Source organism: Streptomyces sp. NPDC005925, from assembly GCF_040638805.1.
GTDB lineage: Bacteria > Actinomycetota > Actinomycetes > Streptomycetales > Streptomycetaceae > Streptomyces.
Genome location: NZ_JBEXVL010000004.1, coordinates 286,307 through 343,212, shown reverse-complemented (window position 1 = coordinate 343,212; position 56,906 = coordinate 286,307). Strand labels below are relative to the sequence as shown.

The following is a 56,906-nucleotide window of genomic DNA, read 5'->3' as shown; positions in this document are numbered from 1 at the left end:
CGCAGGTTCTCGTCCGCCGCGGCCGTCCAGTCGACCGCCGCCCGGAGCACGAACTTCGGCACGAACGTCACCATCGCGACGCCGCCGTTGGCGGGCAGCCGCTCCAGCACGTCGTCGGGGATGTTGCGCGGGTGGTCGCAGACGGCACGCGAGGAGGAGTGCGAGAAGATCACCGGCGCGGACGTGGCGTCCAGCGCGTCCCGCATCGTCGTCGCCGCCACGTGCGAGAGGTCGACGAGCATGCCGAGGCGGTTCATCTCCCGTACGACCTCGCGGCCGAAGGCCGACAGACCGCCCACGCCGGGCTCGTCCGTCGCGGAGTCCGCCCACGGCACGTTGTCGTTGTGCGTGAGGGTCAGGTAGCGCACGCCCAGCGCGTACAGGCCGCGCAGGGTGCCGAGGGAGCACGCGATCGAGTGGCCGCCCTCCGCGCCCATGAGGGAGGCGATACGGCCCTCGGCGCGTGCCGCCTCCATGTCGGCCGCCGTCAGCGCGGGGGCCAGCTCGCGGGGGTAGCGCGCGAGCATCTGCCGTACGCAGTCGATCTGCTCGAGGGTGGCGGGCACCGGGTCGGGCAGGTCGGCGGGGACGTACACGGACCAGAACTGCGCGCCGACGCCGCCCTCGCGCAGCCTGGGCAGGTCGGTGTGCAGGTGGGCGCTCTGGTCGGTGGCGACGTCCCGGGCGTCGAGGTCGTAGCGGCTCTGCTCGCGCAGCGCCCAGGGCAGGTCGTTGTGCCCGTCGGCCACCGGGAACTCGCGCAGCAGCTCGCGGGCCCGGTCCAGAGGGGACGGGGAGGACAGGGGAGACCCCGGGGGCGGGGTGGACATCCGCGTCACTTCCCGAAGCCGAAGCCGGCCGGGCCGCTGTCGATCTTGGAGCGCAGCCGCTTGCCCTTCTCGGTGGCCTGGTCGTTCAGCTCCTGCTGGAACTCCCGCATGCGGGCCAGCAGTTCCTCGTCGTGCGCGGCGAGGACGCGGGCCGCGAGCAGACCGGCGTTGCGGGCGCCGCCCACGGAGACCGTCGCCACCGGCACACCGGCCGGCATCTGCACGATCGACAGGAGGGAGTCCATGCCGTCGAGGTACTTCAGCGGCACGGGCACGCCGATGACGGGCAGCGGCGTGACGGAGGCGAGCATGCCGGGCAGGTGGGCGGCGCCGCCCGCGCCCGCGACGATCACCTTCAGGCCGCGGCCGGCGGCCCGCTCGCCGTACGCGATCATCTCCCGCGGCATGCGGTGCGCGGAGACGACGTCGACCTCGTACGCGATCTCGAACTCGTCCAGGGCCTTGGCGGCGGCCTCCATGACGGGCCAGTCGGAGTCCGACCCCATGACGATGCCGACGACGGGGCTTGCGGCGGGGCTCATTCGGTGATCGTGCCTCTCAGGTAGCCGGCAGCGTGACGGGCGCGTGCCAGCACGTCGTCCAGGTCGTCGCCGTAGGTGTTGACGTGGCCCACCTTGCGGCCCGGCTTCACGTCCTTGCCGTACATGTGGATCTTCAGCCGGGGGTCGCGGGCCATGCAGTGCAGGTACGCGGAGTACATGTCCGGGAAGTCGCCGCCGAGGACGTTGACCATGACGGTCCACGGGGCGCGCGGGCGCGGGTCGCCGAGCGGGAGGTCGAGGACGGCGCGGACGTGGTTGGCGAACTGGCTGGTGATCGCGCCGTCCATCGACCAGTGGCCGGAGTTGTGCGGGCGCATCGCGAGCTCGTTGACGAGGATGCGGCCGTCGCGGGTCTGGAACAGCTCGACGGCGAGGTGGCCGACGACGCCGAGTTCCTTCGCGATGGTCAGCGCCATCTCCTCGGCCTTCAGGGCGAGGTTCCCGTCGAGTCCGGGGGCGGGCGCGATCACCGTGTCGCACACGCCGCCGACCTGCCGGGACTCCACGACCGGGTACGCCACGGCCTGGCCGTGCGGGGAGCGGACCACGTCGGCGGCCAGCTCGCGCACGAAGTCGACCTTCTCCTCGGCGAGGACGGCGACCCCGGCCCTGAACGGCTCGGCGGCCTCCTCGGCCGAGTCCACGACCCACACGCCCTTGCCGTCGTAGCCGCCGCGGACGGTCTTGAGGACGACCGGGAAGCCGTCCCCCTCTGCCGCGAACGCGGCCACGTCCTGCGGGTCGCTCACGATGCGGTGCCTGGGGCAGGGCACGCCGATCGCCGTGAGTCTCGCGCGCATCACGCCCTTGTCCTGGGCGTGCACGAGCGCGTCGGGGCCGGGGCGCACGGGGATGCCGTCCGCCTCCAGGGCCCGGAGGTGCTCGGTGGGCACGTGCTCGTGATCGAAGGTGATCACGTCACAGCCGCGCGCGAAGTCACGCAGCGTGTCCAGGTCGCGGTAGTCGCCGACGACGACGTCGCTCACGACCTGTGCCGCGGAATCCTGAGGGGTGTCACTGAGGAGCTTGAACCTGATGCCGAGCGGGATGCCCGCCTCGTGTGTCATACGAGCGAGCTGGCCACCGCCGACCATGCCGACTACCGGGAATGTCACGCCCCCAGGGTATCGGCCACGCCGACCAGGCCGGTTTCCGGACCCTCCGGGCCGGTTCCGGGGCCGTCTCTACCGGTTCCGGGACCGGCCGGGCGGGTTCCGGGACCGCGGGATGTCCTCACCGGCCGTGCCGCCCGGCCCCTCGCCTCCCCGCCCCAGGAAGATCGCGCGCAGGGGTGGTTAGCATGGCGGGGTTGACGCAATCGACCGGACGGGGGCCAGCACGACCATGGAACGCGGTTCCCCGCGGCTCCGGCGTATCGCCCGTGAAGTCGCCAAGTTCGGCGCGGTGGGCGGCATCGGTGTGCTGGTCAACCTGCTCGTCTTCAACCTGGTACGGCATGTCACCGGCCTCCCGGTGGTGCGGGCCGGCGTCATCGCGACCGTCGTCGCCATCGCCTGCAACTACATCGGTTTCCGCTACTTCGCCTACCGGGACCGCGACAAGAGCCGCCGCACCCGGGAACTGACCCTGTTCCTGCTGTTCAGCGCGATCGGCCTGGTCATCGAGAACGGCGTGCTGTACGTGGCGACGTACGGTTTCGGCTGGAACACGCCGCTGCAGAACAACATCTTCAAGTTCGTCGGCATCGGCGTCGCGACCCTGTTCCGCTTCTGGTCGTACCGCACCTGGGTCTTCCGCGCCCTGCCCGCCCCCGGCGCGGAGCCGGACACGGAACCGCGGGCGCACACGGAGCCGGAGACGGAGGCCGTGCCGGCGCAGGACGAGCCGCGGCGGGGTGAGCGGGAGACGGGCGAGCGGGAGCGGCGCGTACGCGCCTGACCCGGGGCTCCCCCTCCCTCCTCGGCCGCTCAGCGGACCGTCGGCTCCTCCGGGCCCTTCGAAGGGGGCGTACGCGACAGGAACAGGCCGAACACCGGCGGCTTGGTCTGGAGCATCTCCAGGCGCCCGCCGTCGGCCTCCGCCAGGTCACGGGCCACGGCCAGGCCGATCCCCGTGGAGTTGCGCCCGCTGATGGTGCGCTCGAAGATCCGCGCCCCGAGGTCCGCCGGCACCCCGGGGCCCTCGTCGGTGACCTCGATGACGGCCTGGTTGCCCGTGACCCGGGTACGCAGCGCGACCGTGCCGCCGCCGTGCATCAGCGAGTTCTCGATCAGCGCGGCCAGCACCTGCGCCACCGCGCCCGGCGTGCCCACGGCCTCCAGGTGCCGCTTGCCGGAGCTGACGATGACCCGGCCGGCCTGGCGGTAGGCGGGCCGCCACTCGTCGGCCTGCTGCTGGATGACCTCGTCCAGGTCGAAGGTGACCGCGGAACCGGTACGCGGGTCACGGGAGTTCGTCAGCAGCCGCTGCACCACGTCCGTCAACCGCTCCACCTGCGCCAGCGCGATGGCCGCCTCCTCCTTCACCGTGTCCAGGTCCTCGGTGAGGGTGATCTCCTCCAGCCGCATGGACAGCGCCGTCAGCGGCGTACGCAGTTGGTGGGAGGCGTCGGCGGCCAGCCGGCGCTCGGCGGTGAGCATGCGGCCGATGCGCTCGGCGGAGGCGTCCAGTACGTCCGCCACCCGGTCCAGTTCGGGCACGGCGTACCGCTTGTGGCGGGGCCGCGGGTCACCCGAGCCGAGTCGCTCGGCGGTCTCGGCGAGGTCGGTGAGCGGCGAGGCGAGGCGGCTTGCCTGCCGCACCGCGAGCAGCACGGCCGCGACGACGGCGAGCAGCGCCACCGCGCCGATGATCAGCAGCGTGCGGCCGACCTCGCGGGTCACCGCCGAGCGCGGCTCCTCCACGACGACGGTCTCGCCGCCCTCGCCGGTGGCCTCGCCCCGCAGGACGTCGCCCCCCGGCCTGGAGCCGACCTCGATGGCCTGCTCGCCGGGGATGCGGATCACGGCGTAGCGCTGCTGGGCGACCTGTTCGACCTGGGCGCGCAGCACCTCGGTGTCGACGCGCTCGGTGGTGAGCAGACGGCTGTCGGCGATGCTGGCCAGGCGCAGCGCCTCGGACTCCACGCGCTCCTGGGCGCTGTTGCTGATCGTGCGGGTCTCGACGATCACGAGGGAGACGCCGAAGACGGCGATCACGACGAGCACCACGGCGAGCGTGGACTGGATCAGTCGGCGGCGCATGTCCTCTTACAGGTGTCCTCGGGGCGGCAGGTGTTCTCGGGGCGGCTGGGGTCGTCGGGCTCGTCGCCGCGCGGGTGACGGGCTGTCGGTTCGGCTGGACGACGAGGGTGTCGGCCCTTCTCGTGGACGAGAGTGCCGGTTCCTCCTCGGGACGAGGGTGTCAGTTCTTCTCGAAGCGGAAGCCCACGCCGCGCACGGTGGCGATGTAACGGGGGTTCGCCGCGTCGTCGCCGAGCTTCTTGCGCAGCCAGGAGATGTGCATGTCGAGGGTCTTGGTGGAGGACCACCAGGTGGTGTCCCAGACCTCGCGCATCAACTGGTCGCGGGTGACGACCCGGCCGGCGTCGCGCACCAGGACCCGCAGCAGGTCGAACTCCTTGGCGGTGAGCTGGAGTTCCTCCTCGCCCATCCAGGCGCGGTGCGACTCGACGTCGATGCGCACACCGTGCGTGGCGGACGGCTGCTGGGGGTCGGCGGCGCCGCGCCGCAGCAGGGCGCGGACGCGGGCGAGGAGTTCGGCGAGCCGGAAGGGCTTGGTGACGTAGTCGTCGGCTCCGGCGTCCAGACCGACCACGGTGTCGACCTCGTCGGCACGCGCGGTGAGGATGAGGATCGGCACGCTGTGGCCGTCGGCGCGCAGTCGGCGGGCGACCTCGAGGCCGTCCATGCCCGGCAGGCCGAGGTCCAGCACGACCAGGTCGACGCCGCCCTGCAGCCCGGCGTCGAGTGCGTCGGGCCCGTCCTCGCGGACCTCGACCTCGTACCCTTCGCGGCGCAGTGCGCGGGCCAGTGGCTCCGAGATGGACGCGTCGTCCTCGGCGAGCAGTACACGGGTCATGAAGTGATGGTAGTCCCGCGACGACGGGCGTCGGGGCGTGATCGCCGAGGTCGTCCCTTGCCCCGGCATACCGGGTTCCTGCTCACGGGGGCCGACGGGGGGACCTGTGAGTATGGGATGCGATCCTGGCCGAGACCTTCGAATGAGTGGGTACGGTTCCCCCGTCACCTGTGATCCATATCTCAAGTGCTTCCCTACTGGGCAGTGTCGTGACGTATGGTGAATCAACGCCTGTAGCACCGTAAGGCCTTCGGCGATCCCTTTGACGCTGAAGGTCACTTTTATGTGCGGGCTGGTGCGCCAGCCCTGAATCGAACGACCTGTGGCCGGGCCTCGCAGCGCATCGACGCGCGCAGAGGCGTGGATCCCGGTGGGCGCCGCCCGCCGCTCCGTGATCCGGAGCGGACTCCCCCTGGGCGTGGGGTGGACGGCCCACCCTCCGGTGCCGGCCGTCCCCCCACCGGGCGCGCACGACATGTGCCGGGCGCGTCCCGACCAGCAAGGATCGACCATGGCGTCCAGCCTGACGAAGGCCTCGGCGACTCCGGGCACCCCCGGTTCCGAGAAGTCCTTCTTCGGCCACCCCCGCGGACTGGCCACTCTCTTCATGACCGAGATGTGGGAGAGGTTCTCCTACTACGGCATGAGGGCTCTGCTCCCGCTGTACCTCGTCGCACCGGGCGGCCTGCACCTCGACGCCGGCACGGCGACGGCGATCTACTCGGTGTACGTGTCGCTGGTCTACCTGCTGGCGATGCCCGGCGGCTGGTTCGGCGACCGGGTCTGGGGCCCGCGCAAGACGGTCGCCGTCGCCGGCGCGGTCATCATGCTCGGCCACCTGACGCTGGCCCTGCCCACGTCGGGCACCTTCTACGGCGGTCTCGGTCTCGTCGCGATCGGTTCGGGCCTGTTGAAGGCCAACATCTCCACGATGGTCGGCCACCTCTACAACGGCCCGGACGACCCGCGCCGGGACGGCGGCTTCACCGTCTTCTACATGGGCATCAACCTCGGCGCGTTCGCGGCGCCGCTGGTCATCGGCACCGTCGGCGAGAACGTCGACTGGCACCTCGGCTTCGCGCTGGCCGCGCTCGGCATGGCGCTCGGCCTGGTGCAGTTCCTGCTCGGCAGCCGTCACCTGGCCGACCGCTCCAGCGTCGTCCCGAAGCCGCTGTCGGCCCAGGAGAAGTCCGCCACCCTGCGCAAGTCGGCGATCTGGGCCGGCATCGCGGCCGTGGCGTACGCGGCCGTCGGCTTCTCCGGCCACTACACGCTGAACTGGATCCTGGTCCCGCTGACCCTGCTCGGCGTGATCATCCCGGTGATGGTGCTGGTCGGCATCAAGCGCGACAAGGAGCTCGACCGCGCCGAGCAGTCGAAGATGTCCGCGTACATCTGGTTCTTCGTCGCCGCGGCCGTCTTCTGGATGATCTACGACCAGGGCGGCTCGACCCTGTCGATCTTCGCCGACTCCTCCGCCGACAACAGCGTGCTCGGCTGGAACTTCCCGGTCTCCTGGTACCAGTCGGTCAACCCGGTGCTGATCATGGCCCTGGCCCCGGTCTTCGCCTGGGTCTGGCTGGCGCTGAACCGGCGCGGCAAGGAGCCCAGCACGATCGTGAAGTTCGCCTCGGGCCTGGTCCTGGTCGGCGCGTCGTTCTTCCTCTTCCTGGCTCCGCTGTCCATCGCCGACGGCGGCCACCGGGCGGCGGCGCTGTGGCTGGTGGCGATCTACTTCACGCAGACCGTCGGTGAGCTGCTGCTCTCCCCGGTCGGCCTGTCGGTCACCACGAAGATGGCGCCCGCGAAGTACGCCTCGCAGATGATGGGCGTCTGGTTCCTGGCCGTCACCGCCGGTGACGCGACGACCGGCCTGCTCTCCATCGCCGGTGTCGACCTGAACAAGACGGGCATCGTCGCCCTGGAGGCCACGCTCGCCGCGGTCGCCGGTGCCGCGGTGTGGATGTACCGCAACAAGGTCAAGGAGCTCATGGGCGACGTCCGCTGACGCCCGCACCGCTCAGCGGGAACGGAAAGGGCCGCGGCACCTCACCGGGTGCGGCGGCCCTTCGTCGTTCGTCGCGCGTACGGGGATCAGCACCGGCCGCACGACAGGCTCGCGGCGGCCGGACGGGGGCCCGGGCGGTCCGTACGGGACTTGTGCCCGCGGTACGGACCTCGCACCGCCGGTTACGCGGGAGCGCCCAGCTCGGCCCACACCGTCTTGCCCGCGACGCCGGGCGTGCGCGCGACACCCCAGTCCAGGCACAGCCGCTGGACGATGAACATGCCGTGGCCGCCGGGGCGCCCGGCGCGGTGCGGAGTGCGCGGCGACGGCTGGCCCGTGCCGCGGTCGGAGACCTCCAGCCGGATCACCTTGCTGTCGCAGGAGATCCGCAGCTGGTCCGGGCCCTCGGCGTGCAGACAGGCGTTGGTGACCAGCTCCGACACGACCAGCAGAACGTCCTCCGCCGCGGCCCTCTGGTCGGCGGTCGCGGCGGGCAGCCAGCCCCACGCGTACAGCGCCTCGCGGGTGAAGTCGCGGGCGAGCGGCACCACCCCGCTCTGACCCTCCAGGCTCAGCGCGCGTACCTGACGGCGCCCGCCGGACGGCACGGACGACACGGCGGACACCTGGCCCCCGTCGGGGCCCTCGGTCGCCGGACCGTCGTCCTGGTCCCGCGGAGCCGCCGACGGCAGACCCCGCTCGGGCGCCCCGGTCTGCGGTACGCCCCCGCCGGACGCCCCGGAAGCGCCGCCGGGCTCCGGACCGCGGTCGCCCGGCGGATAGGGCCGGGTGGTGCTCATCAGCGCTTCACCTCACCGATTCACCAGTTCACGATTCACAACGTCACTGCACTGCACTGCCGGTCGGGCGACCCGTGAAACATGTCACCCACGCCGTCCCGGCCGCCGCGGCGGCCGACCGGCTCAGGATGTCTCCTGCCCTGCCGTCCCGGCGGAACACCCCTGCACCGGGCAGCAAAAGCACGACTGGGGTGATACGCCGGTCACACGGCGGCGCGGGAGACGGGGTCACGGTCCGGCCCGCCCGGCTCAGCCGGCCTCGCCGGCCAGAGCTTCCTCGAGGGTGTCGTGCACGGTGAAGACCGCCTCGGCACCCGTGATCTCGAACACCCGGGCCACCACCGGCTGCATGGCCACCAGATGTACCCCGCCGCCGTCCGCCTCCGCCTTCAGCCGCGCGCCGAGCAGCACGTTGAGGCCCGTGGAGTCACAGAACTCCAGGCGCGAGCAGTCAATGACGAGTCTGCTGAATCCCTTGGCGAGGCAGTCGTCGAGCGGTCCGCGCAACAGATCGGCGGTGTGGTGATCCAACTCACCCGCCGGGGTCACGACGGCACTGCGGCCCTCTTCCCGCACCTCTACCAAGAGCCGGCCCGACTGAGCGCTGCCGACCGTGCCGCGGTCCATGCCGTCTCTCTCTCCCCACGTCGTGGCTGCTTGCTGACGCCCTCGAACACTACGCCCTCCAGCGGGGCTTCGACAGCCGAACAATCCCACTAAACCAGACATAACTGTATTGAACGCACTTGCGATCGGCCTGGTAAAGCGGGTAGGGCTATGAGGGACACGCACCCGAACACGGCCGGCTTTGGAGGCGCCGCACACCGCAGTGCACTCACTGGCTTCGGCAGCCATATGCCGAGAACGATGGAGGACACCATGTCACCCCGGCTCGACGGATCGCCTACCCCCACAGCGACGTCGGCATTCTCCCCGGAACCTCTGGATCCCATCGAGCGCGACGACACCGTCGCCTTGGCGCACGACCTGCTCGCCGGGCTTCCGGACATTCCCCCGTACGACGAGGTCGCCCCGGACGACGCGCGAGCCCTGTCCAAGACCCTTTTCGAGCGCCTCGAGTCGCTGGAGGAAGGCACGTACGAGTACTCGTACGTGCGCAACACCCTCGTCGAACTCAATCTCGCGCTCGTCAAGTTCGCCGCCTCCCGGTTCCGCTCCCGCAGCGAGCCGATGGAGGACATCATCCAGGTCGGCACCATCGGCCTGATCAAGGCGATCGACCGCTTCGAACTCAACCGTGGTGTCGAGTTCCCCACGTTCGCGATGCCTACCATCATCGGCGAAATCAAGCGTTTCTTCCGCGACACCTCGTGGTCCGTGCGCGTGCCGCGCCGGCTGCAGGAGCTCCGGCTCGACCTGGCCAAGGCCGGTGACGAGCTCGCCCAGCAGCTGGACCGCGCGCCGACCGTGCCGGAACTCGCCGAGAGTCTCGGCATCTCCAACGACGAGGTCGTCGAAGGCATGGCGGCGTCCAACGCCTACACCGCCAGTTCCCTGGACGCGCAGCCGGATGAGGACGACGCGGAGGGCGCCCTCGCCGACCGCATCGGTTACGAGGACCACGGACTGGAAGGCATCGAGTACGTCGAGTCGCTCAAGCCGCTGATCGCCGAACTCCCGCCCCGGGACCGGAAGATCCTCTCCCTGAGGTTCGTCGCGGGCATGACCCAGTCCGAGATCGGCGAGGAACTCGGCATCTCCCAGATGCACGTCTCACGGCTGCTGTCCCGCACCCTGGTGCGGCTGCGCAAGGGACTGACCGTCGAGGAGTGACACCCGCCCCACCGGCACCCCCGGTGGGCGCCCCAGACTTCCGGTGCACCCCGGCCCACTCGGGCCGGGGTGCACCCTTGTGCCGACGGCTCCGCTTCCCCGGGCCGTCGACGCGTCCGCCTCCCGATGGCCGACGGCGCCAACTGCCCGGAATCCGGCTGTTGTCGGCAGGGGAAGCGCTCACCCCGTGAAACCCCCGGGAGTTACCCGAAGAAACCCTTTCCTCCCCCCGGGCCTTCCTCCACTATGAGCACCGCCCTACCGGTCGGTACGCCGGCCCGGCGCACGTGACGCTGCCGGCCGGGGCACAAGAGGAGGCAGCCGAATGGCCCGGGCCGACAGCACCGACGACGACGCCCGCACCGGAGCCGGACCGCACGCCGACGTGTCCGACGCCCGGCTGGCCGAGCTGCTGCGCGGCGACACCGTGACCGCGTATCCGGCGCTGCGGGAACTGCGCGCCCGGCACCGCCCGTCCCTGCTGGCCTACGCCCGCCTGTGCACGGCGGGCGAGTCCGCGGCGCGGCAGCTCGCGGCCCACACCTTCGCGCGGGCGGCCCGCGAGATCGCCCGCGGCGCCACCGGCACCGGCCGCGGGACGCCGCTGCGGCACCGGCTCCTGGCGCTGGCCGGGGAATCGGCCCGGGACTGGGCCGCCGACGACCGGTCGGGCGGGCTCGACCCCGGGCTGCTGCTCGCGCTGCACACACCGGGCTCGCGGGACCCGGTACCGCCACCGCGCACCGCGGACCCCCGAGGTGCCGTCCCGCCGCTGCTCACCGCGTTCCGCCATCTGCCGGCCCCCGCGCGCGGCCTCGTCTGGTACGGCGTCGTCGAGCGGGAGAGCGCGGAGCGCACCGCCGTCCTGCTCGGCGTCAACCGCGAGGACGTCGTGCCGGGCATACCCGCCGCGCTCCACACCCTGGCCCGGTCCTGTCTGCGCGCCCGGCTCGCCGCGTCCCCCGACCCGCGTTGCGCGGACCTGCAGCTGCTCATCGAGGAAGCGGTACAGCCGGGCGGCCTCCTCCAGCCGGAAGGTTTCCTCCACGGCGCCGATCCGCACACGCACATCGCCCGCTGCCCGCACTGCACCGCCGCCCACGAGGAACAGCGCGCCCTGCGCGAACGCCCGCGCACCACGCTCGCCGAGGGGCTGCTGCCATGGGCGGGCGCGGCGTACGCGCGCGGGACGGACCCCCAGCCGCCGCCGTCCGCGGTCCGCGCCTCGGACGAGGCGTGGCCGCCGGCCCGGCGCTTCGCGCTGGTCTCGGCGGCCCTGGGCGTGGCGCTGGCTCCGCTGCTGCTGTTCCTGCTGGGCGGCGGCGCGGCGGACCGCGAGCCGGCGGGCTCGGACAGCAGCCCGCCGGGCCCGCCGCCCGTGTCGGTGACGGCCACGGTGTCCAACGCCCCGCCCGCCTCGCCGCCGTCGATCCCCGCGACCGCCGAGCCGTCCTCGTCCGGGCCCGCACAGCGGCCGTCTCCCCCGCGCACGGCGCACCCGGCCGCGCCGCCGGGCGGTGACTACGCGCAGGTGGTGAACGTGGCGACGGGTCGCTGCCTGGACATCCGGGACGGCCGCGTGGAGGAGGGCGCGGACGTCGTCACGGCGCCCTGTTCGTCCTCCCCCACACAGCGCTGGCGGGTCGACCCGGAGCGGGGCGTCGTGCAGTCGTACGCCGACTCCGGCTACTGCCTGGACAGCCGCGGTGCGCTGGAGCGGGGGGTCGGCATCCGGGGGTGCGACGCGGTCGGCGGGCGGGGCGGCTGGGACCTGCGGTTCGCCGTCGACGACGCGGGCCGTGTCCGCCCGGTGACCGACTTCGGTACGGCGGTGACACCGGCGGGCGGGCACGACGTGGTGCTGCGCGCCCTGGACGGGGGCACGGGGCAGCGGTGGCGGGCGGGCGCCCGGTAGCCCGGTGACGGTGGCTCAGACCGCTCGTACGCCGCCCCGCCACACCTGGCTCACCAGCGGGACGCCCGGCCGGTAGGCCAGGTGGACGTGGCTGGGGGCGTCGAGGACGGTCAGGTCGGCGCGGGCGCCGGGCGTGAGGCGGCCGATGTCGGTGCGGCGGAGGGCCGCGGCGCCGCCGGCCGTGGCGGACCACACCGCCTCGCCGGGCGTCATCCCCATGTCGCGTACGGCGAGCGCGATGCAGAACGGCACGGACGACGTGAACGACGAGCCGGGGTTGCAGTCCGTGGACAGCGCGACCGTGACACCGGCGTCGAGGAGGCGGCGCGCGTCGGGCCAGGCGGCGCGGGTGGAGAACTCGGCGCCGGGCAGGAGCGTCGCGACGGTGCCGCCGCCGGCCAGGGCGTCCACGTCGGCGTCCGTGAGGTGGGTGCAGTGGTCGGCGCTGGCCGCGTCGAGTTCGACGGCGAGCTGCACGCCGGGGCCGTGGGAGAGCTGGTTGGCGTGGATGCGCGGGTGCAGGCCCTTCGCCCTGCCTGCGGTGAGGATCGCGCGGGCCTGGTCGCCGTCGAAGGCGCCCCTTTCGCAGAAGACGTCGATCCAGCGGGCGTACGGCGCGCAGGCGTCGAGCATGTCGCCGGTGACGAGGGCGACGTAGGCGGCGGGGTCGTCGGCGTGGTCCGGGGAGACGATGTGGGCGCCGAGGAAGGTGACCTCGTCGGTGTGGGCGGCGGCGATGCGCAGGGCGCGGGCCTCGTCCTCGACCGTCAGGCCGTACCCGGACTTCGTCTCGAAGGTGGTCGTGCCCTGGCGCAGCGCCTCGGTGAGGTAGCGGGTGAGGTTCGCCTCCAGTTCCGCGTCGGTGGCGGCGCGGGTGGCGGCGACGGTGGTGCGGATGCCGCCCGCGGTGTAGGGGCGGCCGGACATGCGGGCGTTGAACTCCGCGGTGCGGTCGCCCGCGAAGACCAGGTGGGAGTGGGAGTCCACGAAGCCCGGGAGCACCGCTCGGCCGCCGGCGTCGACGCGGTTGTCAGTGGCGGGTGCTTTGCTGGATTCACCGGTCCACGCGATGCGGTCGCCGTCGATGACGACGGCCGCGTCGTGGATGAGACCCAGGGGGGAACAGTCGCCGAGGGAGGGGTCGTTGGTGACCAGGACAGCGATGTTGGTGATGAGTGTGCTGGCGCTGCTCGCGGAGTGGGCGGGGCTGACGGTCGTCGCGTTGCTCATGGCGTCCTCGGTGGCCTGGTCTGCGGTGGGGTCGGGTGCGGGGGCGGCGGAGGCGGACGAAGGGGCTGAGGAGGAGGCCGGCGCGGGTGTGCGGCGGCCCGGTCTCATCCGCGCAGAGCCGCGACGGCGTCCGCGAGAGCTCCCGGCACATCCGGTACGAGGGTGTGCGCCCCGTCCCGTACGACGTGCCGGCCACCCACGACCGTATGCGACACGTCTGCTGCCGACGCGGCGAATACGGCCGTCTCGGCCCCGAGCAGCGGAGGCGGCCCTGCCGTCCTGACCGAGTCGAGGGTGATCGTCGTGAAGTCGGCGAGCGCTCCCGGCGCCACGGTGCCCGCGTCGGGCAGGCCGAGGGCGGCGTGGCCGTCGGCGGAGGCCGCCCGCAGCAGGGCCGCCGCCGTCCAGTGGCCTCGGGTGCGGGTGCGCAGGCGCTCGTCGAGCTCCATGGCACGGGCCTCTTCGAACAGGTCGATCACGGCGTGGCTGTCGGATCCCAGGGACAGCGGGGAGCCGGCCTGCTGGAGGGCGACGGCGGGTCCGATGCCGTCGGCGAGGTCCCGCTCGGTGGTGGGGCACATGCAGGTGCCGGTCCCGCTGCCGCCGATCAGTGCGATGTCCTCGCCGGTGAGGTGCGTGTTGTGGACGCCGGTGGTGCGCGGGCCGAGCACTCCGTGGTCGTCGAGGAGCTGGCTGGGGGTGCGGCCGTGGGCCGCGCGGCAGGCGTCGTTCTCGGCGGTCTGCTCGGACAGGTGCACGTGCAGCGGGGCCCGCCGCTCCTCGGCCCACCGTGCCACGGTCGCCAGCTGGCCGGCGGGCACGGCCCGGACGGAGTGGATCGCCGCCCCGATCCGTACGTGATCCCGTTCCTTGAGAAGTGAACAGCGTTCTGCCCAGGCTTCCGCCGTGCCGTCGGAGAAGCGGAGCTGGTGGCTGGTGGGCGGCTCGCCGAAGCCGGAGGACAGATAGCAGGTGTCGAGGAGGGTGATGCGGATGCCGGCTTCGGCCGCGGCCTCGATCAGGGCCTCGCCCATGGCGTTCGGGTCGGCATAGGGGGTGCCGCCGGGGGCGTGGTGCACGTAGTGGAACTCGCCGACGGCGGTGATCCCGGCCAGGGCCATCTCGGCGTAGGCGGCGCGGGCCAGCGCGTGGTAGCTGTCCGGGGTGAGCCGGTCGGCAACGGCGTACATGACCTCGCGCCAGGTCCAGAAGGTGCCGGAGCCGGCCTGGACGGTGCCGCGCAGGGCACGGTGGAAGGCGTGGCTGTGGGCGTTGGCGAGGCCGGGGAGCGTGAGCCCGCGCAGGATCTCGGCGCCGGGCGGCGGGGCCGGGACGCCGGTGCGGACGGCGGCGACGCGGCCGGCGTGGACGTCGACGGCCACGCCGGACTCGACGGGTGCGAGGCGGCCGGAGGGCTCCCCTGCCGAGGCGGGGCCGCCCGGTCGATTGCCGAGCCAGGCGTGTTCGAGCCAGTAGGTCGTCGGGGAGGTCACGCGCAGGCCAGCCCTTCCAGTACGTCGGCGAGTGCGAGCACCCCGGCCACGCAGTCGTCCTCGTCGGCGGACTCGGCCGGGGAGTGGGAGACGCCGGTGGGGTTGCGCACGAACAGCATGGCGGTGGGGATGCGCCCGGAGAGGATTCCGGCGTCGTGTCCCGCGCCCGTACCGAGGACGGGCACCGTGAGATCGCTGTCCGTGCCGAGGATGCGGGTGAGCTCGTCGCGCAGAACGTGGTCGAACTCCACGACGGGGGTGAACGACTCGCGGACGACGTCCAGGTCGACGCCGTGCGCGGCGGCGTATTCGCGGGCGGCCTTCTCGACACCGGCGACGACGGTGTCGAGGCGGGCCTGGTCGGCGGCGCGGGAGTCGAGCCAGCCGCGTACCAGGGACGGGACGGCGTTGACGCCGTTGGGTTCCACGGCGATCTTCCCGAAGGTGGCGACGGCACCGGCGAGTCCGGCCTCGCGGCGGGCGGCCAGCACGGTCTCGGCGTACGGCAGCATGGGGTCGCGCCGGTCGGTGAGACGGGTGGTGCCGGCGTGGTTGGCCTCGCCGCGGAAGTCGAACCGCCAGCGTCCGTGCGGCCAGATGGCGCTCGCGACGCCGACCGGGTCGCCGGACAGGTCGAGGGCGCGGCCCTGCTCGACGTGGAGTTCCACGAAGGCGCCGACCCGGTCCAGCCGTTCCGGGTCCGGGCCGATGGCGTCGGGGTCGTATCCGGCGGCCTCCATGGCGCGCGGCAGCGTGATGCCGTCGCCGTCGGTCAGCCGGCGGGCCTGGTCGACGGTGAGCCGGCCGGCGGTGAGCCGGGATCCCACGCAGGCCAGGCCGAAGCGGGCGCCCTCCTCGTCGCCGAAGTTGACGATGCCGAGCGGCTTGCCGAACCGCGCTCCCCGGCCGCGCAGTTCGTCCAGCGCGGCGAAGGCGGACACGACGCCGAGGGGTCCGTCGAAAGCGCCGCCGTCGGGCACGGAGTCGAGGTGCGAGCCCGTGACGACGGCGTCCCCGTCGGCGGGATCCCCGGCCCAGGCCCACTGGTTGCCGTTCCGGTCGACCTCGTAGGCCAACCCGCGGGCCTCGGCCTGCGCCCGGAACCAGGCCCGGCAGTCGGCGTCGGCCCCGGTCCAGGCGTAGCGGCGGTATCCCCGGGAGGCGGAGTGCCGCCCGAGGGGAAGGAGGTCGCGCCACATCCGGTGGAAGGAGTCGCCGCGTACGGGCTCCACGGGCTGTGGTCCGTCGTTGCGCAGGGCGGAACGGGTGGACCCGTCCGGGGACTCGGCCGCCGACGAGGCACCGGCTCCCACGGCCCCCGCCGGGCGGTCGCCGTCGTGCTTCACGCGCCGTCACCCTCACGCATCGGCACCCGCACGCCCCGCTGGCCGGCGACGGTGTCGGCGATGTCGTACCCGGCGTCCACGTGCCGGATGACGCCCATGCCGGGGTCGTTGGTCAGCACGCGCCGGATCTTCTCGCCGGCCAGGGCGGTGCCGTCGGCGACCGTGACCTGACCCGCGTGGATGGACCGCCCCATGCCGACGCCGCCGCCGTGGTGCAGCGACACCCAGGACGCGCCGGAGGCGACGTTCACCATGGCGTTCAGCAGCGGCCAGTCGGCGATGGCGTCGGAGCCGTCGAGCATGGCCTCGGTCTCCCGGTAGGGGGAGGCGACGGAGCCGCAGTCGAGGTGGTCGCGGCCGATGACGACGGGCGCCTTCAGGGTGCCGTCGGCGACCATCTCGTTGAACCGCTCGCCGGCCTTGTCCCGCTCGCCGTAGCCGAGCCAGCAGATCCGGGCGGGCAGGCCCTGGAAGTGCACGCGTTCGCCGGCCAGCTTGATCCAGCGGGCCAGCGACTCGTTCTCCGGGAAGAGGTCGAGGATCGCCCTGTCGGTCCGGGCGATGTCGGCGGGGTCGCCGGACAGGGCGGCCCAGCGGAAGGGGCCCCTGCCCTCGCAGAACAGCGGGCGGATGTAGGCGGGGACGAAGCCGGGGAAGGCGAACGCCCTTGTGTACCCGGCGAGTTGGGCCTCACCGCGGATGGAGTTGCCGTAGTCGAAGACCTCGGCGCCGGCGTCCAGGAAGCCCACCATGGCCTCGACGTGCCGGGCCATCGACTCGCGGGCGCGGGTGGTGAAGCCGGCCGGGTCCTTCGCCGCGTACGACGCCATGTCGTCGAAGCCGACACCCACGGGCAGGTAGGCGAGCGGGTCGTGGGCGGAGGTCTGGTCGGTGACGATGTCGACGGGGGCGCCCATGGCGAGCAGCTGCGGGACGGCCTCGGCGGCGTTGCCGAGGACGCCGATGGACAGCGGTTTGCGCTGGTCGCGGGCCTCCACGGCGAGCTGGAGGGCGTGGTCGAGGGAGTCGGCCCGCACGTCGAGGTAGCGGTGCTCGATGCGGCGGTCGATGGCGCGGGGGTCGCAGTCGACGCAGATCGCGACGCCGTCGTTCATCGTGACGGCCAGTGGCTGGGCGCCGCCCATGCCGCCGAGGCCGGCGGTGAGGGTGATGGTCCCGGCGAGGGTGCCGCCGAACCTCTTCGCGGCGACGGCGGCGAACGTCTCGTAGGTGCCCTGGAGGATGCCCTGGGTGCCGATGTAGATCCAGGAGCCGGCGGTCATCTGCCCGTACATGGTCAGGCCGAGGGCCTCCAGGCGGCGGAACTCCTCCCAGTTCGCCCAGTCGCCGACGAGGTTGGAGTTGGCGATGAGCACACGCGGGGCCCACTCGTGGGTCTGCATGACGCCGACGGGCCGGCCCGACTGGACGAGCATGGTCTCGTCCTGCTTGAGGGTCCTCAGGGTGCGGACCATGGCGTCGAAGGAGCGCCAGTCGCGGGCGGCCTTGCCGGTGCCGCCGTAGACGACGAGCTTGTCGGGGTGCTCGGCGACCTCCGGGTCGAGGTTGTTCTGCAGCATCCGCAGGGCGGCCTCCTGCTGCCATCCCAGGGCGCTCGTTTCCGTGCCGCGCGGTGCTCGGACGGTTCGGGGTCCTGACATGGTCTGCCTCCCAGCGGACGGCGGGTGCGGCGCGCGTGGCACCACCTACCCTGTTGCTACGGATATTCACATCCTGTCCTGATGAATAGAGCTAGTCAATACGGTCGGGGGGCAGCGGCGGCGCGTCGCGAATGTTTGGCTGGACGCATGCGGTCGAGCGACGACATGACGAGGGGCCACGTGGACGAGGGAAACGGCAGACGGCCCGGCACCGGCCACACGGACCGGAACGGGGTCCACACCGGGGCGCCCCCGGCGGACCGGGACCCGGCGGACGGGGTGGACGGTGTGGACGGGGTGGACGGTGTGGACGGGGTGGACCCGGTAGTCCCGGCGGGCCCCACGGCCCGCACGGCGTCCACGACCCCCACGGCCGCGACGGACCGGGCGTCGCGGCGGGACCAGGCGGTGCGGGCAGCCGTGGAACAGGGGCTGCTGGGACCGGACCACCCGGTCGTCGGGCTCCTCGACGTGGCGGGGATACGCGAGTCGGCGGCCGAGTTGCGGGCGGCGTTCGAGGCGGTGACGGCCCCGGGCACGCCCGTGCTCCACGCGTTCGCGGTGAAGGCGAGCCCGCTGGTGCCGGTGCTGCGGCTGCTGCACGAGGCGGGCCTGGGCGCGGAGGTGGCGAGCCCGGGCGAACTGGCGCTGGCGCGGACGGCGGGCCTGCCCCCGGACCGCACGGTTCTCGACTCGCCCGCCAAGACACCGGCGGAGCTGCGGGAGGCGCTGGCGCTCGGGATAGCCGTCAACGTCGACAACCCGCAGGAGCTGGACCGCCTGGACGCCATGATCGGGTCGTCGGGCAGCCGCTCCCCCCTCGGCATCCGGGTGAATCCGCAGGTCGGCGGGGGGTCCATCGAGGCGTTGTCCACGGCGACGGCGACGTCGAAGTTCGGGGTGGCGCTGCGGGACGAGGGCGCCCGCGAATGGGTCGTGCGGGCGTTCCTGGACCGGCCGTGGCTGACCAGGCTGCACGCGCACACCGGCTCCCAGGGCATCCCGCTGTGCCTGATGACCCAGGGCGTCGTGGAGACGTACACGCTCGCGGAGGAGATCAACCGGCGCGCGGGCGAACGCCGCGTCGACACCATCGACATCGGCGGCGGACTGCCGGTGAACTTCGCCTCCGACGAGACGACGCCCACGTACGCCCAGTACGCGCGGCTGCTGCGGGAGGCGGCGCCGGGACTGTTCGACGGGCGGTACGGGCTGGTCACCGAGTTCGGACGGTCCCTGCTGGCCAAGCACGGGACGGTGGTGGCGCGCGTCGAGTACGCCAAGACCGCGGGCGGCCGGCCGGTGGCCGTGACGCACGCGGGCGTGCAGGTCGCGACGCGGACGGTGTACGCACCGGCGTCCTGGCCGCTGCGCATAACCGCGTACGACGCGAAGGGACGGCCCAGAACCGGCCCCGACGTGGTGCAGGACGTCGCCGGCCCGGCCTGTTTCGCGGGCGACCTGCTCGCGGCGGGGCGGGCGCTGCCGCTGCTGGAACAGGGCGACTACGCGGCGGCACTGGACACGGGCGCGTACTACTTCGCGCACCACTACGCGTACAACTCCCTGGCCCGGCCCGGCGTCTACGGCTTCATCACGGGCGGCGGCGTCGGTAGTGGGGGCGGGGCCGCGGGCGGGGGCGTCAGGTTCGCGACGGTGCGTACGCCGCAGACGGTGGAGGAGATCGTGGCGGAGTCCGGCGGGGCCCAGGCCACTGCCCTCACCGACCTGCCGGGCACCACGACCGGCTGAGCAGACCCGGCGGCCCGGGCCCGGCGTGCCGGGCCCGGGCCGCCGGGGGCCTGCTGAGGCGCCGGGGCCTCGGGCGCGCAGCCCTCGAACGTCGAGCCGTCGAACCGTCGGCGTCGAGTCGCAGGCCGCAGGCCGCAGGCCGCAGGCCGCAGGCCGCAGGCCGCAGGCCGCAGGCCGCAGGCCGCAGGCCGCAGGCCGCAGGCCGCAGGCCGCAGGCCGCCAGATCCTGGGTGGGGCGTTGGTAGGTGGATCGGTCGGGTCACACCAGCGCGGTGGTCCGCCGCCGCGCCCCCCCAGGGGCCGCGTCGCCCGCCGCGATGCCCGTGCCGCGGTAGCCCCCGACGGTCTTCCCGGCCGGGCGTCCGCCCTCGGTGAGCCGGTCGACACGCACCCACAGCAGGACCTCGCCGGCCCGCTCCAGCCGCCCGAACCACGCGGCCTTCAGCCACAGCCCGGCACCCGTCCCGGCCAGCAGCATGCCGCCCGCCGCGGGCACGGCGAACGCGCTCCCCAGCGCCGCCACGAAGGCGAGCGCCAGCCACCAGCGGTGTCCCCGGCGCCAGGCGCGGACGGTCACCGCCCGGTCCTGGAGCACGTCGTGCTTACTGGCCCGCTCCACCGAGCGGGCGAGCGTCCGGTACCGGCCGCGCCGCGCGTACGCCCCGACGGCCGCCGCGACCAGGAACAGCGCGGCCCCGGCCAGCACCCCGATCCGGCGCCCCGTCAGCCCCGGCACCGCCGTGCCGGTACCCGCCGCCAGTACGCCCAGCCACCACAGCGGCGCCGCCCCGGCCCGTAGAACGACGGCCACCCGAGCCAGCCCCTGTCCACCACGCGCCATGTCCGCCTCCCGTCTCTCCGGTCCCACGTCTGTCGACAACACGTCCGCCGAGGCTCGCGCAGTGCGCAACGCCTCGAAGGATGTAACGGAGTTTTAGGGCAGGCACGTCAGCGGGGCAAGGTGGGACGCGTCTGAGAATCCGCGGCCGGGAGAGACCGAGGGAGCGTCCTGCCCCGGGCCCCCGGGTCTCACTCGACGAACAGCCCCCTGGCCGCCGCCCGCGCGTCGAACTCCTCCAGCCGCGCCTGCGCGTCCGGCAGGTCGTCGCACATGGCCTCCAGCAGCACCCGGCCCAGCAGCATCGGGCCGCAGGCGGTGTCGAAGGAGAGGGCGGTCCCGACGGCGGCGGGCAGCAGCAGGTCGGACACCTTGGCGACCGGCGCGAAGGCCGAGTCGGCGACGGTCACCACGGTCAGTCCCGCCTCCTTGGCGTGGGTGAGCGCGTCCACGACCTCGCGGGGGTGGCGGGGCAGCGCGAAGCAGATCAGCGCCGACGCCCCGGCCCGCACGGCGGCGTCGACGCGGTCCTCCACCATCGTGCCGCCCTCACCCAGCAGCCGTACGTCCGGATGGACCTTGGCGGCGAAGTACGCGAAGCCGTAGGCCTGCGCCGCCGCCGCGCGCAGCCCGAGCACGGGCAGTGGACGGGAGGCGGCCAGCAGCCGGCCCGCCCTGCGCACCGGCCTCGGGTCGGCCAGCGCGTCCGACAGATGCCTGAGGTTCTCGATCTCGGCCTCGACGGCCTGCTGGAACTCGTTGTACGAGCCGGTGTCCGCGGGCTGCTGCTCCGGGGGAGCGACCTCGCGCAGGTGGCGGCGCAGCGCCGGGTAGCCGTCGAAGCCGAGGGCCACGGCGAAGCGGGTGACGGACGGCTGGCTGACCCCGGCGAGCTCGGCGAGCTCCACGCTCGACAGGAACGGCACGTCGGCGGCCCGGCGCACCATGCTGTGCGCGATGCGGCGCTGGGTCGGCGTCAGCCGGTGCCCCTCGAAGAGCGCCTGCAGGCGCGCGGCAGGGCTGTCGGTCACGCTCATCGCGTGCTCCCCCTCAGATGTCCGGGTACCGGGCCGGCCCGGACGGTACCGGGTGGCTCCATTCTCTTCAGACTCCGGAAGTCTGCATGCCACTATGCAGCAACGGGGCGGGCACCCCAGGTCGCAGAGGGGGGTTAGCCCCAGTGCGACGGCCGGTGCCGCTCCCTACCGTGTGAGCATGAGCGGAATGGACACGCGGGACACCGAACTCAAGAAGGAACTCGACGCCACCCTGCAGGCGCGCAGGGAACTGGGCGAGGAGTACGAGTCCGCGCTGGTCGACTCGTTCCTGGAGAAGGTCGACCAGCGCATCGACGGGGCCGTGGAGCGCAGGGTGCGCCGTCAGTTCGCCGAGCAGCAGATGGTGGCGGCCCGGGACTCGCGGTCGCCGGGGGCCACGGATTCCTGGGGCGAGCGGTTCGGCTTCGGGATCGTCTCGCTGGTTCTCGCCGTCCCGCTGTCCGCGATCGGCGGCGGCGTGGCGGAACTCCCCGGCCTGCTGGTGGCCTGGGCGGGCATCGTCGGCGTCAACGTCGTCCAGGCGGCCCGTCTGAACCCGGGCCTGTTCGGCCTCGGCCGCCGCAGGCGGGACGCGGACACCTCGGGCGCCGACGGCTGGCGCGACTGAGCCCCGCGAACGCACGGTGGACCCGGAGCGCCGACGCGACGTGCGGCGCTCGTCGGCCGTCGCGCACGTCGCCGAACGGGTACGAACGCGTCACGTCCCCGCAGCACCGGCTTAACACGGCACCGGCACATTGGTGGGTGTCGGCGCCAGGAACCTCCGGAGCGGCTCCCGGACTTCCATGGACGCCACGGACGCGCAGACCGGGCCCGGCCCGGCCGCGTCCCTCGCGGGGACCGCCGTCGTCCCGCCCCCCGGCGACGGGGGTGCGGCGGTCCCCGCGCACCACTCCACTCACCGCGTCCCCCGCGTCACGTCCCGTTCTTCGCGAGGAAGGACAGCAGGTCCTGCCGGCTGACGACACCGGTCGGCTTGCCCTCGACGAGGACGATGGCCGCGTCGGCCGTACCCAGCACCGACATCAGGTCGGCCACGGGCTCGCCGGAGCCTACCTGCGGCAGCGGCGCCGACATGTGCTTCTCCAGCGGGTCGCCCAGCGAGGCCCGCTGGCTGAACAGGGCGTCCAGCAGCTCGCGCTCCACGACCGAGCCGACGACCTCGGCGGCCATGACGTCCGGGTGACCGGCGCCGGGCTTGACGACCGGCATCTGCGAGACGCCGTACTCGCGCAGCACGTCGATGGCCTGGCCGACGGTCTCCTCGGGGTGCATGTGGACGAGGGACGGGATGTGGCCGCCGGCCTTGTCGTCGAGCACGTCGGCGACGCGCGCGCTGGGGCCCGCGTCCTCGAGGAAGCCGTAGTCGGCCATCCACTCGTCGTTGAAGATCTTGCTGAGGTAGCCGCGGCCGCTGTCGGGCAGCAGGACGACGACCACGTCGTCCTCGGTGAGCCGTTCGGCGACGCGCAGGGCGGCGACGACGGCCATGCCGCAGGAGCCGCCCACCAGCAGGCCCTCCTCCTTGGCGAGGCGGCGGGTCATCTGGAAGGAGTCCTTGTCGGACACCGGCACGATCTCGTCGGCGACGGACCGGTCGTAGGCGGTCGGCCAGAAGTCCTCGCCGACGCCCTCGACCAGGTACGGCCGGCCGGAGCCGCCCGAGTAGACGGAGCCCTCCGGGTCGGCGCCGACGACCTGCACCTTGCCGTCACTGGCGTCCTTCAGGTACCGGCCGGTGCCGGAGATCGTGCCGCCGGTGCCGACGCCCGCGACGAAGTGGGTGATCTTCCCCTCCGTCTGCTCCCACAGCTCCGGGCCCGTGGAGTGGTAGTGGGAGAGCGGGTTGTTGGGGTTGGAGTACTGGTCGGGCTTCCAGGCCCCCGGCGTCTCGCGGACCAGCCGGTCGGAGACGTTGTAGTACGAGTCGGGGTGCTCGGGGTCGACGGCGGTGGGGCACACGACCACCTCGGCCCCGTACGCGCGCAGCACGTTGATCTTGTCCGTGGAGACCTTGTCGGGGCATACGAAGATGCACTTGTAGCCCTTCTGCTGGGCCACGATCGCCAGGCCGACGCCGGTGTTGCCGCTGGTCGGCTCCACGATGGTGCCGCCGGGCTCGAGTTCGCCGCTCTTTTCTGCGGCCTCGATCATGCGCAGGGCGATACGGTCCTTCACCGAACCGCCGGGGTTGAAGTACTCCACCTTGGCCAGGACGGTCGCCCTGATGCCCTTGGTCACGCTGTTGAGCCTCAGCAGCGGGGTGTTGCCGACGAGGCTGATCATCGAGTCGTGGAATTGCACCGTTGTCTCCGGATGCTGCAAATGGCAAATGGTGTGGTCGTGATGCGCTGCCAGCCTATGGCCTGGGGCGGCCCGGACGTGCTGTTCACAGGTGGTCGAGATTGGGCGACGGTCCGTACGGGGCAAGGAGGGGGTAGGGCTTCGAGGGAGGTGGCGGCGACGCATGACGAGCATGTCGAGGGCGCGGGCTGCCCGGCGGATCGCGGCCGGGGCGGCGTACGGCGGCGGCGGGATCGGCCTGGCGGGCGCGGCCACGGTCGGACTGCTGGTGGCAGAGATGCAGCTGGCCAGGCGCCGGGTGGGCAACGGCCCCCCGGTCCGGGTGCCGAACGCGGACGGGGTGTACGGCGGATCGCCTGCCTGCGGTGAGTCACCGCTGCGGCTGACGATGCTGGGCGACTCCACGGCCGCGGGGCAGGGCGTGTACCGGGCGGGGCAGACGCCGGGCGCGCTGCTGGCGTCGGGACTGTCTGCGGTCGCGGAGCGCCCGGTGGTGCTGCGCTCGGTCGCCGTGACCGGGGCGCGGTCGGACGATCTGGAGCGGCAGGTGTCGCAGGTGCTCGCGGACACGGGCGGACTGCCGGACGTGTGCGTGATCATGGTCGGCGCGAACGACGTGACGAACCGGATGCCCGCCACCCGCTCGGTGCGCTTCCTGTCGACGGCGGTCCGGCGGCTGCGTACGGCCGGCGCGGAGGTGGTGGTCGGCACGTGCCCCGATCTGGGCACCATCGAGCCGGTGCGGCAGCCGCTGCGCTGGCTGGCCCGCCGGGCCTCCCGTCAGCTGGCCGCCGCCCAGACCATCGGCGCCGTCCAGCAGGGCGGGCGCACGGTGTCGCTGGGCGACCTGCTGGGCCCGGAGTTCGCCGCCAACCCGCGCGAACTGTTCGGCCCGGACAACTACCACCCGTCGGCCGAGGGCTACGCGACGGCCGCGATGGCGGTCCTGCCGACGGTGTGCGCGGCGCTGGGCCTGTGGCCGGCGGAGGAGGAGCGTCCCGACACCTCGCGCCGTGAGGGTTTCCTGCCGGTGGCGCGGGCGGCGGCCGAGGCCGCCTCAGAGGCCGGTACGGAGGTCGCCGCGGCGATGCCGAGCGGCCCGAGGGGCCCATGGGCCCTGCTCAAGCGGCGCCGCCGGCGCCGGATGCCGGAGACGGAACCGGCTCCCTCGGGCGGGCCGTCGTGACGGTGCGGAGCGGCCGGATCACCCCAACGGGAAAAGCAAGCGCTTAGAAAACTGCGGCGCGAGTCACACGCCCGGACACGTGACCCGGGCCATACGTCCGGGTAACTTCCCAGACGACCCCAGCCGATCCCGTACGTACGACCGCCCGCCGCCTCACGACGAGGCGTCGCGTGCCGCACCGTCTGACATGGAGCCGTGATGCCCGAAGCCGTGATCGTCTCAGCCGCCCGCTCCCCCATCGGCCGCGCCTTCAAGGGCTCCCTCAAGGACCTGCGCCCCGACGACCTCACCGCCACGATCATCCAGGCCGCCCTCGCCAAGGCCCCCGGGCTGGACCCGAGGGACATCGACGACCTGATGCTGGGCTGCGGCCTGCCGGGCGGCGAGCAGGGCAACAACCTCGGCCGCGTCGTCGCCGTGCAGATGGGCATGGACCACCTGCCGGGCTGCACGATCACCCGGTACTGCTCCTCCTCCCTGCAGACCTCCCGCATGGCCCTGCACGCCATCAAGGCCGGTGAGGGCGACGTCTTCATCTCGGCCGGCGTCGAGATGGTGTCCCGGTTCGCCAAGGGCAACTCCGACAGCCTCCCGGACACCCACAACCCGCTGTTCGCCGAGGCCGAGGCCCGTACCGCCGAGGTCGCCCAGCAGGAGGGCACCACCTGGCACGACCCGCGCGAGGACGGCCTGGTACCCGACCCGTACATCGCGATGGGCCAGACCGCCGAGAACCTCGCCCGCTGGAAGGGCGTCACCCGCCAGGACATGGACGAGTTCGGCGTCCGCTCGCAGAACCTCGCCGAGGAAGCCATCAAGAACGGCTTCTGGGAGCGGGAGATCACCCCGGTCACGCTGCCCGACGGCACCGTCGTCGCCAAGGACGACGGTCCCCGCCCCGGCGTCACCCTGGAGGGCGTCCAGGGCCTCAAGCCGGTGTTCCGCCCCGACGGTCTGGTCACCGCCGGCAACTGCTGCCCGCTCAACGACGGCGCCGCCGCGCTCGTCATCATGAGCGACACCAAGGCCCGCGAGCTGGGCCTGACCCCGCTCGCCCGGATCGTCTCCACCGGCGTGTCCGGTCTCTCCCCCGAGATCATGGGCCTGGGCCCGGTCGAGGCGAGCCGGCAGGCGCTGTCCCGGGCCGGCCTGACGATCGACGACATCGACCTGGTCGAGATGAACGAGGCGTTCGCCGCCCAGGTGATCCCCTCCTACCGCGACCTGGGCATCCCGCTGGAGAAGCTGAACGTGAACGGCGGCGCCATCGCCGTGGGTCACCCCTTCGGCATGACCGGCGCCCGCATCACCGGCACGCTGATCAACTCCCTGCAGTGGCACGACAAGCAGTTCGGCCTGGAGACGATGTGCGTCGGCGGCGGCCAGGGCATGGCGATGGTCATCGAGCGCCTCAGCTGATTCGAGCGCCCGGGCCGACCGCGCGACCGAACGGGCAGCGGGCAGCGGGCAGCGGGCAGCGGGCAGCGGGCAGCGTGCGACCGAACCCGCCATCGTGACGCCAGTCGCACCGAACGTAACCGGATCGGCCCGGAACTCCGCAACCCCGGAGTCCCGGGCCGATTTGTGACCCAATCTCCCCCAGGATGTGACCTATCTCCCTCTACAGGGAGATTCCCGCAGGTCAGAGCCAGTGCCATGGTAAGCGCGGGGCCTAAGTCCTGCCCCTTTCGGGACGTTACGCACTGCCAGGGGGTTAGTCCGCCCTTCAAGCTGATGTAGGAAGTCGGGGGTCGACTTTGAACCGGGAGTACGTCAGTGAGCGCCATGCCGATCGCCCTGCTGATCACCACTGCCGCCACGGGCGCCGTGGGCGTCGCCGCCCTGCGCACCCTGGTGGTGCTGCGCCGGCAGGTCAGGGCCCTGCACACCGAGCTGGCCGGGAGCCCCGGCGTCCACGCGGCCGTGCCCGCCGCCCGCTCATCCGTCGAGACGAATGAGATACGTGCGGCCGTGGCGGAGGCGCTGGCCGAGGAACGCGAGCGCGAGCTGGCCGAAGCCCGTGCCTTCTGGGCCGCTCAGGAGGCCCGCGACGCCGCCGACGCGCCGACGCTGCTGGGTCTGCCCGACAGTGAGCTGTTCCTGCCCCGGCAGGCGGACTACGCGAGCGTGGAGCCGCTGGAGCCGGTGTCCGAGCCGGGCGGCGACACCGACGAGTCCCCCGGGGAGTCCGCGGAGCTGGCCGCGGCCCGCCGCCGGCACCCCTCGCACCCGGACTTCGTCCCGTCCGCCCCCTCCCCCGTCGTGAACGACCACGAGCGCACGGTCGCCACGCTGGAGGACCTGGCCACGTCCCAGATCGAGCTGACCGACGTCCGCCCGGGCCCGCTGGGCACCCTGGACGTCTACGTCTTCGCCGACGGCACGACCCTGTGCATGACGCCGGGCCACCGCGAGACCGCGGACCGGCTGGCCGCCGCCCTGCGCGCGGGCGACACCCCGTTCCTGCTCGGCGGCTCCGGGATTTCGGGGGCGTACACGCTGACCTTCGCGTGCGGCGAGGAGAACGTCTACATCCTGGCCGACCGGGTCATCGCGTCGCTGTAGCCCCACCCCGGCGCCCCCGGCGACTCGCACGCGCCAGCGCCCCCGGCGCCTCGGCCGACCCCGTACGCCCCGGCGGCCCCGGAAGTCCAGCGATACGGTCGGCCCAGGCGGCCCTGTCGTCCCCGCCGCCCCCGGCCGCCCCCGGCGCTCACACGCCCGCGCGCTGCTGGGCCTCGCCCACCAGCCGCACCGCCTCCTCGACGTCCCCGTCGGTCGTCAGCACCACGGCCAAGTCGTGGCCCGCGACGGTGATTTGGTCGGCGGCGGCGAACATCCCCGCGTCCGGCATCTCCCTCGGCTCGGCGTCGGGGGACTCCCGGATCTGCGCCCGCCGGGCCAACTCCCGGGCGAGCGCGACCGCCTCGGCGGCGGCCCCCCGCTGCAGCCGGCTCTGCGGCGCGGCGCGCAGGCGGTCGGCGAAGTGATCCACGGCACGGGTCAGAGGCGTCGTATCAACCACGGCGCGAGCGTACGCGCCCCCGAGGCACTGTTGCCAACGGGCGAACGCTCAGGCACGGTGACCTGAAGGACCGGCTTACATCCCATACGTCCGGAGGCGCCGATGTCCCATGTCCTCTCCGAGGAGACCCACCGCAATCTGCTCGCCCGCATCCCCCACTGCACCGGTCGTGAGATCTCCGACTGGCTCCGCGCCGTCGAGGAAGGCCCCGCCCTCCTCCGTTTCGAGGAGAAGGTCAGCTGGCTCCGCGCGGAACACAACCTCGCGTACGGCCACGCGAAGGCGATCATCCACGAGTACGACCTGAGGAGGGCGGCGCGCAAACTGCTCTAGGGTCTGTCGTTCGGATCAGGCCGGCTGTAAGACGCGGTGCTTCGCAGCCGACCCGAGCGGGGTCTGGTGCGTGCGGCTGCAAGGCGGAGGAGGGCGTCGACGCGGAGCGTCGGCCACCGACGACAACGCGGCAGAGGTGCGTGCCGGACCCCGCGACGCCGGGGTGATCCACACGACAGGCCCTAGCCAGGCGCGCACACGATCCCGCACCCGACGTGACGAGACGACGAAGGGCCCCGGAGGAATCCGGGGCCCTTTCGCGCACCCGCGGCGAGCCGCGAGCGGTGCCGTGTCAGTCGCTGCTGCTGAGGATCGAGATGAGCCGCAGGAACTCGAGGTAGATCCACACGAGCGTCAGTGTGAGGCCGAAGGCCGCGAGCCACGCCTCGTCGCGCGGGGCGCCGTAGGCCAGACCGTCCTCGACCTGCTTGAAGTCCAGGGCGAGGAAGCACGCACCGAGGATGATGCCGATGACGCCGAACATGACGCCCAGGGCGCCGCTGCGGAAGCCGAGTCCGTCACCGCCGCCGAACACCGCGAACAGCAGGTTCACGGACATCAGCAGGATGAAGCCGAGCGCCGCCGCCATCACGAAGCCGTAGAAGCGGCGGTTGACGCGGATCCAGCCGGCCTTGTAGGCGATCAGCACACCGGCGAAGACCGCCATCGTGCCGATCACCGCCTGCATGGCCGCACCGCTCGCGATGCGGTTGTCGACGATGCTGGAGATCACGCCGAGGAAGACACCCTCGAACGCGGCGTACGTCAGGATCAGCGCCGGGGACGCCTTGCGCTTGAAGGACTGGACGAACGCCAGGACCATGCCGATCAGCGCGGCGCCGATGCCGATGCCGTAGCTGCGGCTGATGTTGGCGTCGTCGACCGGCAGCAGCGCCCAGGAGAGCGCGGCCGTGACGACGAGCACGCCCAGCGTGGTCGCCGTGCGCATGACGACGTCGTCCATCGTCATGCGGTCGGTGGTGACCGGGGCCTGCGGCGGCGCGCCGTACGGTGCCTGCTGTGCGTACGGGTTCTGCGCGTACGGGTTGGCGGTCTGCTGGGCGTACGGGTTGCCCTGTGTGGCGACAGCGGGTCCCCCGGCCTGCGGCGCGGTGTTGAAGCCCGCGTAGCCGTTGTCGCGGCTGAACCCCCGTCGCGAGAAGACCGGGTTTCTGCTCCTCATTGCACTCCTCCATGGCCACACGGCGTGGCCTTGGCTTCAGGGTAATAGGTAGGCAAAGGATTGACCCTAGTGCTTGGGGAGGATCTTTCCCTCGTGGTGCTGCGCAACACGCTACGCGGCTCCGGGATTCCCGACACCCGCGGGGGCGCGGTCATGACCGACTCGGAGCATCCGCGCGACATCGCACGCGGTCGGGGAGAACACCGGCCCGTCGACGTGCGTGAGTGCCTCGTGCGCGCGTACCGGGACTGCCGGGGCGGGCCGCTCCCGGCGGACACCGCGCCGGGCGCCGCTGGACGGTCCGGCGCCGTGCCGGCGGGGGGCGACGCGCCGAGGGCCGCGGCTCCCGTCGGGAACCGCGGCCCTCGGCCGGAGCTGGGGATCAGCAGGTGGGGACGTTCGGCAACCAGGAGTCGGAGACGTCGATGAAGACGTTGGAGATGTAGCCGCCGTACGCCGGCAGGTACGACCAGGCGTCGTTGCTGTAGCCGTCGTAGTTGACCATCTCGCCGCGCACCTGGCACTCGACGCGCACCGTGGTCGGACCGGACAGGCTGCCCACGGAGGCGGAGCTGCTGGACGCCGCCGCGCGGATGTTCACACCGGAGCCCCAGGTGGGGAACGGCGTGCCGATGCCGCCGGCGCTGCCGCCCACCAGCGACATGTAGTAGTTCCAGTCCCAGTTCGGGCCGGGGTCGGTGTGGTCGTTGCCCGGCACCTCGCTGTGACCGACGATGTGGGCCCGGTCCTTGGGGATGCCGTAGTGGTCGGCGAGGTGCGCGGTGAGCGCTGCCGAGGAGCGGTACATGGCGTCGGTGAACCAGGACGGATCGTCGACGTAACCCTCGTGCTCGATGCCGACGGCGTACGCGTTCCCGGAGCGCGCGTGCCACGCCGTGTCGGCGTCGCGCACCATCTGCGTGACCTCGCCGTCCGAGGAGCGGACGACGTAGTGGGCGCTGACTTGGGCGGACGGGTTCTGGAACCAGCTGACCGTCCCGGCGTAGGAGCCCTGGGTGACGTGCACCACGACGTGGGTGATCGCGGAGGAACGGCCCGCGGCGTAGTTGCTGGTGCTGGCCGGGACCCAGCGGGCCGGCGGGTAGTCGGTGCTCTGGATGCCCGGCAGGCGGGACACCTCGGCGTAGCGGCCCCGCTCGGGGGACACCTTGCGCGGTGCGACGCGCACCTGTTCGCCGCCCGTGGTGAAGGTGCGGACGCCGTCGGCGAGGAAGCCGTAGACGGCGTCGGCGTACAGCCGGGCCGCCTGGTCGCTCTCCGCGGCGCCGTAGCGTGCCACCGCGCGGTACCACTCGTCCGTGTCGTCGCGCTCGGCGGCGCTCAGCCCGAGGTCGTCGGCGAAGGCGCGGAGCACGGCGGCGCCGCCGCGGATGTTGGCCGGGGTCTCTCGCTTGAGCTCGGCGACGGATTCGCCGGTGAGCTTCGCGGCACGTTCCAGCGTGTGCGTCTCCGGGTTGCTCACCAGGTGCATCACGCCGTAGCCGTTCGCGTGGCTGGGCCTGCCCCGGTGGCCGTCCAGATGGGTCTCGCCGTAGCCGACCGCGACCAGCAGGTCGCGGGGGACGCCGAACTCCGTCGCGGCGTCGGCGAACGCGGTGTTCAGCACGTGCGCACCGGAGCCGCGTGGGCCGTCCGGGGCGGGGGCCGCCGCGGCGGTCTGTACAGCCGTGGTCAGGGACAAAGCGACCGCCGTACCGAGGAGTACGCCTCGTGAGCGCCTCCACACCTTCCAGGTCATCGGACCGTCTCCGCTCTCGGCGCGTGTGGGGGGGTACGGCCGGTCGGCGTGCGCCACAGGACACGACCTGCCGGACCACGGGCATGCCGGAGCACGGGTCGAGGCGCTCCCGGAAGCGTGGTCACCGGCCATGGTGCGGGGTGAACCTGTCAGGTACAAGACATTGAGCCCGCAGCGAAAGACGTCGCAGGGGGCGGCACTTGCCCTTGCCGACCGCGCCGCCGTCACGTCTCGGCACGTGGCCGTCGGCCTCGCGCACGGCCGTCAGGGCGATGTGAGGCCGGCGCCCGGACCACGCCGCCCCGCCCGCCCGGGACGCCGCACGGCCGGTCCGGACGGCCCGTCATGGCCGGTCGCAGGCCACCCTCGTGGACGTCGGCGCCCTCGGACAGCAGGCCCCCCACGCGCAGTCGCGGCGCCCGCACCGGCCTTCCACCGAGGGGCTTGGCGGCGGACCGGGTGCCGCGCCGGTGGCGCCAGCGTCATGGTTCCTCTCCCGGCCCCGCCGGACGCCGCACCGCCGACGCGGACGGACGGCACGGCGACGGGAGACCGGGGGCTTCACAGCCCGCGGGCCGGCGCGCACCCAACCGGGGCACATCCCACGTCCGGGGGTGACGCGCCCGGAGCGCGGGGCTCCAGCGGGCCGGAACGCGCGGCGGATTGCTTTCGACATCCATAAAAATTCGTTAACCGCCGCTCCGTTCCCCCAGGTCACCGAGGTGCAAAGTGGTCTAGACCACTAATCCGCCGGAGACCCCCTTTACGGCGCACGCACTCCAGGAGCACCATGACGTGTCCTCGACAAGTGATGCGCGTAGATGACGTGAGAAACGTGTCTGCGCGTCCCCTCGACGAGGACGCACCGCCGCTCCGCCCGTACCGCCCGCCCGCTCACGGACTTCGTCCATTCGGCCGTGCGCGCCACGAGGGTCCCGCCCTCGTGTCCCGCGCTCGCAGATGCGTCAAGGAGGCTCGGTGCCCCGACTCACGTCCGGTTCGCCCCGGGCCCTCGAACGCGATCCGGCGCAGACCGCAGCGTCCTGCGCCGTCTGCCCGGCACGGCGGAACTCCGCGCACCGCGTGTGCCGTCCAGGCGCAGCCACGGCCGCGCCGCATCGGCCCGCAGCGAGCCGCGGACCGTCCGCCGGACGGCCGCAGGAGACCGGACAACCGGTCTCCGGTGCGCTCGGGGCTGTCCACCGGCGCCGGCCGGCCGTACTGCCCGGGCCCGCCCGATCGTCGCGACCGGCTCACCCCGGACGCGGGCGGAGGTGCCGCACCGAGGCACCACTGACCACCCCTGCATCTCACCCATCGAGCACCAGGAGGAAGCCTTGTTCTCCACTTCTTCGGCAAAGTCGGTACAGCGAAGAATTACCGTGGCCGGTGTCGTCGGCGCGAGCGCGGCACTGATCTTCAGCATGATGGCGGGCACCGCCTCCGCGACGCCGCTGCCCTCCGGCAGCGCCGTACCGATGGGCCAGGGCTACATGGGTGTCGGCTACCTCCAGGACGGCAAGGGCTTCAAGCCGGACACGCGGCAGATGCACCTCGAGGACGCGCCGGGCGTGGACCTGATGGCGAACCCCATGGGTGTCGACGTCTCCCACTACCAGGGCTCGATCAACTGGAGCGCGGCCCGCAACGCGGGCATCGAGTTCGCCTGGATCAAGGCGACCGAGGGCACCTCGTACAAGGACCCGACCTTCAACACGAACTACCTCAACGCGTACAACGCCGGCGTGATCCGGGGCGCGTACCACTTCGCGCGGCCCGACGCCTCCAGCGGTGCCGCGCAGGCGAACTGGTTCGCCAGCAACGGCGGTGCCTGGTCCCGCGACAACCTGACGCTGCCCGGCGTGCTGGACATCGAGGGCACGTGCTACGGCAAGTCGCAGGCGTCGATGCAGTCGTGGATCCTCGACTTCTACAACACGTACAAGGCCCGCACCGGCCGCGACATGGTCATCTACACCAGCCCGAGCTGGTGGAACTCCTGCACCGGCGGCTGGAGCGGCATGTCCGCCAAGAGCCCGCTGTGGGTCGCCCACTGGACCTCCGCCGCCAGCCCGAGCATCCCGAGCGGCTTCCCGTACTGGACCATCTGGCAGTACACCTCCACGGGATCGGTGAGCGGCATCTCGGGGAACGTCGACCGCGACCGCTTCAACGGCGACCGCTCGCGTCTGCTCGCCCTGGCGAACAACACCTGAGCGGCCTGAGCGCCCGGTGACGGTTCCCCCGGCGGGGCGGGCACGTGTCCGCCCCGCCGGGGGACTCCGGTCCGGTCGCGCTCCGGCCGCCCGGGGGCGGCCGGAGCGCACGGGCGGCCGTCGAGCGCTTGCCTCGTCCGGGCGGCCCCCGCCCCGGCGACGACCACCCCGTACCGGCTCGGGTCGGGTGAACCGGCAGTCCGCAGAAGGAGAGAGTCATGGGCACAGCAAGGCAACCCCTCAGCAGGCGCGGCGCGCTGCTCGCCGGAACGGCGGCCCTGGCAGGTGGCCTCGGACTGGCGAACAACTCGGCAGCGGCCGTCCGGCAACCCGAATCGGCCGGCCTTCCGTTGGCCGCCCTGACCCCGGAGCAGCGCGCCGGGCAGCGCGTCATCTACTCCTACCCGGGGCTCACGCCCCCGACCGCGCTGCTGGACGCGATCCGAGGGGGCCGCGCGGCCGGGGTCATCTTCTTCGGCGAGAACATCCAGAACCTGACCCAGATCGAGGGCGTCGTCCGGCAGCTGAACGAGGCGAACGCGTCCTCCCCCGTCAAGTCCCCGCTGCTCCTGATGACGGACCAGGAGGGCGGCATGGTGCGCCGGCTGCCCGGTGAGCCCGTGATGTCCGCCAAGGACGTCGGCGCCTCGTCCGACCCGGCGGGACAGGCGACCTACACCGGCACCGGCGCGGGCTGGAACCTCGCGGGCGTGGGCATGAACGTCAACCTGGCGCCGGTGCTCGACGTGTACCGCACGGCCGGTGACTTCTGCGACCAGTACGAGCGGTCGTACAGCAAGAGCGCGAGCGCTGTCAGCACCTGCGGCTCGAAGTTCATCACCGCCCAGCAGAACGCCGGAGTGGCCGCCACCGCGAAGCACTTCCCGGGCCTGGGCCCCGCCACGTCGAGCCAGAACACCGACCTGAGGGCGGTCACCCTCACCACGTCCGCGACCACCCTGCGCAGCGTCGACGAGGTGCCGTACCAGGCGGCGATCACCGCCGGGGTGAAGCTCGTCATGCTCTCCTGGGCGATCTACCCGGCCCTCGACGCCAGCCGGCCCGCCGGCCTGTCCCCCACCGTCGTCGGCGAGCTGCGCAACCGGCTCGGCTTCAAGGGCGTGACGATCACCGACGCCCTGGAGGCCGGGGCGCTCAGCAACTTCGGCACCACGTCGCAGCGCGCGGTGAAGGCCGCGGCGGCCGGCATGGACCTGCTGCTGTGCTCGGCCCGCGACGTCAGCCAGGGCAGCAGCGCCGTGAACGCGCTGCGCGACGCCCTGGCAGCCGGCACGCTCGACGGGGCCGCCTTCGACGCGGGTGCGCAGCGGGTCGGCGCCCTCCGCAGCAGCCTGGCCTGACGTCCACCGCACGGCGGGGGACGCGGTCAGCGCGTCCCCCGGGGCTCGGCGAAGGGTAGGGGCCCCGTCACACGACGGGGCCCCACACGGACCGAAGGGTCTCAGCCGGCCCTGGCCAGCAGACCGTCGCTGACGAGCTTGTCACGCACCATGCCGGCATCGCTGCCGCGGTCGAGGCTCCCGCTGAACGGCACCGCGGACCAGGCGTACTCGCCGGGGAACTGGTAGGCGGACAGTTCGTCGAGGCGACGCGCCCCGTCCTCGCCCACGTTGTGGACCGTGTACGGGAGGGTGTAGCTCTCCGAGCAGTGGTCGTTGCCCGCCGCACCCGATTCGCAGGTGCTGAGGGAGGCGTAGTTGCCGTGCTTGTTCTCCGCGGAGTAGATCCTCGCGACCTGGGGTGAGCCGCCGGCGGCCCGGCCCCAGTTGCAGTCGTTGCCCAGCAGGCGTTCGTCGACGTGCTCGAAGGCGGTGCCCTCGTGGGCGATCGTCTTCAATGCGAAGGCGGCGTAGCCGGTCGGGCAGTCGGCCTGAGGGGTGAGCGTCAGGGAGAACGGTTCGACGTCGCCGGAGTGCCCGCCGCCGAACCAGTCACCGCAGTCCTGGCGGTACAGGACCGTGTACAGGATCGCGATCTTGCCCGGGTCGGCCGGGTGGGGTCTGACACGGGCGAGTGCGGTGCCCGGGTTGCCGCTCGACGCCGGATCGGCGCAGCCGGAGTCCTCGCCGCTGTCGAACCAGACCCACGGAAAGAACTGTGTGGCGACGGTGTCCTCCAACGAGTCGTCAAGTCCGTCGCCGTCGCCGTCGGCGACGACCTGGGCATGAGCTTGACCGACCACACCGGTCACCATGCCCAACACGAGGAGCAAGGGCGCAAACAGACCGTGCAGCAGATGACGTTTCACGTCTCTCCCTGGTAGGTGGCGTCGAGAAATTCGCCTTCCGTGGCGTGGTGTTGGCTCAGACAAGCAGCCGGAATCACGATGTCGCCAGAGGAAGGTACAGCGGACCTGTCGACTCCGCGATCCCCCCGGCTCACCGGTACGGCGCAAACCCGCACCGACCTGGACGGCCCTCTCGCACGTGCTCCGAGGGCGTCGCGAAGGGACGGCCCACCCCGCTCTCCGGCCGGGCGGCCATGGTCGGCACCATCCGATTCTTGCGGGCCATTACACGAGTCAGGGAGAGCGCCGGACGATCCGTGCCGCCGCTGCGCCTCCAAGACCTGAACGGGACAGCGCCATGTCCAGACTCCACCGCTCAGGAGCTCTACTGGAGGTGGTGCGCTACTAGCGGTGGTGCCCGGAGCCGGACTTGAACCGGCACGCCCGCGAAGGGGCAGCGAGGTTTAAGCTCGCCGTGTCTGCATTCCACCATCCGGGCAGGCCATGGGCTCCGCAAGATAATCCGAGCGTATCGGGGCGCCCCCCTTCCACAACTGCCGCCCGGACCCGATGTTGTCTGATTTTATTGATGTCTGAGGGTGCATCAGACACCGGGGCAGGCCATCCGCACTTGCCAATAGCCTTACGTGTGACGTGCGGATGCGCATGGGGAATGACGTAATTTCACCGTCCGAACGAGGTGGCTCCACCGGTTCTCAACCCGCCCTGTACTCAGGGGCGTCCGTCATCCCCAGGTATGACACGACCGCGCGTGCTCCGCCCCAGGTCGCCCCCCGGAACGGGAGCAGCGGCTGACTACACGGCGCCTCACGAGTAGGACCATGGATGAGTGTCGGGTCACCGTCCCGACGGCCTCCCGGGACCGTCCGCGTCCCGCCGGACCGTCCGTGTGCTCGTCGCCGTCCTCATCCCCGTCCCACAGGAGGGTCTTCCCGTGACCACCACCGCACCCGTCGCCGACCGGTCCACCACCGTGGCCGCACGCGCCACGGAACTGTCGAAGATCTACGGACAGGGCGAGACCCAGGTGGTCGCGCTGGACCGGGTCTCCGTCGACTTCCGGCAGGCCGAGTTCACCGCGATCATGGGCCCCTCGGGTTCGGGAAAGTCCACGCTCATGCACTGCGTGGCCGGACTCGACACCTTCTCCTCCGGTTCGGTGCGCATCGGTGAGACCGAGCTGGGCACCCTGAAGGACAAGCAGCTCACGAAGTTGCGCCGGGACAAGATCGGCTTCATCTTCCAGGCGTTCAACCTGCTGCCCACGCTGACCGCCCTGGAGAACATCACGCTCCCCATGGACATCGCGGGCCGCAAGCCGGACCAGCAGTGGCTGGACGACGTGATCCGCATGATCGGCCTCGCCGACCGGCTCGGTCACCGGCCCTCGCAGCTGTCCGGCGGGCAGCAGCAGCGGGTCGCCGTCGCGCGGGCACTGGCCGCCCGCCCCGAGATCATCTTCGGGGACGAACCGACCGGCAACCTCGACTCGCGCTCCGGCGCGGAGGTGCTGGGCTTCCTGCGCAACTCGGTGCGGGAGCTGGGGCAGACGGTCGTGATGGTGACCCACGATCCGGTGGCGGCGGCCTACGCGGACCGGGTGGTCTTCCTCGCGGACGGCCGGATCGTCGACGAGATGAACGGGCCGACGGCCGACTCGGTGCTCGACCGCATGAAGGCGTTCGACGCCCGGGGCCGCACCAGCTGAACACCCGGCCGAACCCGAGCCGCACCCCGACCGCCCCTCCGACTGGGAAGAACCCCATGTTCCGTACCGCCCTGCGCAACGTACTCGCGCACAAGGCCCGGCTCCTGATGACCGTGCTCGCCGTCATGCTCGGCGTGGCGTTCGTGTCGGGGACGCTGGTCTTCACCAACACCATCGCCGAGGCGTACCAGAAGAGTTCCGCCAAGGGCTTCGACCACGTCGACGTCGCCGTCCGGCCCGACTACCAGGACGCCGAGGGCGACCGGGTCGGCAAGGAGCCCGAGCTGACGCAGGCGCTGCTGGAGCGCAGCGCCCGGGTGCCGGGCGCCGCCTCCGCCGTCGGCGTCGTCAGCGGCTTCACCGCCATGGCCGACAAGGACGGCGAGCTGATCGGCAACGGCTTCCAGTCCCAGGGCGGCAACTACTGGGGTACGAAGGACCCGCGGTACCCGCTGGTCGGCGGGCACGCCCCGAAGGGCCCGGGCGAGATCCTGGTGGACGCCGAGACCGCCGAGCGGGCCGGGTACGAGGTCGGCGACACCGTACGGCTGTCGGTGGACGGACCCGTGCTGAAGCCGACGATCGTCGGCATCTTCACCACCGACGACGGCAACGTGGCGGCCGGCGGCAGCCTCGCCCTGTTCGACACGGCGACCGCGCAGAAGCTGCTGGGCAAGCCGGGGACGTACGACGAGATCGCCGTCGGGGCGAAGCCGGGCGTCACGCAGGCCGCGCTGAAGGCCGAGCTGGACCGCGCCCTGCCGAAGGACGTCACTGAGACCACCACGGGCGAGCGGCTCGCCGACGAGCAGGCCGAGATGATCGCCTCCTCGATGAGCGGGATGAAGCAGGGCCTTCTGGTGTTCGCGGGCATCGCGCTGTTCGTCGGTACGTTCATCATCGCGAACACCTTCACCATGCTGGTCGCCCAGCGCACCCGGGAGCTGGCGCTGCTGCGTGCGGTCGGCGCGTCGCGCAGGCAGGTCACGCGGTCGGTGCTCGTCGAGGCGTTCGTGGTGGGCACGGTCGCCGCCGTGACCGGGCTGCTCGCCGGCATCGGTATCGGCGCCGGACTGCGGTCCCTGATGGGCTCGTTCGGCGGGACCGTGCCCGACGGGCCGCTGATCGTCTCCCCGGGCACGGTCGGCGCCGCCCTCGCGGTCGGTGTCCTCGTCACGATGCTCGCCGCGTGGCTGCCCGGCCGGCGTGCGGCGAAGATCCCGCCGGTGGCCGCGATGAGCAGCGTGCACGCGAAGGCGACGGCCAAGTCGCTGGTGCTGCGCAACACGCTGGGCGCGTTGTTCTCCGCGGCGGGCATCGCGGTCGTCCTTGCGGCGACCACGATGAGCGGCTCGGACGGGCAGGCCCCGATGGGGATCGGCGCGGTCCTGCTGATCATCGGCGTGTTCATCCTGACGCCGCTGCTGTCCCGGCCGCTGATCGCCGCCGCCGCGCCCGTGCTGCGCGTGTTCGGCATCTCCGGCAAGCTCGCCCGGCAGAACTCGGTGCGCAACCCGCGCCGTACGGCCGCCACGGCCTCCGCGCTGATGATCGGCCTGACGCTCATCACCGGCATGACCGTGATGGCGGGCAGCCTGCAGAAGGCCATCGACAAGATGGCGTCGGCGTCGATCCGGGCCGACTACGTGGTGTCCATGAACAACGGCTACAACCTCTCCCCGGACGTCGAGGAGAAGCTGCGGAAGACGGACGGCGTCACCGCCACCAGCCCGATGCGCAACGCGCCGTCCCGCATCGACGGTGAGACCGAGCACCTGACCGGCGTCGACGGCGCCACCATCGGCAGGCTGACCGACCTGGAGGTGCGCACCGGCACCTTCGAGGTGGGCGGCAGCCGGGTCGTCGTGGACGAGGACACGGCGGCGTCGCACCACTGGAAGACGGGCTCGGCCTTCACCGTCTCCTACGAGGACGGCAAGAAGCAGCGCCTGACGGTCGCCGGGGTCTACGTCGGCAACGACATGATCAGCGGCATCATGCTCGACGCCGGGACCCTCACCCCGCACCAGAGCCACCCGGCCGACATGCGGGTCATGGTGAAGACGTCCGAGGGCGCGTCCGGCGCCGTGAAGGACCGGCTGGAGAAGGCTCTTGGTGACAACCCGGCGATCGCCGTCCAGGACAAGGAGGACATCTCCGACCAGATCGCTCAGCTGTTCACGCTGATGCTGAACATGGTCTACGGACTCCTCGCGATGGCCGTGATCGTCGCGGTCCTCGGCGTCATCAACACCCTCGCGATGTCGGTGTTCGAGCGCTCCCAGGAGATCGGCATGCTGCGCGCCATCGGCCTGGACCGCCGGGGCATCAAGCGGATGGTCCGCCTGGAATCGCTGGTGATCTCCCTCTTCGGCGGGGTGCTGGGCATCGGCCTCGGGGTGTTCTTCGGCTGGGCGGCCGGTGAGCTGCTCGGCACGTCGATGGCGACGTACGAACTGGTCCTGCCCTGGGGGCGGATGGCGCTCTTCCTGCTGCTGGCGGGGACGGTGGGTGTGCTGGCCGCGCTGTGGCCGGCGCGGCGGGCGGCCCGCCTGAACACGCTGGAGGCGATCAAGGCGGAGTAGGCGGCCACCTGCAGCGCGCCGGGCCCCGTCCACGGAGGACGGGGCCCGGTGCGTTCGGTTCCCGGCTGGGTCCCTCCCCGACCGGTCCCCTTCCCGACGGGTTCAGCTCCCGACGGGTCCGGTTCCAGGTGGGTTCAGTCCCAGGAGTTTCAGTCCCAGGAGTTTCAGTCCCAGGAGTTTCAGTCCCAGGAGTTTCGGTTCCAGGTGTTTCAGTTCCAGGTGCGGGCGCGCAGCGGCATGCCGGAGGATCCGGACTCCCGGGGCTTCACGGCCAGGACCTGGTTGACGCCGATGCGGTTGTGCTCGAAGGCCAGGGCCGACGCCGCCATGTACAGCCGCCAGACGCGGGCCCTGCCGGGTCCGGCGAGCCGCTCGGCGCGCCGCCAGTCGGCCTCCAGATTGGTCACCCAGCGGCGCAGTGTCAGCGCGTAGTGCTCGCGGATCGACTCCACGTCGCGCACCTCGAACCCGGCGCGCTCCAGCTGGGTGACGGTGGTGCCGACCGGGGCGAGCTCCCCGTCGGGGAAGACGTAGGCGTCGATGAACGCGTTGACGTTGTACGCCGATTCGTCGCGCTGCGGCCGGCGGGCGATCTGGTGGTTGAGGAGCCGCCCGCCCGGTTCGAGCAGGCCGTGCAGGTCCCGGGCGTACCGCAGATAGCGGTCGGCGCCGACGTGTTCGGCCATGCCGATGGAGGAGATCGCGTCGTAGGGTCCGTCGCGGACGTCCCGGTAGTCCTGGACGCGGATCTCGATCCGGTCGGTCAGCCCCTCGTCGGCGACACGCTTGCGGGCGTACGCCGCCTGCTCCTGGGACAGGGTGATGCCGACGACGCTCACACCGTGCTCGCGGGCGGCCTGGATGGCCATGGAGCCCCAGCCGCAGCCGACGTCCAGCAGCCGCTGACCCGGCTTCAGGGCGAGCTTGCGGCATACCAGTTCGAGCTTGTCGCGCTGCGCGTCCTCCAGGGTGCCGCCCTTGGCCTCGGGGGCCTCCCAGTAGGCGCAGGAGTACACCATGGACGGGCCGAGGACGATTTCGTAGAAGTCGTTGCCCACGTCGTAGTGGTGGCTGATCGCGCGTTTGTCGGTGCGCCTGGTGTGCAGGTGGCCGCGGCGTCCGCGCACCTCCTCGCGGGGCGGGGCGGGCGGCAGCGGCGGTCCGGCGAGCCTCACCAGCCCCCGTACCGCGGCCCGTACCTCGGGATCGCGCAGCGCCTCGGCGAGCGTCCTGGCGTCCTCGTCGCGCTCCCAGACCATGCCGGAGATCGCGTCGAGCGCGGTGTAGAGGTCGCCCTCGACGTCCAGGTCGCCGGCCACCCAGGCGCGGGCCAGGCCGAGTTCCCCCGGCTTCCACAGCAGGCGGCGCAGCGCGCGGCGGTTGCGGACGACCAGCACGGGCGCGCCGGGTGGGCCCGCCGTCGAGCCGTCCCAGGCGCGGATACGCACCGGGAGCGGGGCTCCCAGCAACTGTTCGAAGAGGCCGTTCAGCCGCGACGCGGCATCTGCCATGGCGCACACCTCCGTGACAACGGTCCTGGTGACCGCTTGCTACGTAAACACCTGACGTCCGCCTTACAGTCCCGCTGGGGGTCATGAGCGGGCAAAACAAGTGCATGTTGCACGAGGTCGGGGCGCGACGGAAGACCGCCTGCGGGCGTGTCGGGCGTACGCGGGGGGCGGCCGGGAGCACGGGGGGTCGGGAGCGTCGCACGGACGAGGCGTGGACACGCGGCCCCGGACGGCACGTGGGTCGGGGAAACACCGAAGGGGCCGCCCGCACCACGGATGGCGGGCGGCCCCTTCGGGGCGAACGGAGCGCTGTACGGGCCGTACGCGTGGCACGGGCCGTACGGTGACCGTGAGGCGGGGTCAGGAAACCTTGGTCTTCTCCCCCACCCGGTCGGCCGTCACGGCCTGCGGCGCGGGCTTGGCGGCCTCGTAGAACTCCTCGCGCGGCGTCTCGATCGCGCCGAGGGAGACGACCTCGCGCTTGAGGAACACGGCGAGGGTCCAGTCGGCGAAGACGCGGATCTTGCGGTTCCAGGTCGGCATCGCCAGACCGTGGTAGCCACGGTGCATGTACCAGGCGAGGCGGCCCTTGAGCTTGATCTTCATCTTGCCCATGACGATCATCGCGACGCCCTTGTGCAGGCCGAGGCCCGCGACGGCGCCCTTGTTGGCGTGGCTGTACGCCCGCTGCGGGAAGCCGCGCAGGCCGGAGATCACGTTGTCCCCGAGCACCTTGGACTGCCGCAGCGCGTGCTGCGCGTTCGGCGGGCACCAGGCGTTGTCGTTGCCGGCCTTGCGGCCGACCAGGTCCGGGACCTGGGCGTTGTCGCCGGCGGCCCAGACGTAGTCGGTGCCCTTGACCTGGAGCGTCGGCTCGCAGTCGACGTGACCGCGCGGGCCGAGCGGCAGACCGAAGCGGGAGAGGACCGGGTTCGGCTTGACGCCCGCGGTCCAGACGATCGTGTCGGAGTCGACCTCGAGCCCGTTCTTCAGCACGACGTGGCCGTCGACGCAGGTCTCCATGGAGGTCGACAGGTAGACCTCGACGCCACGGCCCTCGAGGTGCTCCTTGCCGTACGCGCCGAGCTTGGGACCGACCTCGGGGAGGATCTTGTCCGCGGCGTCGACGAGGATGAAGCGCATGTCCTCGCGGGACACGTTGTTGTAGTACTTCGCGGCGTCCCGGGCCATGTCCTCGACCTCGCCGATGGTCTCCGCACCGGCGAAACCGCCGCCCACGAAGACGAAGGTGAGCGCCTTGCGGCGGATCTCCTCGTCGGTGGTGGAGTCGGCCTTGTCGAGCTGCTCGAGGACGTGGTTGCGCAGGCCGATGGCCTCCTCGATGCCCTTCATGCCGATGCCCTGCTCGGCGAGGCCGGGGATCGGGAAGGTGCGGGAGACCGCGCCCATTGCGACGATCAGGTAGTCGAAGGGCAGCTCGTACGCCTCGCCGACCAGCGGCGCGACGGTGGCGACCTTGCGGTCCTGGTCGATGGTGGTGACCCGGCCGGTGAGGATCTCCGCCTTGGGAAGCACGCGTCGCAGCGGGACGACGACGTGACGCGGGGAGATGCTGCCGGCGGCGGCTTCGGGGAGGAAGGGCTGGTAGGTCATGTACGAGCGCGGGTCGACGACCGTGACGGTCGCCTCGCCGTAGCGCATCTTCTTGAGAATGCGACGAGCTGCGTACAGGCCTACGTACCCACCGCCTACTACGAGGATCCTGGGACGCTCCGTGGTGCTCATGCCATCGAGTATCCACCCGTGGGAGGGGGGTACCTCGTGCGCCCCTTCACAAGCTCCTACGGCGTTTGTGTTAAACTCCGCGCCCCCTTTGGCGTGGGCGGAACGCGGGAGGGCGGCCCGGCGCCCCGGACGACGCCCTGCCCATACCGCGTGAGCTGCCCGTCTGGACCCTCGGCCGGTACGTGAGGGGTCCGCGGCCCGCTCCGGAAGGCCTCTCGCCGCAGGGCCCCCACCAGGCCTTCTGAACGTGTTCAAAGGGTTGTCGGGCACCCAGAACGGTCAACGGACCCCCGTCGGTGCCACGACCGGGCCGAATTCCTTGTGAAGAACTTCACGAACATTCTCGTGAAGGGGGCACCGAGGGGCCCGTCCGGACCCCTCGGAACGCTCATACGCCGTCCGGCCTGCTCAGGGGAGAGCCGGGCGAGGGCTGCGCGGGGGCGCCGCGCGGCGGCCGGACCGCCGCTCGGCGTCAGGCCAGCCGGATGCGGAAGACGGCCACACGCGCGTCGTGACCGTCGACGCGCATGTCCACGCTGTGGGTGCCCAGCAGGTCGAGCTGGACGCGTCCGTCGCCGGGCATCCAGTTGATCCTGTCGATGCCGCCGGTGAACACCTGCCGCTCGGCGTCCCACCCGGTGGCCTTCACGTAGTTCGGGTTGTTGGTGTCGGCCGTCCAGATGACGAGGCGCCCGGCCTGGTGGTGGGCGAGCACACGGTCCTTGTGCTTCTGCTTGTGCAGGTCCCACTCGTCGCGCAGGTTCGGGTTCCCGTCGCCGTTGTACGCGCCCGCGATGTAGTGCGTGTTGATCAGCGCGAACTCGAGACCGGGGTGGTCGGCGTGCTCCACGACCACTTCGTTGATCCAGCGCGGCGGCGTGATGCCCGAGATGCCGCCGTGCACGAAGGTGTTGCCCCGTTCGACGATCTTCCAGGGCGCGGGCACGGAGAGCGGGACACGGTAGGCCGTCTCGTGCAAGAGATGGGGGTTGGCGTAGGCGTCGCCGAAGTACTTCTCGATGTACGCGCACTCGAGGTTGTCGTTGTCGCCCTCGCGGATCTCCTGCCAGCCCACGAGGGGGCGGTTGCCGCTGTCGCCGAACCGCACGTCGTGGATGGCGTCCTCACGCGCACCGGGATTCTTGCGGCCGATGTTGGCCGTGACGACGGGCAACCGGATCCAGTCGGTCGCGGCCGACGCGGACGGCGCACCCGCCACGAGGGCGCCCCCGGCGAGCCCGCCACCGAGGGCGAGCACCCGGCGCCTGCTGATCTTCGTGCTGCCAGGACTTCCAGAACGCGTGGACATGGGTGTCCTCCCGGGACGTCGGTGTCCCGGCGATTGAAGGGGGTGGGGATACAAAGGGGATACATGGGCGGCGGAGGCGGCCGCCCGAGCAGGACACGTGGACACGACGCCCGCGCGAGCAGGACGCGCGTACACGCCGTCGCGCGCACCGAGCGCGTGACCGGGAACGGCGGGCTCCCGCCCCCGTACGGCCAACTGCGGCCGCACGGGCGCTCCTGCGCCTGTTCCGCGCAGGGCACGAGCGAGAACTGCCCGTCTGCCGGACGGCGGTGGGGCGTCCGGCCGGAGGACCTGCGCCACGACGGCGGAAACCGCGGAGGCGGGACTACCGTCGCCCCCGGGCCCGGGACCGCCTACGAACCGGCCCCGCTCGCCGCGCTGAACGCGATGCCGTCCAGGATGTCGTGTTCGCTCACCACGACCTCCTCCGCGCCCGTCCGTTCCATGATCGTGAGGAGGATCAGGGCGCCGGCCGCGATGACGTCGACGCGGCCGGGGTGCATGGAGGGGATGGCGGCGCGTTCGGCGTGGGTGGAGTTCACCAGCCGGTCCGTCAGTTCGCGGACACGCTCGCGGGAGACCCGGGAGTGGTGGATCGCCGTCGAGTCGTACGCGGGCAGGTCCTGGGCGATCGCCGAGAGGGTCGTGACCGAGCCGGCCAGGCCGACCAGGGTGCGTGCCTCGCGCAGCGGCACCGTCTGCTCCGCGAGGTCCAGTGCCGACGCGATGTCGGCCCGTATCGCCGCGATCTGCTGCGGCGTCGGCGGGTCGGTGACCGTCCCGTCCGTCACCAGGTGGCGCTCGGTCATCCGTACGCAGCCGACGTCGACCGAGCGGGCCGCGTGGACGTGGTCGTCGCCGACGACGAACTCCGTCGAGCCGCCGCCGATGTCCACCACCAGGAACGGGTGGCCGAGATCCTCGCGGCCCGCCAGTTCCCTGGTCGCGCCCGTGAAGGAGAACTCGGCCTCCTGCTCGCCCGTGACGACCTCCGGCTCCACGCCCAGGATGTCCCGCACCCCGCGGACGAAGTCGTCGCGGTTCTCCGCGTCGCGGGACGCGGACGTGGCGACGAAGCGGAGGCGTTCCGCCCCGTGCTCCTCGATGATCTCCGCGTACGCGCGGCAGGCCGCGAACGTGCGCTCCAGGGCCTCGGGGGCCAGCCGGCCCGTGCGGTCGACGCCCTGGCCGAGGCGGACGATCGTCATGCGACGGTCCAGGTCGACGAGCTCACCCGTCGCGGGGTCGCAGTCGGCCACCAGCAGGCGGATGGAGTTCGTACCGCAGTCGATCGCTGCGACCCGGGTCATTCCGCGTCCTCCCGCGTGCCCGTCACACACGTGCCCCTCGCCCACCATTGCGGCAGCATCGCCAGCGCCTCGTCTCCCAGCGGGTTCACTCCGGGTCCGGCCGCCAGCGCGTGGGCGACCAGGACGTGCAGGCACTTCACCCGGTCCGGCATGCCGCCCGCGCTGGGGAAGTTCCGCAACTCCTCGATCGCGTCCCGGCGGCGGAGGTAGTCCTCGTGCGCTGCCCGGTAGGCGGCGGCCAGCTCCGGGTCGGTGGCCAGGCGCTCGGTCATCTCCTTCATCACGCCGTTCGCCTCCAGCGTGCCGATCGCCGAGTTCGCCTTAGGGCACGTCAGGTAGTACAGCGTCGGGAAGGGCGTGCCGTCGGGCAGCCGGGGCGCCGTCTCCACGACGGCGGGCTGCCCGCAGGGGCAGCGGTGCGCGATGGCCCGCAGGCCGCGCGGCGGGCGGCCGAGCTGCTCCTTGAAGGCCTCGACGTCCGCGTCGGTGGGCTCGGTGCGCGGGGTGGGCGGCGGGGGCGTGTCCATACCTGTCTTTCTCGACCTGTCTGCCTGGACCGGCGTGTCCGGCCGGTCCGTCACGGCCTGTCTGCTGTGCTATTCGGCGGCGTCGGCCGTGTCGACGCCGTCCCACATGTTCGCGTACCAGGGGCGGTCGGCCCGTCCCCGGTCGGCGCGGGACTGCCGGACGGCGCCCGGGTCGACCACGACGTAGCCGGTCTCTCCGGGCATCACGTAGTGCAGCCGCTTCCGGATCTGCTGCTCGGCGTACGCGTCGTCCTGCCAGCGCGCCTTGGTGTCGCGCAGCCGTTCGACGCGCTCCTTCGCCTGCTGCTTCTGCCGCTCCAGGTCGGCGATGTCGGCGCGCTGGGAGACGTACTGCCGCATCGGGTAGGCCAGGGCCACGACCAGGGAGCAGACCACCAGGGCGAGGAGCGCCGCCCGCCCCGTCAGGCGGGAGCGGCGGGCCTGGCGGCGGGTCTGCGAGCGGTAGACCCGGGCCGCGGTCTGCTCACCGAGCAGCCTGAGCCTGGTCGTGGTGGAGAACCGGTCCCGGTCCTTCACGGCCATGTCTCCCCGCCTCCCGCTCCCGCTTCCGGGTCCGCATTCCACGCGCGTACGTCCCCGGACACGGTACGGGACCGCGTACGGGGACGTACGTACGACTGGCTCAGGCGTGGCCCGGCGGGCCCGGCCGGTCAGCCCTTGTAGCGCGGGAAGGCGCTGCGGCCCGCGTACACCGCGGCGTCGTCGAGGATCTCCTCGATGCGCAGCAGCTGGTTGTACTTGGCGACACGCTCGGAACGGGCCGGGGCGCCCGTCTTGATCTGGCCGCAGTTGGTGGCGACGGCCAGGTCGGCGATGGTGACGTCCTCGGTCTCGCCGGAGCGGTGGGACATCATGCACTTGAAGCCGCTGCGCTGCGCCAGCTCGACGGCGTCCAGCGTCTCGGTGAGCGAGCCGATCTGGTTGACCTTGACGAGCAGGGCGTTGGCGGCGCCGTCCTCGATGCCGCGGGCCAGGCGCTCCGGGTTGGTGACGAACAGGTCGTCGCCGACGAGCTGGACCTTGTCACCGAGCCGGTCGGTGATGGTCTTCCAGCCCTCCCAGTCGTCCTCGAACAGCGGGTCCTCGATGGAGACGAGCGGGTACGCCTCGACGAGCTCGGCGTAGTACTCGGTCATGTCGGCGGCCGAGCGCTCCTTGCCCTCGAAGGTGTAGACGCCGTCCTTGTAGAACTCGGACGCGGCGACGTCGAGGGCGAGGGCGATCTGCTCGCCCGGCGTGTACCCGGCCTCGTTGACGGCCTCGAGGATGAGGTCGAGGGCCTCGCGGTTGGAGCCGAGGTTGGGGGCGAAGCCGCCCTCGTCGCCGAGGCCGGTGGCCAGGCCCTTGCTCTTCAGTACCTTCTTGAGGGTGTGGTACACCTCGGTGCCCCAGCGCAGCGCCTCGGAGAAGGACTCGGCGCCGATCGGCGCGATCATGAACTCCTGGATGTCCACGTTGGAGTCGGCGTGCGAGCCGCCGTTCAGGATGTTCATCATGGGCACCGGCAGCAGGTGCGCGTTCGGGCCGCCCAGGTAGCGGAAGAGGGGGAGGTCGGACGCCTCGGACGCGGCGTGGGCGACGGCGAGGGAGACGCCGAGGATGGCGTTGGCGCCGAGAGAGCCCTTGTTGTCGGTGGCGTCCAGGTCGAACATCGCCTGGTCGATCAGGCGCTGCTCGGTGGCGTCGTAGCCGACCAGCTCCGGGCCGATCTGCTCGATGACGGCGAGGACGGCCTTCTCGACACCCTTGCCGTGGTAGCGGTTCGGGTCACCGTCACGGAGCTCGATGGCCTCGAAGGCGCCCGTCGACGCTCCGGACGGGACGGCGGCACGACCCGTGCTGCCGTCGTCGAGGCCGACCTCGACCTCGACCGTGGGGTTGCCTCGGGAGTCCAGGATTTCCCGGGCTACGACGACGTCGATGGACGGCACGAGCATCTCCTTCTTCGGATGTGACGCTGGAAGTGCGGGGCACGCGGGCCTTGGCGGCCTTGACGTGCCGTGCGACTAGAGCCTAACCGTCCCCGGGCCGTCGGCCAGCCGACCGGCCGTCCCGTGGACAGTCAGACGGTACCCATTGTTCACCGTCGGAACAAAGGGGGTGGCGGATGAAGACCGGGGGAACGGGCGGGGCGGCGCCCTGTGCATGTGCCGTCCGGCCCGTATCGCCTCGCGTGACCCCATGTGCGGCGGTACGCATGACCCCGCCCCGGTGCGTACGGGGGAAGGACGCACCGGGGCGGGGAGCCCGTGGGGACGGGGGTGGCCGGGCCGCGCGCGGGCCCGCGAGGGGCAACAGGGCCCCTGAACAGAGATACGTACGCGCGGGCGACGGGGTTCAGATTCCGGCGGCCGGGTTCAGTCCGGGCCGTGGCTCACTTCAGGTGCAGCCGCTGACCGGGGTAGATGAGGTCGGCCTCCTGGACGATGTCCTTGTTCAGCTTGAACAGCTTCGCCCAGCCGCCCTTGACGTGGTGCTCGTCGGCGATGGAGCTGAGGCTGTCGCCCTTGACGACCTTGTACTCGCCGTCGCCCTTCTTGACCTTCTTGCCGGTCGGCGTGGTGACGGTCTTCTTCTGGGCCGGGCGCTCCTGGGAGCGGGTGGCGGGCTGCTCGGCGGAGCGGTCGGTGGTGGCGGTGTCGCCGCCGCCCGTGCTCTGGCCGGAGCCGGAGCCCGCCGCGGAACCGGAACCGGAGTCGGAGCCGCCGCCGGGCGAGGCGCTCGACAGGCCGGTGCCGCAGACCGGCCAGGCGCCCTTGCCCTGAGCCGCGAGGACCTTCTCGGCGATCTCGATCTGCTGCGCCTTGCTGGCCTGGTCGGCGGACGAGGCGTACTGCGTGCCGCCGTAGCCGGCCCAGGTGGAGGCGGAGAACTGCAGGCCGCCGTAGTAGCCGTTACCGGTGTTGATGGACCAGTCGCCGCCGGACTCGCACTGGGCGACGGCGTCCCACTCGGAGGCGGTGGCGGCGGAGGCGGTGCCGGAGGCCATCAGCGGCCCTGCGACGGCGGCGCCGGCGACGCCGGCTACGGCCATGGCGCGGGTGGAGCGCCGGAATGCGGTCGGACGACGGTGCTTGCCCGTGCCGGAAAGCAGCATGGTTGATCCCCTCACCGACGCCTGCGAGGTGAGCTGTCGGGTTCGGGCCGGTTGAGTTGCCCGGCCGCGGCACACTGCGGTGCGCGCGGCTCCACCCCAAGCCGGGGCCGGCTCAACAGCCGGTTCCGGCACTTACCTTGGGTCCCCCGCTCCTGCCTACGGCGCTTGACGCGACGACTGTTCCCGGGCCGCCACTGGCAGGATTCGGCGTTGCGGTGGCCGGGGCCCGCCAGTGGCGAGCGGTCCTGACCGTAGACACGCGCCCGCCCGGATTTCAAAGAGGATCAGGGCCTCTGAGACCTATCTCTCATCGCCTCTGAATCGGACAATACGCAGCGAACTATGACGTGAACTCCCGCTACTTTTCGACCGATTCGCCCTGTACCGCAAGCTTCTGACCGGGAAGGATCAGATCGGGGTCGTCGCCGACCGTCTCACGGTTCGCGGCGTAGAGGCCGTGCCATCCGCCCTGGAGGTCGAGGGAGTCGGCGATGACCCAGAGGTTGTCTCCGGTACGGACGGTGTAGGTGCCGTCGACGGCGTCACGGGCGGCGTCCGCGTCGCGCGAGGCGTGGCGGCCCGAGGAGCCGTCCTCGCGGCCGTCTCCGACACTTCCCCCGGCCTCGTCCGCGCCGGTGCCGCGGTGACGGCCCGTGCCGGTCCCGCCGGTTTCCGGGTCCGCCGAAGCGGCGCCACTCTGCCCCGACTTGTCCGAGTCGTCCTGTTGGGTGGTGTCGGCGGATCCTCCGGGGGCGGGGCTCGCGCCGGCCTCGTCCGGTCCGCCGGAGTCACCGGTGTCACCGGCTTCGGCGGCGGAGTCCGCCGAGTCCGGGGAGTCGGTGGCGGACCCGTCGGACGAGGTGGGCAGGGACGCACCCGGCTCGTCCGAGGTGCCGTCGGAGGTGTCGCCCGGGATGCCGTCCGTGCCGGGCGACTCGGACACACCCGTGTCCACACCGGCGTCGCCGGTGTCGCCGCCGAGGCCGGCGAGCAGTCCACAGGTCGGCCAGGCGTCGGCGCCCTTGTCGTCGAGCAGGTTCTCGGCGACGGCTATCTGCTGCGAACGGCTCGCCCGGTCGGCGCTGGCCGCGAACTCGAGGCCGCCGTACGCCTCCCAGTCCTCCTGGGTCAACTGCAGCCCGCCGTAGTACCCGTTGCCGGTGTTCTGGCTCCAGGAGCCGCCGGTCTCGCACTCGGCGACCCTGTCCCACGTGGCGCCTTCGGCCGCGCCGGCGCTGGTGGCACCGAGCAGCGGGATGGCGATGGCGGAGCCGGTCACCCCGGCCGCGACAAGGAGTGCCGGAGCCTGGCGGGGGCGACGGTGACGACCGTTCCCGGAGAGCATGCGCGGACCTTTCGCGAGACAGCGGTGAACGGCGCGGCGGGTGTGACTCGGGGCCACGCTGATGCGGAACGTATAGGTATTCGAACAGCAGTCACAAGTTCATGCCGCGCAGATCACGTGAAGATCACATTGCTGACGGGCAGTCATGTGCGTGGTGTAAAGGGACGGCTCCGTCCCTACGGCGTGTCAGGCCTCCGGTGTGAACGCGACCGGGAGGGTGCGCAGTCCGCGCATGATGAGGCCGCCGCGCCACCGCAACTCGGCCGGGTCCGCGGCGAGTCGCAGGTCGGGCAGCCGGGTGAGGAGTGTGGCGAGCGCGGTCTGCCCCTCCAGGCGGGCGAGCGGGGCGCCGAGGCAGTAGTGGATGCCGTGCCCGTATCCGAGGTGCTGGTTGTCCGTGCGGCCGAGGTCGAGGACGTCCGGGTTCGCGAACCGTGCCGGGTCCCGGTCGGCGGCGGCCAGGACGACGAGGACGGGGTCGCCGGGCGCGATGTCCCGGCCGCCGACGGTGAGCGGCTCGGTGGCGAACCGCCAGGTGGCCAGCTCCACCGGGCCGTCGTAGCGCAGGAGTTCCTCGACGCCGGTGGCCAGCAGGCCGCGTTCGCCGGCGGCCAGGGAGTCCTGGAGGCGGGCACGCTGGCCGGGGTGGGTGAGCAGGGCGTAGGTGCCGTTGCCGATGAGGTTGACGGTGGTTTCGAAGCCGGCGAACAGCAGGATGAACGCCATCGCCGCCGCCTCGTTCTCCGTGAGGTGTTCGCCGTGGTCGGAGGCGCGGATGAGACCGGAGATGAGGTCCTCGCCGGGGGCCGGTTCGGCGGGCAGGGCGGCGCGCTTGCGGTGGATGAGCTCGGCGAGGTAGCCGCGCATCTTCTTCACGGAGCGGGCGACTCCGCCGCGCGGGCCGCCTCCGTGCCGGATCATCATGCCCGCCCAGTCGCGGAAGTCGTCCTGGTCCTCGCGGGGGACGCCGAGCAGGTCGCAGATGGCGTGGATGGGGAGCGGGAAGGCGAAGTCGTGGATGAGGTCGGCGGAGCCCCGCGCGGCGAAGCCGTCGATCAGCCGGTCGGTGATCTCCTGCACGCGGGGGGCGAACTCGGCGACGCGGCGCGGTGTGAACGCCTTGCTGACCAGGCGGCGCAGCCTGGTGTGGTCCGGGGGGTCGATGTTGAGCAGATGGGTCATCAGCTCGGCCTTGCGCTCGCCGGGGATGCCGGTCTTGCCCCGGGCGTGCGCGGGCTCGTCGTGGTGCGCCGGGTTCTTGGAGAGCCGCTGGTCGGCGAGGGCCTGCTTGGCGTCGGCGTACCGGGTGACCAGCCAGGCCTCCACCCCGCTGGGCAGCCGGGTGCGGTGCACGGGGGCGTGCTCGCGCAGCCAGGCGTAGGCGGGGTAGGGGTCGGTGGCGAACTCCCAGGTGAACAGTTCGGGAGCCCCGGCGGGGGCGGCGGCGGCGCGGGGGGCGGGCTGGTCGGTCACGGGCCCGACGGTATCCCCCGGGCCTGTCAGTCCCGCTCCGTGTCCCTGATGGCGTCGCGGTAGGCCCGCGCCGCCGCTCTCAGGGCCGCCTCGGGGTCGACCCCGGCCGCCTCGGCCTCGATGGCCAGCCGCAGCAGGTCGTCACCGACGCCCCCGGTGCGGGGGACGGTCACCTCCCGGCCCGCCGTGCGGACACGGGAGGCCAGTTTCGCGGCGAGGGCCAGGCCCGGCTGGCCCAGCGGGACGCCCTCCGTGACGGACGTACGCTGCTTCTCCACCTGCTTGGTGCGCAGCCAGTGCTCCTTGACCTCCTCGGGGGTGGTCGCCGTCGCGTCGCCGAAGACGTGCGGGTGGCGGTGGACGAGCTTGGCGACGATCGTCCCGGCCACGTCGTCGATGGAGAACGGCTCGTCCTGGTGCTCCTCGGCGATGCGGGCGTGGAAGACGACCTGCAGCAGGACGTCGCCCAGTTCCTCGCGGAGCTCCTCGCGGTCGCCGTCCTCGATGGCCTCGACCAGCTCGTACGCCTCCTCGATGCCGTACTTCGCCAGCCCCTCGTGGGTCTGCCGGGAGGACCACGGGCACTCCGCGCGGATGCGGTCCATGACCTGGACGAGGTCGAGGAGGCGGGCGCCGGGCAGGTCGTAGGAGGCGGGCAGCAGTTCCAGCTCGGGCATCCGCACCCGGCCCGAGCCCGCGAGCCGCGCCAGACCGTCGGTCAGCGCCGGCTCGCCCTCCCCGCTCGCCACGACGACCACCGTGTGCCCGCCGGCGCAGGCGTCGAGCAGGTCCTCGGCGGTCGGCGACGTCTCCTCGACGGCTATGCCCGCCTCCCGCAGATACGGCAGCTGCGGATGCGTGCCGTCCGCGCACAGCACGCGGTCGGCGTCACGCAGCGCCTGCCAGGCGGGCCAGGACAGCAGACCGGGGGCGACGCGGTGGCTGGTGGTGAGCAGGACGACACGGCCGGGGGCGGCGGCTTCGGAACCGGCGGCTTCGGGGCTGGATGCGTTCACCATCCGAACGTAACCCACGGCGCCGACAGCGCCGTGGGTTGTCCACAGGCCGCGCGGACCGGCGCGGTTCGCGCCGGCGGCCCGGTCGGGGTCACGCGGGCTGCTGCTGCGGCCCCGCCGTCGTCACGTCCCGTACCCACGGGGTCTTCGCGTCGACGCGGCCGCTCTTCTCGACGTCCCAGGTGCCGTAGCGCGGGTTGAGGTCGATGTTGAGATCCCTGGAGGCCTCGGAGAGGGCCTTCCAGAACTCGGGGCGCGACGTGTCGGTGCCGAGCCGCTTGGCGAGCTTCTGGGCCTCCAGCTGCAGGCGCATGTTCTCGTCGAGCCGCTTGGGGGCGATGCCGTACTGCTGGAGCCAGGTCGCCTCCAGGCCCTCGGCGCCGCCCGCCTGCTGCTCCAGGCCGGCGCGCATCTGCTGCATCTCCCGGCGGGTGACGGTCACGCCCGCGTCGCGCGCGGCGTGGTGCAGCACCTGGTCCAGGACCATGTTGTGCAGGGTGTCGCGGGTGAGGGTGCCGGTGCTGGAGATGGCCTGTTCGTACTGTGCCTGGTCCCGCACGCCGGCCTGCTGCGCCTCGCGCACCTCGTTGACCCGGTTCTCCAGCTGCGCGACGGTGATCCGCTGTCCGCCGACGACGGCCGCCGCGCCCGGATGCGCGTCGTTGCCGCAGGCGGTGACCAGCGGGGCCGCGGCGATGGCGGCGGTGAGGAGGAACACGGAGCGACTACGGCGGTGCAAGGAAGCCTCCTGAGGAGATTGTGCGCCGATGCACAAAGTCTTGCGGTGATCGATGTTAGGCAGTGGCGGGGCTTTGGCCAACCCATTCGACCAACGATTCGCTGCCAGTTCCGGCACCACGCCCCGTCGCGTGACCGTACGGGCCCGCTGGTCCGTGCCGTCACGGCGGCCGGGGACGCGTGTCAGCCGTGTACCTGTCCGAGCCACTGGAGTGTCCGGCGGACCTCGGCCGCGACGGGGTGCGCGGGACCGTGGGTGCGCTCCAGGTCGTGCAGCAGGCGGGCCAGCGTGTCGTGGGCGGCGGGGCGGTCGCCGAGCGCGAGGAGCAGCAGGCCGATGCGGCGCCGGACGTCGTGCGCGAGGGCGGGGTCGCCCGCGGCGACGTACTGGTTCTCGTAGTAGGGCAGCAGCGACCGGTACTCGGCGAGGGCCGCCGCCGGTTCGCCGAGCGCCTCCAGGCACTGGGCGCAGTCGTAGCGGAACCGGAGGGATCCCGGGTCGGCGTGGCCGGCCTCGGCGGCGCGCTCGTCGGCGAGGCGGCGCAGCTCGGGCAGGGCGCGCCGGTACTGGCCGTCGTCCATGAGGGTGGCCGCGTACTGCTTGCGCAGGGTGCGCACCACCGGGGAGTGCTCGCCGTGCTGCCGGGCGGCGGTCGGCAGGATCGCGCCGAGGATGTCGACGGCCTGCGTGATGCGGCCCTCGCCGAGCAGCTGCTTGACCTCGTCGACGGCGGCGGCGACGTCCTGTTTCCGGGTGGCCGGGGCGGGCTGCGGCGCGGGCGTGCGGGCCCGGTCCGGCCAGGGGGAGTGCGGGCGCAGGAACGGCCGTGTGGGGTCGAGGGGGGCTCCGCCGGGGGTGCCGCGCGGGGGCAGCAGCGGGACGAGTGCCTCGTAGACCTCCTGCGCGGAGGCGGGGCGGTGCTGGGGGTCCTTGGCGAGCAGGCGCAGGACGAGCGTTTCGAGTGGCTCGGGCACCTCGGGGCGCAGGCGGCGCACGGGCAGCGGCGCCTCGTACAGGTGCCGGTGCAGCACGCCGAGGACGGTCGAGCCGGCGAACGGCACGTCTCCGCTGAGCAGTTCGTGCAGGACGACGCCGAGTGCGTACAGATCGGTGTACGGGCCGACCGCGCCGCCCATGGCCTGCTCGGGGGACATGTAGGCGGGCGAGCCGATGGGGGTGCCGGTGTGGGTGAGGCGGGTGGTGTCGGTGTCCATGACGTGGGCGACGCCGAGGTCGAGGACGGTGATCGTGCCGTCCTGCTTCACCATCACGTTCCGCGGTTTGAGGTCACGGTGCACGATCGGCACGGCGTGCACGGCGCTGAGGACGGCGCACAGTTGCGCGGCGACCGCGACCGCCCACGGCCAGGGGTAGGGGCGGTGCTCGGCGAGGTGGTCGCCGAGGTCGGAGCCGTCGACGTACTGCATGACGAGGAACAGTTCGTCGTCGTGGCTGCCCGCGTCGTGGACGGTGACGAGGCCGGGGTGGTCGACCTGCGCGGTGACGCGGCACTCGCGCAGGAAGCGGCGGCGCAGTTCGTCGGCCTCGTGCCCGGCGACCTTGTCCGGGCGCAGCAGCTTCACGGCGACGCGCCGGTCGAGACGCTGGTCGTAGGCCGTCCAGACCTGGCCCATGCCGCCCTGTCCGATGAGCGCGGACAGTTCGTAGCGGTCGGCGACGACGCGTCCCGCCGCCGCGGTCACCTGCCGTCCTGCTGGGTGCCGTCCTGCCTGCGCAGGTAGTCGCTGAGTTCGTCGAGTTCGGCGCGGACCTGGTCGATGCGGGCGGGGCCGGGCGGCGGTCCGGACGTGGGCGGTACGGGCGTCGGGTGGACCGGCGGCGGCACGGTGCCGTGCGGCTGTGCGGGCGGCGCCGTGAGGGGCATCGGGTTCGCCGTGGGGGTCGGGCCGGCCTGGTTCTGCGGCAGGTGCGCCTGCGGTACCCGCGTCTGCGCGTACGGCGACCCGGAGTGCGGGTAGCCGTAGGCGGAATGCACCGTGGGGGCCTGCGACAGCGGTACACCGCCGTAACCGGCGGCGCGTCGCAGCTCGTTGTGGAAGCGGATGTCGACGGTCACGAACCAGGCGCTGCCGGCCGCGCCGATGAGGAGCACCAGGGCGAGCGCGACGTCGGTGCGGCGGTCGGTCTCCGGCAGCACCCCGATGACCATGAAGCAGGCGATGCACACGGGCAGGCTCAGCCAGGCCACGGTCCACTGGTAGCCGCGGCCGCGCAGCAGCGCGACCCGGAACAGCGGCACGCACGCGAACACTCCGCACGTGAGGACACCGGCGGCGGCGAACAGCACGCGCAGGGTGATGACCGTTGCCGCGCTGCGGGTGGGCGGCGCCGCGCCATGGCCGTACATGTTGCTCCTGGACCGGGTGTTGGCTGACAGAGGGCACGGTGCGAGTGACCGTGCCCGATGGGAGACCGAGCGTATAGCCCGACGAGTGGGACCGGTTCGTGGTTGTACCGAACCGTTGTACTGGGAGGCACTTCCGGAAACCGGGAACGCGGCCCGGGCGGCCGGGTGCGTGAACCGGGTTGGGCCGGGCTCCCGGCCGGTGTCCGTTCAGTCGGTGTCGGTCGCGGCCAGTACGGCGAGCCGTCGGCGGCCCGCGGACAGCGCGGCCAGGCCGATGTCCCAGGCCACGCGATCGAACCACGCCGTGCCTGCGTCGAAGTGGTACCAGGCGGACTCCCGTACGCGGGTCGAGGTCTCGCGCGGTGCCGTACTCCGCGGCCCCGGCGAGCCCGGCGAGGGACTGCCAGGCCGCCAGCCGGCCGTAGGCGCCGCGCAGGCCCGAGTTGTAGGCGCCTCCCATGGAGGCGGCGGCGAAGAGTATTCGCCAGGCCCGGCCGGGCGAGCAGAGGGAAACCGAGAGGGTTCCGGTGGGCGACTTCCGGTGACG

The 56,906-nt window shown here is 72.3% G+C and carries 46 protein-coding genes, 1 tRNA gene, 1 pseudogene and 1 riboswitch (2 of these 49 running past the window's edge); of the genes and pseudogenes, 14 read left to right on the top strand and 34 right to left on the bottom strand.

Annotated features, from left to right (window positions below):
* The 3 genes in view from ABZ354_RS08400 to ABZ354_RS08390 are tightly spaced (at most 32 nt apart) and all read right to left on the bottom strand, a layout consistent with a single transcriptional unit that may run on beyond the window.
* Positions 1 to 803 carry the 5' portion of a dipeptidase gene (locus ABZ354_RS08400; RefSeq protein ID WP_358654367.1) on the bottom strand. It extends 385 nt beyond the left edge of the window, so the window shows 803 of its 1,188 coding nt (coding positions 1-803); its start codon is at positions 801 to 803; its stop codon lies off the left edge, out of view.
* Between the two features lie 32 nt (positions 804 to 835).
* Positions 836 to 1,372, bottom strand: a complete 537-nt coding sequence (gene purE / locus ABZ354_RS08395) for a 5-(carboxyamino)imidazole ribonucleotide mutase (RefSeq protein ID WP_358654257.1) — start codon at positions 1,370 to 1,372, stop codon at positions 836 to 838.
* Positions 1,369 to 2,508, bottom strand: coding sequence for a 5-(carboxyamino)imidazole ribonucleotide synthase (locus ABZ354_RS08390; protein WP_358654255.1), 1,140 nt, complete (start codon positions 2,506 to 2,508; stop codon positions 1,369 to 1,371). The genes purE and ABZ354_RS08390 overlap by 4 nt, the downstream gene beginning before the upstream one ends.
* A 229-nt stretch (positions 2,509 to 2,737) precedes the next feature.
* Here ABZ354_RS08390 and ABZ354_RS08385 point away from each other — a divergent pair, with 229 nt between their 5' ends.
* The gene (locus tag ABZ354_RS08385; RefSeq protein ID WP_358654253.1) at positions 2,738 to 3,292 is read left to right on the top strand and encodes a GtrA family protein; all 555 of its coding nucleotides are present in this window, start codon (positions 2,738 to 2,740) and stop codon (positions 3,290 to 3,292) included.
* Between the two features lie 29 nt (positions 3,293 to 3,321).
* Here ABZ354_RS08385 and ABZ354_RS08380 read toward each other — a convergent pair whose 3' ends face one another.
* Entirely contained in the window at positions 3,322 to 4,596 is a 1,275-nt protein-coding gene (locus tag ABZ354_RS08380; RefSeq protein WP_358654251.1) for an ATP-binding protein, read from the bottom strand.
* A 160-nt stretch (positions 4,597 to 4,756) separates the two neighbouring features.
* Positions 4,757 to 5,434, bottom strand: a complete 678-nt coding sequence (locus ABZ354_RS08375) for a response regulator transcription factor (protein ID WP_358654249.1) — start codon at positions 5,432 to 5,434, stop codon at positions 4,757 to 4,759.
* 511 nt (positions 5,435 to 5,945) lie between these two features.
* On the opposite strand from ABZ354_RS08375, the gene ABZ354_RS08370 reads away from it, so the two are divergent.
* Complete coding sequence (locus ABZ354_RS08370; RefSeq protein ID WP_358654247.1) at positions 5,946 to 7,442, top strand: oligopeptide:H+ symporter; 1,497 nt, start codon at positions 5,946 to 5,948, stop codon at positions 7,440 to 7,442.
* Positions 7,443 to 7,624: 182 nt separating this feature from the next.
* On the opposite strand, the gene ABZ354_RS08365 is transcribed toward ABZ354_RS08370, so the two are convergent.
* Both ABZ354_RS08365 and ABZ354_RS08360 read right to left on the bottom strand, forming a co-directional pair.
* Positions 7,625 to 8,242 carry an ATP-binding protein gene (locus tag ABZ354_RS08365; RefSeq protein ID WP_358654245.1) on the bottom strand — a complete coding sequence of 206 codons (618 nt, stop codon included), beginning with the start codon at positions 8,240 to 8,242 and terminating at the stop codon, positions 7,625 to 7,627.
* Positions 8,243 to 8,491: 249 nt separating this feature from the next.
* Positions 8,492 to 8,869 (bottom strand): STAS domain-containing protein, encoded by a 378-nt coding sequence (locus ABZ354_RS08360; protein ID WP_358654243.1) that lies wholly within the window; start codon positions 8,867 to 8,869, stop codon positions 8,492 to 8,494.
* A 252-nt stretch (positions 8,870 to 9,121) separates the two neighbouring features.
* On the opposite strand from ABZ354_RS08360, the gene ABZ354_RS08355 reads away from it, so the two are divergent.
* Positions 9,122 to 10,036 (top strand): RNA polymerase sigma factor SigF, encoded by a 915-nt coding sequence (locus ABZ354_RS08355; protein ID WP_358654365.1) that lies wholly within the window; start codon positions 9,122 to 9,124, stop codon positions 10,034 to 10,036.
* Positions 10,037 to 10,361: 325 nt separating this feature from the next.
* A complete protein-coding gene (locus tag ABZ354_RS08350; RefSeq protein ID WP_358654241.1) occupies positions 10,362 to 11,951 on the top strand; it encodes an RICIN domain-containing protein in 1,590 nt (529 codons plus the stop codon).
* 15 nt (positions 11,952 to 11,966) lie between these two features.
* Here the strand turns inward: ABZ354_RS08350 and hutI are convergent, their stop codons facing one another.
* The 4 genes from hutI to hutU all read right to left on the bottom strand — a co-directional run bounded on the left by hutI (position 11,967) and on the right by hutU (position 17,681).
* Positions 11,967 to 13,181, bottom strand: coding sequence for an imidazolonepropionase (hutI, locus tag ABZ354_RS08345; protein ID WP_358654239.1), 1,215 nt, complete (start codon positions 13,179 to 13,181; stop codon positions 11,967 to 11,969).
* A 104-nt stretch (positions 13,182 to 13,285) separates the two neighbouring features.
* The gene (locus ABZ354_RS08340) at positions 13,286 to 14,563 is read right to left on the bottom strand and encodes a formimidoylglutamate deiminase (RefSeq protein ID WP_358654363.1); all 1,278 of its coding nucleotides are present in this window, start codon (positions 14,561 to 14,563) and stop codon (positions 13,286 to 13,288) included.
* 107 nt (positions 14,564 to 14,670) lie between these two features.
* Positions 14,671 to 15,873, bottom strand: coding sequence for an allantoate amidohydrolase (locus ABZ354_RS08335; protein ID WP_358654361.1), 1,203 nt, complete (start codon positions 15,871 to 15,873; stop codon positions 14,671 to 14,673).
* Between the two features lie 143 nt (positions 15,874 to 16,016).
* Positions 16,017 to 17,681, bottom strand: coding sequence for a urocanate hydratase (hutU, locus tag ABZ354_RS08330; protein ID WP_358654237.1), 1,665 nt, complete (start codon positions 17,679 to 17,681; stop codon positions 16,017 to 16,019).
* A gap of 147 nt (positions 17,682 to 17,828) precedes the next feature.
* On the opposite strand from hutU, the gene ABZ354_RS08325 reads away from it, so the two are divergent.
* A complete protein-coding gene (locus ABZ354_RS08325) occupies positions 17,829 to 19,433 on the top strand; it encodes a diaminopimelate decarboxylase (RefSeq protein ID WP_358654235.1) in 1,605 nt (534 codons plus the stop codon).
* Positions 19,434 to 19,692: 259 nt separating this feature from the next.
* Here the strand turns inward: ABZ354_RS08325 and ABZ354_RS08320 are convergent, their stop codons facing one another.
* Together ABZ354_RS08320 and ABZ354_RS08315 are read right to left on the bottom strand one after the other, a co-directional pair.
* Positions 19,693 to 20,274, bottom strand: coding sequence for a hypothetical protein (locus ABZ354_RS08320; RefSeq protein ID WP_358654233.1), 582 nt, complete (start codon positions 20,272 to 20,274; stop codon positions 19,693 to 19,695).
* 188 nt (positions 20,275 to 20,462) lie between these two features.
* Positions 20,463 to 21,308 carry a MurR/RpiR family transcriptional regulator gene (locus ABZ354_RS08315; protein ID WP_358654232.1) on the bottom strand — a complete coding sequence of 282 codons (846 nt, stop codon included), beginning with the start codon at positions 21,306 to 21,308 and terminating at the stop codon, positions 20,463 to 20,465.
* 187 nt (positions 21,309 to 21,495) lie between these two features.
* Here ABZ354_RS08315 and ABZ354_RS08310 point away from each other — a divergent pair, with 187 nt between their 5' ends.
* Positions 21,496 to 21,936, top strand: a complete 441-nt coding sequence (locus tag ABZ354_RS08310) for a hypothetical protein (RefSeq protein WP_358654359.1) — start codon at positions 21,496 to 21,498, stop codon at positions 21,934 to 21,936.
* Positions 21,937 to 22,244: 308 nt separating this feature from the next.
* On the opposite strand, the gene ABZ354_RS08305 is transcribed toward ABZ354_RS08310, so the two are convergent.
* Positions 22,245 to 23,633 carry a cystathionine beta-synthase gene (locus ABZ354_RS08305; protein ID WP_358654231.1) on the bottom strand — a complete coding sequence of 463 codons (1,389 nt, stop codon included), beginning with the start codon at positions 23,631 to 23,633 and terminating at the stop codon, positions 22,245 to 22,247.
* A 163-nt stretch (positions 23,634 to 23,796) separates the two neighbouring features.
* Here ABZ354_RS08305 and ABZ354_RS08300 point away from each other — a divergent pair, with 163 nt between their 5' ends.
* The 3 genes from ABZ354_RS08300 to ABZ354_RS08290 all read left to right on the top strand — a co-directional run bounded on the left by ABZ354_RS08300 (position 23,797) and on the right by ABZ354_RS08290 (position 27,384).
* Positions 23,797 to 24,819 carry an SGNH/GDSL hydrolase family protein gene (locus ABZ354_RS08300; RefSeq protein ID WP_358654230.1) on the top strand — a complete coding sequence of 341 codons (1,023 nt, stop codon included), beginning with the start codon at positions 23,797 to 23,799 and terminating at the stop codon, positions 24,817 to 24,819.
* A gap of 198 nt (positions 24,820 to 25,017) precedes the next feature.
* The gene (locus ABZ354_RS08295; RefSeq protein WP_358654229.1) at positions 25,018 to 26,238 is read left to right on the top strand and encodes an acetyl-CoA C-acetyltransferase; all 1,221 of its coding nucleotides are present in this window, start codon (positions 25,018 to 25,020) and stop codon (positions 26,236 to 26,238) included.
* A gap of 366 nt (positions 26,239 to 26,604) precedes the next feature.
* The gene (locus ABZ354_RS08290; RefSeq protein WP_358654357.1) at positions 26,605 to 27,384 is read left to right on the top strand and encodes a hypothetical protein; all 780 of its coding nucleotides are present in this window, start codon (positions 26,605 to 26,607) and stop codon (positions 27,382 to 27,384) included.
* A 148-nt stretch (positions 27,385 to 27,532) separates the two neighbouring features.
* On the opposite strand, the gene ABZ354_RS08285 is transcribed toward ABZ354_RS08290, so the two are convergent.
* Complete coding sequence (locus ABZ354_RS08285; RefSeq protein WP_358654228.1) at positions 27,533 to 27,844, bottom strand: hypothetical protein; 312 nt, start codon at positions 27,842 to 27,844, stop codon at positions 27,533 to 27,535.
* Positions 27,845 to 27,946: 102 nt separating this feature from the next.
* Here ABZ354_RS08285 and ABZ354_RS08280 point away from each other — a divergent pair, with 102 nt between their 5' ends.
* On the top strand, positions 27,947 to 28,177 hold the full coding sequence (locus tag ABZ354_RS08280; protein WP_358654226.1) for a DUF4287 domain-containing protein: 231 nt from the start codon (positions 27,947 to 27,949) through the stop codon (positions 28,175 to 28,177).
* A 292-nt stretch (positions 28,178 to 28,469) separates the two neighbouring features.
* Here ABZ354_RS08280 and ABZ354_RS08275 read toward each other — a convergent pair whose 3' ends face one another.
* Positions 28,470 to 29,360 (bottom strand): Bax inhibitor-1/YccA family protein, encoded by an 891-nt coding sequence (locus ABZ354_RS08275; RefSeq protein WP_358654224.1) that lies wholly within the window; start codon positions 29,358 to 29,360, stop codon positions 28,470 to 28,472.
* A 382-nt stretch (positions 29,361 to 29,742) separates the two neighbouring features.
* Complete coding sequence (locus ABZ354_RS08270) at positions 29,743 to 30,987, bottom strand: N-acetylmuramoyl-L-alanine amidase (protein ID WP_358654222.1); 1,245 nt, start codon at positions 30,985 to 30,987, stop codon at positions 29,743 to 29,745.
* A 1,556-nt stretch (positions 30,988 to 32,543) separates the two neighbouring features.
* Here ABZ354_RS08270 and ABZ354_RS08265 point away from each other — a divergent pair.
* The gene (locus tag ABZ354_RS08265) at positions 32,544 to 33,335 is read left to right on the top strand and encodes a GH25 family lysozyme (protein ID WP_358654355.1); all 792 of its coding nucleotides are present in this window, start codon (positions 32,544 to 32,546) and stop codon (positions 33,333 to 33,335) included.
* Between the two features lie 218 nt (positions 33,336 to 33,553).
* Entirely contained in the window at positions 33,554 to 34,696 is a 1,143-nt protein-coding gene (locus tag ABZ354_RS08260; RefSeq protein WP_358654220.1) for a glycoside hydrolase family 3 N-terminal domain-containing protein, read from the top strand.
* Positions 34,697 to 34,797: 101 nt separating this feature from the next.
* On the opposite strand, the gene ABZ354_RS08255 is transcribed toward ABZ354_RS08260, so the two are convergent.
* Positions 34,798 to 35,568 carry a hypothetical protein gene (locus ABZ354_RS08255; RefSeq protein WP_358654218.1) on the bottom strand — a complete coding sequence of 257 codons (771 nt, stop codon included), beginning with the start codon at positions 35,566 to 35,568 and terminating at the stop codon, positions 34,798 to 34,800.
* Between the two features lie 427 nt (positions 35,569 to 35,995).
* A tRNA-Leu gene (locus tag ABZ354_RS08250) sits at positions 35,996 to 36,082 on the bottom strand.
* Between the two features lie 456 nt (positions 36,083 to 36,538).
* Between ABZ354_RS08250 and ABZ354_RS08245 the strand changes: the two genes are divergently transcribed.
* Together ABZ354_RS08245 and ABZ354_RS08240 are read left to right on the top strand one after the other, a co-directional pair.
* Entirely contained in the window at positions 36,539 to 37,312 is a 774-nt protein-coding gene (locus tag ABZ354_RS08245) for an ABC transporter ATP-binding protein (RefSeq protein WP_358654216.1), read from the top strand.
* A 56-nt stretch (positions 37,313 to 37,368) separates the two neighbouring features.
* Entirely contained in the window at positions 37,369 to 39,897 is a 2,529-nt protein-coding gene (locus ABZ354_RS08240; RefSeq protein WP_358654214.1) for an FtsX-like permease family protein, read from the top strand.
* A 209-nt stretch (positions 39,898 to 40,106) separates the two neighbouring features.
* On the opposite strand, the gene ABZ354_RS08235 is transcribed toward ABZ354_RS08240, so the two are convergent.
* The 15 genes and pseudogenes from ABZ354_RS08235 to ABZ354_RS08165 all read right to left on the bottom strand — a co-directional run.
* Entirely contained in the window at positions 40,107 to 41,408 is a 1,302-nt protein-coding gene (locus ABZ354_RS08235; protein WP_358654212.1) for a cyclopropane-fatty-acyl-phospholipid synthase family protein, read from the bottom strand.
* 360 nt (positions 41,409 to 41,768) lie between these two features.
* The gene (locus ABZ354_RS08230) at positions 41,769 to 43,154 is read right to left on the bottom strand and encodes an NAD(P)/FAD-dependent oxidoreductase (RefSeq protein ID WP_358654210.1); all 1,386 of its coding nucleotides are present in this window, start codon (positions 43,152 to 43,154) and stop codon (positions 41,769 to 41,771) included.
* A gap of 472 nt (positions 43,155 to 43,626) precedes the next feature.
* Positions 43,627 to 44,463, bottom strand: coding sequence for a hypothetical protein (locus ABZ354_RS08225; protein ID WP_358654208.1), 837 nt, complete (start codon positions 44,461 to 44,463; stop codon positions 43,627 to 43,629).
* 353 nt (positions 44,464 to 44,816) lie between these two features.
* Complete coding sequence (locus ABZ354_RS08220) at positions 44,817 to 45,773, bottom strand: Ppx/GppA phosphatase family protein (RefSeq protein WP_358654207.1); 957 nt, start codon at positions 45,771 to 45,773, stop codon at positions 44,817 to 44,819.
* Positions 45,770 to 46,300 carry a DUF501 domain-containing protein gene (locus ABZ354_RS08215; protein WP_358654205.1) on the bottom strand — a complete coding sequence of 177 codons (531 nt, stop codon included), beginning with the start codon at positions 46,298 to 46,300 and terminating at the stop codon, positions 45,770 to 45,772. Before ABZ354_RS08215 ends, ABZ354_RS08220 begins: the two co-directional genes overlap by 4 nt.
* Before the next feature lie 69 nt (positions 46,301 to 46,369).
* The gene (locus ABZ354_RS08210) at positions 46,370 to 46,843 is read right to left on the bottom strand and encodes a septum formation initiator family protein (protein WP_358654203.1); all 474 of its coding nucleotides are present in this window, start codon (positions 46,841 to 46,843) and stop codon (positions 46,370 to 46,372) included.
* Positions 46,844 to 46,971: 128 nt separating this feature from the next.
* Positions 46,972 to 48,252 carry a phosphopyruvate hydratase gene (eno, locus tag ABZ354_RS08205; RefSeq protein WP_358654201.1) on the bottom strand — a complete coding sequence of 427 codons (1,281 nt, stop codon included), beginning with the start codon at positions 48,250 to 48,252 and terminating at the stop codon, positions 46,972 to 46,974.
* Between the two features lie 443 nt (positions 48,253 to 48,695).
* Positions 48,696 to 49,418 carry a transglycosylase family protein gene (locus tag ABZ354_RS08200; protein WP_358654199.1) on the bottom strand — a complete coding sequence of 241 codons (723 nt, stop codon included), beginning with the start codon at positions 49,416 to 49,418 and terminating at the stop codon, positions 48,696 to 48,698.
* A 3-nt stretch (positions 49,419 to 49,421) separates the two neighbouring features.
* Positions 49,422 to 49,592: riboswitch (cyclic di-AMP (ydaO/yuaA leader) on the bottom strand.
* A gap of 184 nt (positions 49,593 to 49,776) precedes the next feature.
* The gene (locus ABZ354_RS08195) at positions 49,777 to 50,763 is read right to left on the bottom strand and encodes a transglycosylase family protein (protein ID WP_358654197.1); all 987 of its coding nucleotides are present in this window, start codon (positions 50,761 to 50,763) and stop codon (positions 49,777 to 49,779) included.
* A gap of 186 nt (positions 50,764 to 50,949) precedes the next feature.
* Positions 50,950 to 52,236: a cytochrome P450 gene (locus tag ABZ354_RS08190; RefSeq protein ID WP_358654195.1), complete on the bottom strand. Its 1,287-nt coding sequence runs from the start codon at positions 52,234 to 52,236 to the stop codon at positions 50,950 to 50,952.
* 26 nt (positions 52,237 to 52,262) lie between these two features.
* Positions 52,263 to 53,255, bottom strand: a complete 993-nt coding sequence (locus ABZ354_RS08185) for a nucleoside triphosphate pyrophosphohydrolase (RefSeq protein ID WP_358654193.1) — start codon at positions 53,253 to 53,255, stop codon at positions 52,263 to 52,265.
* A gap of 88 nt (positions 53,256 to 53,343) precedes the next feature.
* Positions 53,344 to 53,991, bottom strand: a complete 648-nt coding sequence (locus tag ABZ354_RS08180; protein ID WP_358654191.1) for a SurA N-terminal domain-containing protein — start codon at positions 53,989 to 53,991, stop codon at positions 53,344 to 53,346.
* A gap of 182 nt (positions 53,992 to 54,173) precedes the next feature.
* The gene (locus tag ABZ354_RS08175) at positions 54,174 to 55,652 is read right to left on the bottom strand and encodes a protein kinase (protein ID WP_358654353.1); all 1,479 of its coding nucleotides are present in this window, start codon (positions 55,650 to 55,652) and stop codon (positions 54,174 to 54,176) included.
* A gap of 38 nt (positions 55,653 to 55,690) precedes the next feature.
* Complete coding sequence (locus ABZ354_RS08170; protein ID WP_358654189.1) at positions 55,691 to 56,359, bottom strand: hypothetical protein; 669 nt, start codon at positions 56,357 to 56,359, stop codon at positions 55,691 to 55,693.
* Positions 56,360 to 56,566: 207 nt separating this feature from the next.
* Positions 56,567 to 56,906: pseudogene (locus tag ABZ354_RS08165) on the bottom strand (DUF6183 family protein) (it continues 69 nt past the right edge of the window).

Excerpts from the sequence above, each read along its gene's own strand:
- ABZ354_RS08215 (WP_358654205.1), bottom strand. The coding sequence starts at position 46,300 with ATGGACACGCCCCCGCCGCCCACCCCGCGCACCGAGCCCACCGACGCG.
- ABZ354_RS08260 (WP_358654220.1), top strand. The coding sequence starts at position 33,554 with ATGGGCACAGCAAGGCAACCCCTCAGCAGGCGCGGCGCGCTGCTCGCC.
- ABZ354_RS08230 (WP_358654210.1), bottom strand. The coding sequence starts at position 43,154 with ATGAGCACCACGGAGCGTCCCAGGATCCTCGTAGTAGGCGGTGGGTAC.
- ABZ354_RS08370 (WP_358654247.1), top strand. The coding sequence starts at position 5,946 with ATGGCGTCCAGCCTGACGAAGGCCTCGGCGACTCCGGGCACCCCCGGT.
- purE (WP_358654257.1), bottom strand. The coding sequence starts at position 1,372 with ATGAGCCCCGCCGCAAGCCCCGTCGTCGGCATCGTCATGGGGTCGGAC.
- ABZ354_RS08365 (WP_358654245.1), bottom strand. The coding sequence starts at position 8,242 with ATGAGCACCACCCGGCCCTATCCGCCGGGCGACCGCGGTCCGGAGCCC.
- ABZ354_RS08290 (WP_358654357.1), top strand. The coding sequence starts at position 26,605 with ATGCCGATCGCCCTGCTGATCACCACTGCCGCCACGGGCGCCGTGGGC.
- ABZ354_RS08265 (WP_358654355.1), top strand. The coding sequence starts at position 32,544 with ATGATGGCGGGCACCGCCTCCGCGACGCCGCTGCCCTCCGGCAGCGCC.
- ABZ354_RS08315 (WP_358654232.1), bottom strand. The coding sequence starts at position 21,308 with ATGAGCGTGACCGACAGCCCTGCCGCGCGCCTGCAGGCGCTCTTCGAG.
- ABZ354_RS08185 (WP_358654193.1), bottom strand. The coding sequence starts at position 53,255 with ATGGTGAACGCATCCAGCCCCGAAGCCGCCGGTTCCGAAGCCGCCGCC.
- ABZ354_RS08295 (WP_358654229.1), top strand. The coding sequence starts at position 25,018 with ATGCCCGAAGCCGTGATCGTCTCAGCCGCCCGCTCCCCCATCGGCCGC.
- ABZ354_RS08225 (WP_358654208.1), bottom strand. The coding sequence starts at position 44,463 with ATGTCCACGCGTTCTGGAAGTCCTGGCAGCACGAAGATCAGCAGGCGC.
- ABZ354_RS08240 (WP_358654214.1), top strand. The coding sequence starts at position 37,369 with ATGTTCCGTACCGCCCTGCGCAACGTACTCGCGCACAAGGCCCGGCTC.
- ABZ354_RS08320 (WP_358654233.1), bottom strand. The coding sequence starts at position 20,274 with ATGGCGCGTGGTGGACAGGGGCTGGCTCGGGTGGCCGTCGTTCTACGG.
- ABZ354_RS08275 (WP_358654224.1), bottom strand. The coding sequence starts at position 29,360 with ATGAGGAGCAGAAACCCGGTCTTCTCGCGACGGGGGTTCAGCCGCGAC.
- ABZ354_RS08355 (WP_358654365.1), top strand. The coding sequence starts at position 9,122 with ATGTCACCCCGGCTCGACGGATCGCCTACCCCCACAGCGACGTCGGCA.
- ABZ354_RS08360 (WP_358654243.1), bottom strand. The coding sequence starts at position 8,869 with ATGGACCGCGGCACGGTCGGCAGCGCTCAGTCGGGCCGGCTCTTGGTA.
- ABZ354_RS08210 (WP_358654203.1), bottom strand. The coding sequence starts at position 46,843 with ATGGCCGTGAAGGACCGGGACCGGTTCTCCACCACGACCAGGCTCAGG.
- ABZ354_RS08300 (WP_358654230.1), top strand. The coding sequence starts at position 23,797 with ATGACGAGCATGTCGAGGGCGCGGGCTGCCCGGCGGATCGCGGCCGGG.
- ABZ354_RS08280 (WP_358654226.1), top strand. The coding sequence starts at position 27,947 with ATGTCCCATGTCCTCTCCGAGGAGACCCACCGCAATCTGCTCGCCCGC.
- ABZ354_RS08235 (WP_358654212.1), bottom strand. The coding sequence starts at position 41,408 with ATGGCAGATGCCGCGTCGCGGCTGAACGGCCTCTTCGAACAGTTGCTG.
- ABZ354_RS08325 (WP_358654235.1), top strand. The coding sequence starts at position 17,829 with ATGCGGTCGAGCGACGACATGACGAGGGGCCACGTGGACGAGGGAAAC.
- hutU (WP_358654237.1), bottom strand. The coding sequence starts at position 17,681 with ATGTCAGGACCCCGAACCGTCCGAGCACCGCGCGGCACGGAAACGAGC.
- ABZ354_RS08375 (WP_358654249.1), bottom strand. The coding sequence starts at position 5,434 with ATGACCCGTGTACTGCTCGCCGAGGACGACGCGTCCATCTCGGAGCCA.
- ABZ354_RS08380 (WP_358654251.1), bottom strand. The coding sequence starts at position 4,596 with ATGCGCCGCCGACTGATCCAGTCCACGCTCGCCGTGGTGCTCGTCGTG.
- ABZ354_RS08195 (WP_358654197.1), bottom strand. The coding sequence starts at position 50,763 with ATGCTCTCCGGGAACGGTCGTCACCGTCGCCCCCGCCAGGCTCCGGCA.
- ABZ354_RS08200 (WP_358654199.1), bottom strand. The coding sequence starts at position 49,418 with ATGCTGCTTTCCGGCACGGGCAAGCACCGTCGTCCGACCGCATTCCGG.
- ABZ354_RS08335 (WP_358654361.1), bottom strand. The coding sequence starts at position 15,873 with ATGTGGCGCGACCTCCTTCCCCTCGGGCGGCACTCCGCCTCCCGGGGA.
- ABZ354_RS08385 (WP_358654253.1), top strand. The coding sequence starts at position 2,738 with ATGGAACGCGGTTCCCCGCGGCTCCGGCGTATCGCCCGTGAAGTCGCC.
- ABZ354_RS08310 (WP_358654359.1), top strand. The coding sequence starts at position 21,496 with ATGGACACGCGGGACACCGAACTCAAGAAGGAACTCGACGCCACCCTG.
- ABZ354_RS08350 (WP_358654241.1), top strand. The coding sequence starts at position 10,362 with ATGGCCCGGGCCGACAGCACCGACGACGACGCCCGCACCGGAGCCGGA.
- ABZ354_RS08170 (WP_358654189.1), bottom strand. The coding sequence starts at position 56,359 with ATGTACGGCCATGGCGCGGCGCCGCCCACCCGCAGCGCGGCAACGGTC.
- hutI (WP_358654239.1), bottom strand. The coding sequence starts at position 13,181 with ATGAGCAACGCGACGACCGTCAGCCCCGCCCACTCCGCGAGCAGCGCC.
- ABZ354_RS08220 (WP_358654207.1), bottom strand. The coding sequence starts at position 45,773 with ATGACCCGGGTCGCAGCGATCGACTGCGGTACGAACTCCATCCGCCTG.